44 protein-coding genes (1 of these 44 running past the window's edge) are annotated in these 57,671 nt (G+C 58.6%); 28 read left to right on the forward strand and 16 right to left on the reverse strand.

Annotated features, from left to right (window positions below):
• The first annotated feature begins 1,336 nt into the window (after positions 1 to 1,336).
• A complete protein-coding gene (locus AC1RQ9_RS05290) occupies positions 1,337 to 1,837 on the forward strand; it encodes a Ros/MucR family transcriptional regulator (RefSeq protein WP_485985864.1) in 501 nt (166 codons plus the stop codon).
• 381 nt (positions 1,838 to 2,218) lie between these two features.
• Here the strand turns inward: AC1RQ9_RS05290 and AC1RQ9_RS05295 are convergent, their stop codons facing one another.
• Positions 2,219 to 4,213, reverse strand: coding sequence for a M1 family metallopeptidase (locus AC1RQ9_RS05295; protein WP_485985865.1), 1,995 nt, complete (start codon positions 4,211 to 4,213; stop codon positions 2,219 to 2,221).
• 92 nt (positions 4,214 to 4,305) lie between these two features.
• A complete protein-coding gene (locus AC1RQ9_RS05300) occupies positions 4,306 to 5,091 on the reverse strand; it encodes a sulfite exporter TauE/SafE family protein (RefSeq protein ID WP_485985867.1) in 786 nt (261 codons plus the stop codon).
• Positions 5,092 to 5,461: 370 nt separating this feature from the next.
• Between AC1RQ9_RS05300 and AC1RQ9_RS05305 the strand changes: the two genes are divergently transcribed.
• Positions 5,462 to 5,917, forward strand: a complete 456-nt coding sequence (locus AC1RQ9_RS05305) for a hypothetical protein (RefSeq protein WP_485985869.1) — start codon at positions 5,462 to 5,464, stop codon at positions 5,915 to 5,917.
• Positions 5,868 to 6,716 carry a phytanoyl-CoA dioxygenase family protein gene (locus AC1RQ9_RS05310; protein ID WP_485985871.1) on the forward strand — a complete coding sequence of 283 codons (849 nt, stop codon included), beginning with the start codon at positions 5,868 to 5,870 and terminating at the stop codon, positions 6,714 to 6,716. Before AC1RQ9_RS05305 ends, AC1RQ9_RS05310 begins: the two co-directional genes overlap by 50 nt.
• 157 nt (positions 6,717 to 6,873) lie before the next feature.
• On the opposite strand, the gene AC1RQ9_RS05315 is transcribed toward AC1RQ9_RS05310, so the two are convergent.
• From AC1RQ9_RS05315 to AC1RQ9_RS05340, 6 genes are all read right to left on the reverse strand, one after another.
• Positions 6,874 to 8,142, reverse strand: coding sequence for a M20 family metallo-hydrolase (locus AC1RQ9_RS05315; protein WP_485985872.1), 1,269 nt, complete (start codon positions 8,140 to 8,142; stop codon positions 6,874 to 6,876).
• Between the two features lie 105 nt (positions 8,143 to 8,247).
• Positions 8,248 to 9,045: a transporter substrate-binding domain-containing protein gene (locus tag AC1RQ9_RS05320; protein WP_485985873.1), complete on the reverse strand. Its 798-nt coding sequence runs from the start codon at positions 9,043 to 9,045 to the stop codon at positions 8,248 to 8,250.
• 30 nt (positions 9,046 to 9,075) lie between these two features.
• Positions 9,076 to 9,930, reverse strand: coding sequence for a polysaccharide deacetylase family protein (locus tag AC1RQ9_RS05325; protein ID WP_485985874.1), 855 nt, complete (start codon positions 9,928 to 9,930; stop codon positions 9,076 to 9,078).
• 105 nt (positions 9,931 to 10,035) lie between these two features.
• Positions 10,036 to 10,803: a class II aldolase/adducin family protein gene (locus AC1RQ9_RS05330; RefSeq protein WP_485985875.1), complete on the reverse strand. Its 768-nt coding sequence runs from the start codon at positions 10,801 to 10,803 to the stop codon at positions 10,036 to 10,038.
• Between the two features lie 24 nt (positions 10,804 to 10,827).
• Positions 10,828 to 12,429 (reverse strand): zinc-binding metallopeptidase family protein, encoded by a 1,602-nt coding sequence (locus AC1RQ9_RS05335; RefSeq protein ID WP_485985876.1) that lies wholly within the window; start codon positions 12,427 to 12,429, stop codon positions 10,828 to 10,830.
• Between the two features lie 13 nt (positions 12,430 to 12,442).
• Entirely contained in the window at positions 12,443 to 13,447 is a 1,005-nt protein-coding gene (locus AC1RQ9_RS05340; protein WP_485985877.1) for a dimethylarginine dimethylaminohydrolase family protein, read from the reverse strand.
• An 835-nt stretch (positions 13,448 to 14,282) separates the two neighbouring features.
• On the opposite strand from AC1RQ9_RS05340, the gene AC1RQ9_RS05345 reads away from it, so the two are divergent.
• The 7 genes from AC1RQ9_RS05345 (at position 14,283) to AC1RQ9_RS05375 (ending at position 21,336) form a co-directional block, all read left to right on the forward strand.
• Entirely contained in the window at positions 14,283 to 16,430 is a 2,148-nt protein-coding gene (locus AC1RQ9_RS05345) for a TonB-dependent receptor (protein WP_485985878.1), read from the forward strand.
• A gap of 13 nt (positions 16,431 to 16,443) precedes the next feature.
• A complete protein-coding gene (locus tag AC1RQ9_RS05350; RefSeq protein ID WP_193731577.1) occupies positions 16,444 to 17,268 on the forward strand; it encodes an ABC transporter substrate-binding protein in 825 nt (274 codons plus the stop codon).
• A 15-nt stretch (positions 17,269 to 17,283) separates the two neighbouring features.
• Positions 17,284 to 18,114: an amino acid ABC transporter permease gene (locus AC1RQ9_RS05355; protein ID WP_193731578.1), complete on the forward strand. Its 831-nt coding sequence runs from the start codon at positions 17,284 to 17,286 to the stop codon at positions 18,112 to 18,114.
• Positions 18,111 to 18,923 (forward strand): amino acid ABC transporter ATP-binding protein, encoded by an 813-nt coding sequence (locus AC1RQ9_RS05360; RefSeq protein ID WP_485985880.1) that lies wholly within the window; start codon positions 18,111 to 18,113, stop codon positions 18,921 to 18,923. Before AC1RQ9_RS05355 ends, AC1RQ9_RS05360 begins: the two co-directional genes overlap by 4 nt.
• Positions 18,924 to 18,944: 21 nt before the next feature.
• Positions 18,945 to 19,838: a polysaccharide deacetylase family protein gene (locus AC1RQ9_RS05365; RefSeq protein WP_485985881.1), complete on the forward strand. Its 894-nt coding sequence runs from the start codon at positions 18,945 to 18,947 to the stop codon at positions 19,836 to 19,838.
• Positions 19,839 to 19,899: 61 nt separating this feature from the next.
• Positions 19,900 to 20,658 (forward strand): transporter substrate-binding domain-containing protein, encoded by a 759-nt coding sequence (locus AC1RQ9_RS05370; protein WP_485985882.1) that lies wholly within the window; start codon positions 19,900 to 19,902, stop codon positions 20,656 to 20,658.
• 42 nt (positions 20,659 to 20,700) lie between these two features.
• Positions 20,701 to 21,336, forward strand: coding sequence for a TetR/AcrR family transcriptional regulator (locus tag AC1RQ9_RS05375; RefSeq protein WP_485985883.1), 636 nt, complete (start codon positions 20,701 to 20,703; stop codon positions 21,334 to 21,336).
• A 453-nt stretch (positions 21,337 to 21,789) separates the two neighbouring features.
• Here the strand turns inward: AC1RQ9_RS05375 and AC1RQ9_RS05380 are convergent, their stop codons facing one another.
• On the reverse strand, positions 21,790 to 21,993 hold the full coding sequence (locus AC1RQ9_RS05380) for a hypothetical protein (protein WP_485985884.1): 204 nt from the start codon (positions 21,991 to 21,993) through the stop codon (positions 21,790 to 21,792).
• 193 nt (positions 21,994 to 22,186) lie between these two features.
• On the opposite strand from AC1RQ9_RS05380, the gene AC1RQ9_RS05385 reads away from it, so the two are divergent.
• Entirely contained in the window at positions 22,187 to 22,324 is a 138-nt protein-coding gene (locus AC1RQ9_RS05385; protein WP_485985885.1) for a hypothetical protein, read from the forward strand.
• A gap of 86 nt (positions 22,325 to 22,410) precedes the next feature.
• A complete protein-coding gene (locus AC1RQ9_RS05390; RefSeq protein ID WP_485985886.1) occupies positions 22,411 to 24,903 on the forward strand; it encodes a TonB-dependent receptor in 2,493 nt (830 codons plus the stop codon).
• Between the two features lie 446 nt (positions 24,904 to 25,349).
• Here the strand turns inward: AC1RQ9_RS05390 and AC1RQ9_RS05395 are convergent, their stop codons facing one another.
• Both AC1RQ9_RS05395 and AC1RQ9_RS05400 read right to left on the reverse strand, forming a co-directional pair.
• On the reverse strand, positions 25,350 to 26,903 hold the full coding sequence (locus AC1RQ9_RS05395; RefSeq protein WP_485985887.1) for an ABC transporter substrate-binding protein/permease: 1,554 nt from the start codon (positions 26,901 to 26,903) through the stop codon (positions 25,350 to 25,352).
• Between the two features lie 51 nt (positions 26,904 to 26,954).
• Complete coding sequence (locus AC1RQ9_RS05400; RefSeq protein ID WP_485985888.1) at positions 26,955 to 27,935, reverse strand: LysR family transcriptional regulator; 981 nt, start codon at positions 27,933 to 27,935, stop codon at positions 26,955 to 26,957.
• 302 nt (positions 27,936 to 28,237) lie between these two features.
• Between AC1RQ9_RS05400 and AC1RQ9_RS05405 the strand changes: the two genes are divergently transcribed.
• The 6 genes from AC1RQ9_RS05405 (at position 28,238) to AC1RQ9_RS05430 (ending at position 35,386) form a co-directional block, all read left to right on the forward strand.
• A complete protein-coding gene (locus tag AC1RQ9_RS05405; protein WP_485985889.1) occupies positions 28,238 to 28,468 on the forward strand; it encodes a hypothetical protein in 231 nt (76 codons plus the stop codon).
• 69 nt (positions 28,469 to 28,537) lie between these two features.
• Positions 28,538 to 29,824, forward strand: coding sequence for an Hsp70 family protein (locus tag AC1RQ9_RS05410; RefSeq protein WP_485985890.1), 1,287 nt, complete (start codon positions 28,538 to 28,540; stop codon positions 29,822 to 29,824).
• Positions 29,825 to 29,945: 121 nt separating this feature from the next.
• Positions 29,946 to 31,928, forward strand: a complete 1,983-nt coding sequence (locus tag AC1RQ9_RS05415) for a CocE/NonD family hydrolase (RefSeq protein WP_485985891.1) — start codon at positions 29,946 to 29,948, stop codon at positions 31,926 to 31,928.
• A 250-nt stretch (positions 31,929 to 32,178) separates the two neighbouring features.
• Positions 32,179 to 33,666: a peptide MFS transporter gene (locus tag AC1RQ9_RS05420; protein WP_485985892.1), complete on the forward strand. Its 1,488-nt coding sequence runs from the start codon at positions 32,179 to 32,181 to the stop codon at positions 33,664 to 33,666.
• 10 nt (positions 33,667 to 33,676) lie between these two features.
• The gene (locus AC1RQ9_RS05425) at positions 33,677 to 34,423 is read left to right on the forward strand and encodes a CDP-diacylglycerol diphosphatase (RefSeq protein WP_485985893.1); all 747 of its coding nucleotides are present in this window, start codon (positions 33,677 to 33,679) and stop codon (positions 34,421 to 34,423) included.
• Between the two features lie 162 nt (positions 34,424 to 34,585).
• On the forward strand, positions 34,586 to 35,386 hold the full coding sequence (locus AC1RQ9_RS05430; protein WP_485985895.1) for an SDR family NAD(P)-dependent oxidoreductase: 801 nt from the start codon (positions 34,586 to 34,588) through the stop codon (positions 35,384 to 35,386).
• Between the two features lie 20 nt (positions 35,387 to 35,406).
• Here the strand turns inward: AC1RQ9_RS05430 and AC1RQ9_RS05435 are convergent, their stop codons facing one another.
• The 3 genes from AC1RQ9_RS05435 to AC1RQ9_RS05445 form a co-directional block, all read right to left on the reverse strand.
• Positions 35,407 to 35,895, reverse strand: a complete 489-nt coding sequence (locus AC1RQ9_RS05435; protein WP_485985896.1) for a DUF3574 domain-containing protein — start codon at positions 35,893 to 35,895, stop codon at positions 35,407 to 35,409.
• Between the two features lie 77 nt (positions 35,896 to 35,972).
• Entirely contained in the window at positions 35,973 to 37,517 is a 1,545-nt protein-coding gene (locus AC1RQ9_RS05440; RefSeq protein ID WP_485985897.1) for an FAD-dependent oxidoreductase, read from the reverse strand.
• 133 nt (positions 37,518 to 37,650) lie between these two features.
• Positions 37,651 to 38,037: a VOC family protein gene (locus tag AC1RQ9_RS05445; RefSeq protein ID WP_485985899.1), complete on the reverse strand. Its 387-nt coding sequence runs from the start codon at positions 38,035 to 38,037 to the stop codon at positions 37,651 to 37,653.
• Between the two features lie 174 nt (positions 38,038 to 38,211).
• Here AC1RQ9_RS05445 and AC1RQ9_RS05450 point away from each other — a divergent pair, with 174 nt between their 5' ends.
• Positions 38,212 to 38,901, forward strand: coding sequence for a YfdX family protein (locus AC1RQ9_RS05450; RefSeq protein ID WP_193731600.1), 690 nt, complete (start codon positions 38,212 to 38,214; stop codon positions 38,899 to 38,901).
• 53 nt (positions 38,902 to 38,954) lie between these two features.
• Here AC1RQ9_RS05450 and AC1RQ9_RS05455 read toward each other — a convergent pair whose 3' ends face one another.
• The gene (locus tag AC1RQ9_RS05455; protein ID WP_193731601.1) at positions 38,955 to 39,422 is read right to left on the reverse strand and encodes a hypothetical protein; all 468 of its coding nucleotides are present in this window, start codon (positions 39,420 to 39,422) and stop codon (positions 38,955 to 38,957) included.
• Between the two features lie 288 nt (positions 39,423 to 39,710).
• Positions 39,711 to 39,968, reverse strand: a complete 258-nt coding sequence (locus tag AC1RQ9_RS05460) for a hypothetical protein (protein WP_485985901.1) — start codon at positions 39,966 to 39,968, stop codon at positions 39,711 to 39,713.
• Between the two features lie 241 nt (positions 39,969 to 40,209).
• Here AC1RQ9_RS05460 and AC1RQ9_RS05465 point away from each other — a divergent pair, with 241 nt between their 5' ends.
• The 9 genes from AC1RQ9_RS05465 to AC1RQ9_RS05505 form a co-directional block, all read left to right on the forward strand.
• Complete coding sequence (locus AC1RQ9_RS05465) at positions 40,210 to 40,743, forward strand: DUF4142 domain-containing protein (protein WP_485985902.1); 534 nt, start codon at positions 40,210 to 40,212, stop codon at positions 40,741 to 40,743.
• Between the two features lie 885 nt (positions 40,744 to 41,628).
• On the forward strand, positions 41,629 to 44,136 hold the full coding sequence (gene glgP / locus AC1RQ9_RS05470) for an alpha-glucan family phosphorylase (protein WP_485985904.1): 2,508 nt from the start codon (positions 41,629 to 41,631) through the stop codon (positions 44,134 to 44,136).
• A gap of 227 nt (positions 44,137 to 44,363) precedes the next feature.
• Positions 44,364 to 45,986 (forward strand): glycogen synthase GlgA, encoded by a 1,623-nt coding sequence (glgA, locus tag AC1RQ9_RS05475; protein WP_485985906.1) that lies wholly within the window; start codon positions 44,364 to 44,366, stop codon positions 45,984 to 45,986.
• A 65-nt stretch (positions 45,987 to 46,051) separates the two neighbouring features.
• The gene (gene glgB / locus AC1RQ9_RS05480) at positions 46,052 to 48,271 is read left to right on the forward strand and encodes a 1,4-alpha-glucan branching protein GlgB (protein ID WP_485985907.1); all 2,220 of its coding nucleotides are present in this window, start codon (positions 46,052 to 46,054) and stop codon (positions 48,269 to 48,271) included.
• Complete coding sequence (glgX, locus tag AC1RQ9_RS05485; RefSeq protein ID WP_485985908.1) at positions 48,268 to 50,382, forward strand: glycogen debranching protein GlgX; 2,115 nt, start codon at positions 48,268 to 48,270, stop codon at positions 50,380 to 50,382. The genes glgB and glgX overlap by 4 nt, the downstream gene beginning before the upstream one ends.
• Complete coding sequence (treZ, locus tag AC1RQ9_RS05490) at positions 50,379 to 52,160, forward strand: malto-oligosyltrehalose trehalohydrolase (protein ID WP_485985909.1); 1,782 nt, start codon at positions 50,379 to 50,381, stop codon at positions 52,158 to 52,160. Before glgX ends, treZ begins: the two co-directional genes overlap by 4 nt.
• Positions 52,153 to 54,237 (forward strand): 4-alpha-glucanotransferase, encoded by a 2,085-nt coding sequence (gene malQ / locus AC1RQ9_RS05495; RefSeq protein ID WP_485985910.1) that lies wholly within the window; start codon positions 52,153 to 52,155, stop codon positions 54,235 to 54,237. Before treZ ends, malQ begins: the two co-directional genes overlap by 8 nt.
• Positions 54,234 to 56,978: a malto-oligosyltrehalose synthase gene (gene treY, locus AC1RQ9_RS05500; RefSeq protein WP_485985912.1), complete on the forward strand. Its 2,745-nt coding sequence runs from the start codon at positions 54,234 to 54,236 to the stop codon at positions 56,976 to 56,978. The genes malQ and treY overlap by 4 nt, the downstream gene beginning before the upstream one ends.
• Positions 56,979 to 57,142: 164 nt before the next feature.
• Positions 57,143 to 57,671, forward strand: the 5' end (the start) of a protein-coding gene (locus tag AC1RQ9_RS05505; protein ID WP_485985962.1) for an FAD-dependent oxidoreductase. The gene runs 713 nt beyond the window's last position; the window shows 529 of its 1,242 coding nt (coding positions 1–529); the start codon lies at positions 57,143 to 57,145; the stop codon falls past the right edge of the window.

The following is a 57,671-nucleotide window of genomic DNA, read 5'->3' on the forward strand; positions in this document are numbered from 1 at the left end:
TTTTACCAAAAGATTCATTATAATTTGCACGATATCACAAGAATAATGGATCTCGCCCAATCCATACGTAATATTCAGGCCCTGCTCGTCCCCGCGGCAAAACATTGTTGCAGGGTTGGCGGTGCATTCCGGCCGAACCGGGTCCATGGTAGCGCGCAGCCCAGCGTTGCATGCGCCGTGTGATATCAGGGAAGGCTGTGCCGCCTGTAGGGAATGGCTGACAGATGTTTTCAGATATTTTCCGCGAGTATATTAGGGACGTGGGGTTCGCCCAGCCATGTCCATAAAACCGACGGGATGTAATCAGGGACTGTCGCAATACGATATGAAGGGCTGTTTACCTTGTTCATGGCTGTCATTCCCATTGCGATCGTTAAAAATTGAATCAGCGGTGAATAGGATCAAGGCTGATAGTCATATTGTCCATGGAACAGGAATGGAAACAGCGGGATTGGTGACATCATCCTGCTTTCTGCGTCTATTCATGGATTATCATGCAGGCATTATGATACAGTATGTTACCTCTTGCCGGGATTGGTCAGCCTATCAACCAGACCTGAACATGGTGAACAGATATGCATGATGACATAGGCACAACCATGGCGTGTATTTGTGAAATGAATGTAATGATGGCAGAGTACGGTCTGGTTCTGCAATAACGGAATAACAGCATGTATTGTAGCGCAGGTATGTGCGGATTACGGTCGGTAAGATTCATGACATATGGATGGGGATCATGCTGCCGACATGCATGGCATGCGTCAGGTCAGAATATGAATATATATTTGATATAATATGTAATTATTAAAAAATTTCTGGTTGCATCATGCTTTATTTCAGATATTATTTTATATAATAGGATGATATAACATATATTTACATAAAAATAACAATTACATGACTTTATATAATTAAAATGGTATGGTTTGTTTACTTTTACTCACGAATTTTGTTTTTATTTTGCATTTAATGCGATTGATGAACAGGACATATATTCTATATGATGTGTTTATAAAACATTGAAAATTCATTAACAAAAATCAGTAAATTAGAGATGTGAGATGCTGTTTTTTCAACTCCTCAAACAAAAAATTGCATATGTTCCATGGATGCGATAATGAATGGATTTATTATTGCGCAATCATGCTTGTCCGAATACAGAAAGGCGCACTGATATGCAACCCGTGCAGGCATTGCTGCGTATGTGCCTGTAATGGGGATGATATAAAAAATATGCAGCAAAAGGCTTTGTTGTGGTTGCATAATAGACGCATGATTATTACTGATAGGGCGGACAGGTGCCCAGACGGCAATCTACAGAGGAAAGATACAGACATTGGACAATAAAGATCTCCCGCATACCGAACTGGTATCCATGACGACAGAGATCGTGGCCGCACATACCAATCATAATACCATTGGCATTGAGCAGATCCCCACCCTGATCGAAACGGTTTATACTGCGCTGAAGGGGCTTGGTGCTGAAAAGGTGGTTGAACCCGCCCCGCTGCAGCCTGCCGTGCCGATCAAGAAATCAGTATTTCCTGATTACGTGATCTGCCTGGAAGACGGCAAGAAGCTGAAGATGCTCAAGCGTCACCTTCAGACGGCCTATGGCATGACCCCGGAGCAGTATCGTGAAAAATGGGGTCTGCCCGCCAATTATCCGATGACCGCGCCCAATTATGCCGCGCATCGTTCGTCCCTTGCACAGAAGATCGGCCTGGGTCGCAAGGTTGTGGTTGAGCCGGAACCCGAAGTTGCGGCGGAAGCCCCGGCAAAGCCCGCACGCAAGACCCGTGCGCGTCGCAAGAAGGGTGCCGATGCACAGGCGTAATGGATACGCCGCATGATCGCAAATACCCAGCTTGGGAACAGGCTGGGTATTTGTATTTTCAGGGAATGAAAAGATATTTTGCCATTTGTAATGACAGATGAATTATTGCATTCCCGGCCGTTATGAATGCATGCGGCTGTTCTCTTGTCCGTAGGGCTTGGTCCAGTCATTCCCCGTGTAAAGCGCAGTCCTTTGGGCGAATACCTTCATGCGGGGCAGGAGCATGATATTGCCCGTACAGTATATCGCAACGATATGATACACTATCCACCCTACTGCCTGGCGGTGCCTTGTTTGTGCCCGTTGCAATAAGCCAGTCGGGAAAGAAGTATTCCGGCAGCAGGGTGCTGTATCGTGGTGACCGCCCGGTTGCACGCCACCTTATTTCAGGCGGCGTATGTTATCGCTGCGGTCCGGATCGGGCAGGGAGTGATCAGGATCAAGAATGGCCCTGTCGACTGTCGGACCGCCGGGGAAGGTTGCAGTCATGGTATTGGTCAAATGCCAGCTTTCCGTCGGGATGACCTGATCGACATGCGTGCCGTCGACATATTCCAGCCGTAACGTGACGGGCAGCATGAGCCTGCCCTTTGTGCGAATACGGACCTGTGTACCCTGACGGGCATCGTTATTGATATGGGACAGGTCGGATATGCCGTAATCCGGCCAGTCGTTTTCAAAATACCAGCCACGCCAGAACCAGCCCAGATCTTCCCCGGTTTCACTTTCCATCAGCCGGAAGAAATCCGACGGGGTCGGATGATGGTATGCCCATGCCCGGATATAACGGCGGAAGGCGGTATCGAACCGCTCAGGCCCCAGTATCTGTTCGCGCAGCAGCATAAGCCCGTACGCGCTTTTGAAATACGTGACCGGGTGCCGGTATGCTTCCGGCACCAGTTCCGCTGGCGTCATGAGGGGCGGTGCCTTCGGGTCTTTCAGCACTGGAATGATGTCATCGGCAGGTCGGCCGGTCAGGGGCGCGAATTCCGCGTCATGCTTGGGCGCGTATTCCCCATGGTTGAACTGTTGGGAAGCATAGGCGTCGATAAAGGTATTGAACCCTTCATCCATAAAGGCATCGCGTCGTTCATTACTGCCCACGATCATGGGGAACCAGTCATGGCCCAGTTCATGCGTGGTGATCCAGAACAGCGTATCGTTCCGGTCTTCCCACCCGTCAAAGACAATGCCGGGATATTCCATGCCCGCCCCGTGGCCGCCCACATTGATGGCATTGGGCCAGGGATAGGGAAACCACTGGTTGGAAAAGTATTCAATGGCATGTTTGACGTATTCGGTGGAGCGGTCCCATGCCTGCGGGCCACTACCTTCACGCGGGTAAACCGACATGGCCAGGCGCGGCACGGGTTTCCTGCCCGGTGCCGGACGCGCGGGGGGCAGGTCAATGCGTGCCGCATCCCACACAAAGGCAGGGGAGGCGGCAAAGGAGACGTCACGCGTATTTTCCATGTAAAAATGCCATGTCTTTTCCCCCATGCGCGCCGCGTGACTTGTGGGATCCGTTACGTCATGCGCTGTGTGGATCATGACGGTCCGGTCGCTGCGGGCCGCCTGCGCCAGACGGGCGCGTTCGGTTTTGGTCAGCACATCATCCGGGTTGAGCAGCGCGCCGGAACCGACCACCGTGAAATTCCACGGCACCGTGACACTGTAATCAAAATCGCCGTATTCCAGATAGAATTCTTGTCCCAGATAGGGCAGCGTGTCCCATCCCCGATGGCTGTCATAAACGCACATGCGGGGATACCACTGCGCAATTTCGTACATTTCGCCATCCTGGGCGGGGGTCACCGCCGTGCGGCCGCCCCATGGGCCGGGAACGGTGTAATGCCAGCGGATCCGGATCCGGACCTTCTGTCCATGGGGCAACGCCGTATCCGGCAGGACAAGCTGCATGCGGGTATCGGATATGCGCGGCGACAGTGGGATTTCGCGCCCGTGGTGCATGATGGCGACTGAATCGATCACCATGCCGCCCGTCGTATGGGGATGACGCTCGGGATTGGCGAAACCTGCCCGGGAATGAGGCTGATAGATGTTCTGGTCCAGCTGCAGCCACAGCGTATCAAGGCTGTCGGGGCTGTTATTGGTGTAGGTCAGTGTTTCATCGCCCGACAGGACATGGGCGGACGTATCGATACGGGCATGGATCATGTAATCCGCCCGGTTCTGCCAGTAATCAGGCCCCGGCAGGCCCGAACCGGAATTGTAGCGGTTGGGCGCGTCAGGCAGGGACAGGGGGGCAAAAACCTGTCGCATGTCCATTGCGGTTGGGGCAGGCGCTGCCTGCGCCCCGATCGACGCACAGCAGCCTGTACAGGCCAGGATGATCGCCAGCTTTCCGTATGCCATTACCCTGCCTCCCGCCTGTCATGGTTGCGGTAGGGTAATGGATGGCGCCCGAAGAGCAAGATACGGACGGGCACCGTGCGCGGCGCAGGCCCTCAGATGACTTTCAGGCCAACTGTGACAAGGATCGCAGCCAGTATGGTGCGCTGCACCCGGTCGGGAACAAGCCCGATGCACAGGCTGCCCAGTATGATGCCCGGAATGGATCCGCACAGCAGCGAAGTCAGCAGCGGGATATCAATATCCCCGATCCACCAGTGTCCCATGCCCGCGATAGCCGTAAGGGGCACGGCATGGGCAATGTCGGAGCCGACCAGACGGCGGATTTCCAGCGTGGGATACAGAAAGATCAGCGCCGCCATGCCGATGGCCCCCGCACCGACGGAAGACAGCGTGACCATGACCCCCAGCACCGCGCCCAGCAGCGTGGTTAGCTGACCGGTCATGGCGGGGGAAACGCTACCGGCCTTCTGTCGCGACAGCATCTGCAGCCGATGGCGGAACAGCACGCTGGGGGCCGTGATCAGCAGCGCTATGCCCAGTGCCACTGAAATCACATGCGTCACCTGTGCCGAGGGACTGCCCGCCCAGTGCAGGGCTACGATCGTAAGCAGGGTGGCGGGTATGCTGCCCAGCGCAAGCCGTCCCACCACGCGCCATTCCACCGACTGGCTGCGACCATGTACCAGCGTGCCCACCGTCTTGGTCAGGGCCGCATACAGCAGGTCCGTGCCTACGGCGGACTGTGGATGCACCTTGAACAGCAATATGAGCAGCGGGGTCATGAGCGACCCACCGCCAACGCCGGTCATGCCGACAAGGAAGCCGACCCCAAGGCCAGACAGTACATAAAGCAGGTTGATCGATTCAGTCAGATGCATGGTCTGGGGCTTCATGGTTCAATGGTTGCGGGCCTGGGGCGTATCCGGTCCGGCGGCGGGGCTGGGGGTACGTGTCCATCCGTTCCTGACTCGTTTTGCATCCAAATTATACTAAAAAATTAAGTGATTTATGCCGGGTGATGGGAATTGTTTATGTGTAATTTTCATGAAGCACAAGCCGATTTGGTGATATGCAGCGACAACATTTTTGCATATAACCCGAAAAAATACGCAAAATCCCTGTTGTGCGGTAAGAAAGAGGTAATTTGCGGGGGCCGGTCGGATAATCCTGCTGAAAAATGTCCACGGTGCCGCCGCAACCTGCCTTCACCATGTCCGTTGCATGTGGAACCATTCAGGAAAATGCGCCATGTTCAGCAGACAGGTAATGGCTACTCCCTGGAATTCCATTCCGGCGCGTCCACCCCCGATCACGCCACCAGCGGTGGATGATCCCGATCATGGTGAACCCGATGAGAAGGAACCTCTGGACCAGCCGGAAAAACATTTCCCCGATTATGATGAGGATGAACCCATCGATCCGGACAGGGACACTCTGGTCGAACCGCTGGAACCCGATGAGGAGGATGAAGGGCCTGTCACCGACCATGTCCATACGGTGACATGCATGACCATGGGAACCGGTTTGACGAAACTGAAAGTGTACTTGCGGATATCGCAAACACGAATCCATTATCTGGATGTTATATTCTGTTATCGAAACAAATGGCAGAAGCCTTGGTCCACAGCAGGACGCGCGATACTTGGAGATGGTGATGACGGATGTGATCCAGTCCGAATATGTAGACACTTCCATCCAGCATGAGTTCGATCAGGACGGCGTCGTCTGCCTGCGGCAGGTGATATCCCCGGAATGGATTGCAAAACTGAAAAATGCCTTGCCCACGGCCATACAGTTGGCAGGGCCCAACCATTTCCGTTTTGAAAATCCCGGTGAAGCCGGACTGTTTTTTGGTGATGTCCTGGTCTGGCAGCGTGTACCCGTATTCGAGGAATTCATGCGCACGGGCCCCCTTGCCGCCGTGGCGGGCAGTCTCATGCAGTCCCGTACCGTCACGTTCTATCATGATTTCCTGCTTATCAAGGAAGCGGGTACATCCAAGCGCACCCCCTGGCATCAGGACCAGTCCTACTGGTGTGTCGGGGGCACGCAGGCGCTTACGATCTGGACGCCGCTTGATGTGGTGCCGCTGGAAACGTCACTGGAATTCGTAAAAGGCTCACACCGCTGGGGACAGTTGTTCGAGGCCGTGCCTTTCGATCCGTCAAGTAAATTCCGCGGGGACCGGGATGGACGTCCGCCGCTGCCCGATATCGATGCAGTGCCGGAAGATTACGACATCCTGCGTTGGGCGATGGAACCGGGTGACTGTCTGGTGTTCAATTGCAAGACGCTGCACGCAGCCCCCGGCAATCAGGATCCCCGGCGGTCACGGCGTGTGCTTTCGACCTGCTGGGCCGGTGATGACGCCCATTATGTCGAAATCAAAAGCGACATCGCCCCACCGGTCAAGGGCGATAACCTTACGCCCGGTCAGGCCCTTGCATGTCCCACGTTCCCACAGATCCTGCCGGTTCCCGGTCCGTTGCCTGAAACGGTCTGAATATGTGGGGATGATGTGCCGGTTACGCCTGCCGGGCATCATCGGACAGTATCAACCCGCATCATCCATCGTCCGGGAGCAGGGTGTGATTATGTCATCACACCCTGCTACGGATCTACAGGGGGGACCGTGGCGGTTGTGCGGGTGGCTTTCTGATCTATACAGGGTCGAAATGTGCATCGGCCGCCATGACGGCATGCAGCAGCACATTGGCCCCGGCCACGATATCCCCCGCTTCCGCATGTTCCGCTTCGTTATGGCTCAGGCCATTACGGCAGGGAATAAAGATCATGGCCGTAGGGCAGATATGTCCCATGTAAGCGGCATCATGACCCGCGCCCGATACGATATCCCGACAGGTCTGCCCCGTCTGACTGGCTGCCCTGCGAACCAGTTCAACACAGGCGGGATCAAAATGCACAGCCGGGGATTTCCATATACGTTTCATTGAAAACGCAATACCCTGCTGTTCCGCCTGCCGGGCTGCTTCCTTGCGGATACATTCTTCCACGGCGGCAATTACATCATCATCGGGATGGCGCAGGTCCAGCGACATCTGTACTTCACCGGGGACCACATTGGTACTGCCAGGTTGCACATGAATGATGCCTACGGTCGCGCGTGTATCCTCACCATGAGACTGCGCGATTTCATCAATCATTATCATGATATGCGCGGCGGTCAGCAATGCATCCCGACGCATGGCGCGCGGTGTCGTGCCGGCATGGGCTTCCTGACCGTTCAGGCGCAGGTCAAACCAGCGCATGGCCTGTACGCCGGTTACCGCGCCAATGGTCGTGCCTTCCTTTTCCAGAACCGGTCCCTGTTCGATATGCAGTTCAAAATAGGCGCGGACCGGATGCTGACCGCAAGGTTCGTCGCCCCTGTAACCGATTTCTTCCAGTGCCTGCCCGAAGGATATTCCGTCCACATCCCGTATTTCATAAGCCTGTAATTCAGTAATGGCACCGGCAAATACACCGGATGAAAACATGGCGGGTGCGAAACGGGATCCTTCCTCATTCGTCCAGTTGACCAGTTCAACCGGGTGCCGCATCCGGTAGCCACTGCGCTGCAGCGCGCGCAGGACCGACAGACCGGCCAGCACACCATAGATGCCATCATATTTCCCTCCTGTCGGCTGTGTATCAAGATGACTGCCCATAACCAGCGGCGGCAGTGACGGATCGGAGCCGGGCAGGCGGATGAACTGGTTGCCCATGGAATCAACCGTCAGCACGCCGCCCAGTGCCACCGCCTGTGTTCCTAACCAGTCGCGGACCTGACGGTCCTGTAGGGTAAGGGCCAGTCGGCAGATCCCGCCTTTCGCCGTGCCGCCAAACCTTGCGGTTTCGGCAATATCCGCCAGTAACGATGGGCTATCAACGGCAAGGTTCGTCCCCGTCCTCGATGTCTTCTGATTCATGTATTTTCCTGTTATTTACTGTATTGTGTTCATTGTTCAGCAAACGATGGCTTTCGTTGCGAATCATATGCTTCTGGAACGGTAATATATGTATGGTCTGTTCTGTTATTTATTTATACTGCCCGACAGGTTCCATTTATCCGCCAGGGTCATGAATTCATGATCCTGGCGCAGGCGGGCAAGGGCTTCCGAAAACAGGGCTTCGTTTTTTACGTCGCCTTTCCTGAAGGCCGCGACGATATTCGTTCGGTTGATGGGGGGAGCAATGGGATGGAAATGACCGCCGCCCCTCAACCCGATAATGAACGCGACGACTTCCTGTCCATGCAGCGCGGCGCTTGAACGCCCTTCGCGCAGGTTGCTCAACTGCTGGCCAAGATCGGAATCCCACATGACCTTTATGGCGGGTTTCCCGGTGGCTTCGCAGTTTGTGGCGCTCCAGCGTGAGACCTGTTCGGCAAAACTGGTGCCCTGAATGGTGGTGACGGTCTTGCCGCACAGATCGGTCAGCGTATGAATGTCGTCATGTTCGGCGGAGGTATAGAATTGCGATCCGGTCGTAAGGTAGGGAATGAAATCAAAAAGCGCGTGCCGGGCGGGAATATCGTAAAAACCGCTGATGATCATGTTGGCCCGGCCTGACATCAGGGTCGGGATCAACTGTTCAAAAGTACTGTCCACCCATTTGACCGGTCGCGCCGAAACCCGGCCAATCGCCCCGGCCAGATCAATATCAAATCCCTGCAGATGTGTGGTTTCCGGGTCACGGAACTCCATTGGCGGGTTGCCGGTGTTGATGGCTACGACAATGGGGGCTTCCACCGTCACGGCCGTCGGGGCAGTCCGGAAATAAAAGATGCTGAGCAGGACACAGGCGATCATGGCTGCCGGGATAATGGTCATTATCCATGTCCTGTTCATTGTCGGGACTTTCTAACGCGTCGGAACGGAAAGGGGGGGCACGCCCCCGATCCAGCGGGGGATCTGCTCTTCATGCGGTGTCCACGTGCCGCTGGCGATCAACGAAGCGATATGGGCTGCGATATCCTCCATCGGCGCAAACCAGACATCCCCTTTTTCCTGCATGTATCCGAGCAGTTTCACAATTTCCGCCGCACGCGACAGCCGGCCTGATACGAACGGGTGCCATATTGCAGACCACAGACCACCATACTGCCAGGCCGCATCGAATTCGGCGCGGAACACGGCCATGGCTTCCGCGGGGGCGCGGATTGTCTGGGCCATTTTGAAGGCCTTGGTATGCACATATTGTGGCCAGTCATCCAATGCGTGGGTGGAAGGCAGTTCGATCAGCGAACCGGCATTGCCTTTCAGCAGGTAAGGCACGTCGTCGCCATACAGGGAAGCATCGTACCGGAAGCCATGTTCGACAAGAAGGTCAAGCGTGTATTCCGAAAATGCGCCCGACGGATTGCGGTATCCCGCGGGTGGGCGGCCGGTCGCTTTCTCGATCGCGCGTATGCCTTTTTCAAGGATACGGCGTTCATCATCCGGAGAATGCTGGTTTACGCGTTCATGCAACCAGCCATGATGGCCGATTTCATGTCCGTTTTCGACCAGAAGGGATATGGCGTGAGGATATTCTTCCACACACCAGCCCGGCACGTACATTGTCTGCCGGATTCCGAAGTGTTTCCAGATATCGACAATGCGTGGGACCGCAATCGTGGCCCCAAAGCGCAATTCGGACGCGGCGCTGACATGGCGGCCCGCATCTGCGCCGTAAAACAGGTGCAGCAGGCTCTCGGCATCAAAATCAAAGCACATGCACACGGCGCACCGCGCGCCGCCTGGCCACGGGGGAGGGTTACTGATCAACTGAAGCGACATAAGGTTTTTCTCCGGCAGCGGCCTTCAGCCACGGGATAGTTTTCAGGTCATATAATCCGGCTGTTCTTTCTGCATCTTGCGACGCAGGGCGTTCCACAGCATCTCGCCCTTGTCCGGGCCTGTGGAAAACTGGCTGCGTACATGCGTAAGCATCTGGGGCGACGGAATGGAAAGGGGCTGTCCGCCAGATTGCGCGGCAAGCTGGATACGGCATGCCTGTTCCAGGTAATACATGTAATAAAATGCTTCCGCGATGGTTCGCCCTACACTGAGCAACCCATGATTTTTCAGGATCATGACCTTGTGATCCCCCAGGTCGCGGACAAGCCGCTCCCGCTCGCTCAGGTTGCGGTCTTCCGCGATCCCTTCATATTCATGCACCGCCACAGCATTGTAGAATTCCATGCTGATCTGGTTGATGGGCAGCAGTCCACCCTGCTGCGCCGCGATCGCCATTCCGGCCAGGGTGTGGGTGTGCATGACGCAGGCGGCATCGGGCCGCCTGCCATGCACTGCCGAATGGATGACAAAGCCTGCCGGGTTGACCGGCATGGCAGTGGGTTGCGCAGGCAGGCCCTGTGCATCCACCTCGACAAGGGAACTGGCTGTGATTTCCTCGAACAGATAGCCGTATGGATTGACCAGAAAGCGGTGCCCCGGCCCGGGCAGGCGGACGGACAGATGCGTATAGACCGTATCTGTCATGTCCAGATGGGCGAACAGGCGGTAGGCAAGTGCCAGATCCTCCCGCAGGTACTGCGTTTCGGTCGCGACATCCTGCGCCGCCGAAGGTATTTCAGCCGTGTTCATGCGCCTGCACTCCTTTGTGGTCCATCAGTCGCGCACATTGCCCATGGACCATTCACTGCCGCGTGGCGTTTCCACGTATTCGGGCCAATGATAATCGACCGGCGCCTTGAAATCGCTGGGCAGCAGTGGGCCGATCCAGCGCGTTCCCCCCACGCCACCGCCGGTGCGTTCGCGGAATTCGGCCTGTGCGGCTTCCAGGACGGCGGGTTTTGTCAGCAGGTCAAGCAGGGTAGTGGTGATGACCTGCGATGCCCGGCTCCACATCGGGTCGATGCAGGCAGTGTAACCGGCCATGGCATGGCGCGCCCATGCAGGGTAGCGGTAACCGGGGGCTTCGGGGTGATGCAGGGTGGGACGGGCGACATACAGCCGGACCGTTGGCGCGTGCCATGTATAATCCACGTAATCATCCGCCGCGTAATGCTTCTGCCATTGCGGCAGCTGTTCACGGAAGGCGGCTTCGGCTTCCTGCGGGGATGTTAGTTTCATCATGTTGGGCAGCAGCGGTTCCGCCGTTTCGGGCAGGCCGAGGGTCTTGTGGACTTCCTGGGCGAATCGCACTGCGTCCTCACCCCATTGTGGTGCGCCAAGTCTTTTGAAATTGGCAAAGGTGGTTTCGGCCATAACATGGTTGGGTAGGCCGGGACGGGTCTTGGTGATCCATTCCTTCTTGACGGTACAATGCGTCATCGCGGCGATGCTGTCGGCATTACGATCAAGGATTTCAAAGGCCGAATGGCACATGTCCAGCGAGGGCGCGCGCATGGAATACTGGATCTGCCCAATTCCAGGGGCGAAATTGTCCGCCGTGGCCTGACCGGCAATCGGGATGAATTCGTTGATGGTCCAGCTACCGGTGTGTGGCAGGATGGATTCCTTCATCATCTTGGAATTGGTGTACATCAGGCAGACCGCATCGATCGCGCCGGGTGCGCGTGCGATAGCATGTATATGCGTGATTTCACCCGAAGAGATGTTCGCCTGCCATGTCTCGGGATCGGGACATTCAAATGTATAGATACGACTCCAGTAAGGTGCGCTTGTTGTCTCCCAAAAACATCCATTCGTCAGCGCGGGAAAGGAATGGGGATGAAAACTGATGGCCGCATCCAGTCCGGTATAATAGCCGTGGGCGGCATGCACCGGCTTTGAACCGCACATCTTTTCCGCCGGTTCACCAAAGAAGACGAGCGTGCCGGGAATGGAATGTTCTTCCATGGCCCGTTTTGTCGCCAGGAAACCGGCCAGTGCGCCGATACCCAGTGCGGAATGCGGGTCGGTATGGCCCGCCGCCAGCCGGCTTGTCCCCTTGCGCGGCTGCCGATAGGGAACCGCTTCCTGCGACTGTCCGGGTACCGCGTCATATTCCGCGTAGCCTGCCAGTACGGGACCGTCCCCATTGCGCCATTCCGCACGGAAGGCGGTGGGCATCCCTGCCGTGCCTTCCTCCACAGTGAAACCTTCGCTGCGCAGACGTTCGACATACCAGCGACTGGAGCGGTATTCGCGCCATGACGGTTCCTGAAAATCCCAGATCGTCTTGTGATCCTTGGAAAACGCGGCCTGCCGTTCAATCAGCCAGTCGAGCGCCGTGCGCTGCGCGTCGGAAAATTCATCGTTCCACATTATTCCGCTCCCCTCATACATCGTCGCGGATCAGGGGGCCGGTCGAACAGTGCAGGCCGCCACCACCGGAAATCATCTTGTCGTACTTGACCGGAATGATATCGACGCCGGCACCCGTCAGCGCCTTGCGTGTTTTTTCGGATACGCCTTCGGGCATCACCACGCGACCGGGCGCGATTGCCAGGCAGTTGATGATTGAAACATCATCATCGTAACCGACTTCGATGATATGAATGCCTAGTTCGCCAAGCTTTTCAATGAACCAGTAGGGTAGGAGGGCAATATTGGCGATGGCGAGGTCAGGGGCGAGCATAACAAACACGCCGTCGATATGCAGCCTGTAACCGGTCAGTTGGATGCGCAGCAGTTCAACACCCTGCGTACGCAGCACTTCCTCGATCTGATCAGCTCCGCTTTCGGTGGTGCGTGAAGAAATCCCGATAACCGCGGTTGTCGGGTTCAGCCATGCAAAACTGCCGCCTTCGGCAACACCATTGCCTGAAATCGTCCGCAGGATCGGACAGCCCATGCGGGCCAGTGTCTGGGTAACGGGACGTTCTTCCCCCCGGCGGATTTTCGGGCCCATACGCGTGACAATGGCACCCCCATTCACCGCAATGACCGAATCACGGGTAAAGCAGGATTTCATACGCCCTGGCGCGATGGAATCGAGATAGATGACTTCCACGCCTTCCCCACGCAGGGTGGCGACGTAACCGTCGTGCTGCGCCTGCATGGCCGCAAGATCGGGGCCGGTGTCGCCACGCCAGTACCAGCCGGCTTCAACATCACCAAAAGCGTTGTTTTCCATCCGCTTGGATGTATCAACAATCTTAACTTCATCACCCGGCCGGTGCATCATGACCATACGCAGGCGCCCGACGTCGTTATTACATCCCCATTTCCGGCCCCATACGGCTTCCTGCTGCGCCGTGTCCTCGAACGCGGGTTCCGCTTCCGAGGGGAACAGCTTGATCAGCTGATTGTAACGCCATTCGCCTTCTGTAATCGCATTCATATCGCGCATGACCTATTTTATATTATTGAATGTAAGTAATTAATCCCGGCTGCAGCAAAATCATGGTGGCTGCGTCGGTCATGGGCTCATCTTATAGCGCCTTTGGGCCGACGCAAGAAAAACTTGGAGTTGACACCAAAAAGTCTGGACAGAACCGATTCATTGCGTTTACGTTTCTAATCATCCGGTATGGCAAGAGTGACCGGCAAACAGGGATATTAAAAAGTTCTGTGTTATTTCAAGCAGGAACTCTATCCTGCGGTCAGCGGCAGTTCGTCTGCGGTGGAGCAGATCATCAGGCAGTCTGCGTTTCACAGATCGTCTGGCAGTGTTTAATCGTTTTTCAAAAGAAATGAATTGGAGGAGATGGCCATCACGGCCGGGTGAACGTGCCATCCATTTCGTTTCGATATGGTTTCAATATCCAGATGCGCCAGGGGTATGGGAAATTCAGATTACGGACCAATCTTTCAGACCCGATCAGGTTACGGCAGGGACCCGGGATGCTTTCCGTCTTTGCCGTCGGTCGCGCACGGTCTGTCATGTCCGGGTGCATAAGCGGGTCAGAAGCAGAAATAAAAAGTAATGACTTCCAATAATCCTACGATCATATGTCAGGAGGCACGTAATGAGACGTAGTCGATGTCTCGGGGTTTTTCTTGTCTGTTGCGTTCCATACGTTGATTCCGCAAAGGCGGCAGTCGAAAGTTCCGGATCCGCAACTGATTCAAAACAGCGGCATGGAGTTTCGGCCTCGTCCAGGACTGGTGCGCATACCGCGCGCCAGAGGGCAGCAGGCCCGGTGCAGGCGCATGAACCGGAACAGTTGCGTGTCATGTCCACCGCCCGTACCCAGTCACATGGGACGAGCGAGGTGGTCAGTCGCGCCATGATGGACAAATTCGTGCCCGGCACCAGCGCGGTCAAGATGCTGGCCCAGTTGCCAGGCGTGCAGTTCACTTCATCGGATGCGCTGGGTGTGGATACGTGGTCTTCCACGCTGTACGCCCGCGGCTTCGTGCAGGACCAGATGGGCTTCACCCTTGATGGGGTCCCGCTGGGGGATCAGGGATATTTCACTTATAACGGCCTGAAATCCCAGGCCGCGATCGCACCGGAAAATATTGCGAGCATGGACATCTCGCAGGGTGCGGGTGCCGTGGATGCGCCGGGAACAACCAACCTGGGCGGCCAGATATCCATGGTTTCATCCAACCCTTTGCAGAAGGCCGGGGCACGTGTGTCGCAGTCCTTCGGGAGTTGGGACGCGTACCATACGTTTGTCCGTGTTGACAGCGGTAACTTGAACAAATCGGGCACCCGGTTTTATGTTTCCTATGTTCGTAACGACACGAACAAGTGGAAAGGTGCGGGGTACCAGTTTGAACAGAACGTCAATGCCAAGCTTGTACAGCCCCTGAAGAACAACAGTGAACTGTCATTCTTCTTTGACTGGAACAATCTTGTGCAGCCGGTCGACTATCAGGATCTCAGCTTCAATTTCCTGAAGGTGTACGGTACCCGGCTGGACAATTATTATCCCAATTATACCAATGCCTACAACGCGGCAGCCGGGAAATACACGCTGGGCCAGGACAAGACGAACGACCCCAAGGACGTTGCGTATTATGACGTGGGGCGTGTCTGGAATGACTATCTGGCGTACACGAAACTCAAGCTGAACATGACGAACAACCTGTCATGGGACACGACGCTGTATGGCCATGGCCAGAAGGCAATGGGGGTATTCACCAACCCGTTCCATGCATCGCCCAATGGGGCGCCACTGTCTGAACAGATCAAGCGTCCGTGGCTCATGCGTTTCGGTTTCACGTCGGGCATGAACTGGCACATGGGGCACAATGTGCTGCGGGCCGGGATCTGGTATGAATACTACCGCAATGCCATAAGCCAGACACTGTACGAGGCCCCGCTGCTGGGGCAGGGCGTGCCTGATCCCAATCATCTGGGCCGCGAATTCGATCGCATGTGGGCCTTTGATTTCAATACCAATACGTTCATGGGGTATGTGGAAGACCAGTATTATATCAAACCAAACCTGACTGCCTCCGTAGGCTTCAAGGCCATGACATCCACGACACGTGGGTCACAGGTGGCGAACAATACGGGTGAGGCAGCACTGGCGCAGGGCAGCCTTAATGCATCCGACGGGTTTCTGCCGCATTTCAATGTCGATTATCATATCGACCGGCATAGCGAACTCTATTTCGATATCGCCAAGAACCTGCGTACCTATGCCGATGGTGGTTACGGCCTGGGCAGTGTCTGGGGTGTAACAAACCTGCAGACGTTCAACCAGATGAAGAAAATCATCAAGCCGGAAACCGACTGGACCTACATGGCCGGTTATCGTTACCAGGCGAAGATGCTGTCCGCATCTGTCAGTTTCTACCACACTGATTTCTTCAACCGCCTGCAGACGATTGCATCAGGCAATATTGTCAACCCGACTGATTCCGTCGCGAACGTAGGTAGTGTCCACATGAACGGCGTGGACGTGGGGGCGACCATACGCCCGGTCAAGGGGCTGAGTTTCTATAACAGCTTCAGCTATAACCATGGCTGGTATGGATCGGACGTGTCCGATGGCGGCACGACCTATCACACCAAGGGGAAGAAGATCGTCAATTATCCTTCCTTCATGTATAAAACACAGCTTTCCTATGCCTATCGTGGGGCGGAAGTACATTTTGATGCATCCTACATGTCCAGCCGCCCGTTTGACTACATGAACACGCTGCATGTTCCGTCCTACTGGCTGGCATCCATGGGGGCACGCTACAACTTCAGCCGCGTCGGTCCGCTCAGCACGCTATCCGTTGGTTTCAACGTTTATAACCTGTTTAATTCCACCTATATCGGAACAATGGGGGATAACGGAAATCCGATGCAGGGTGATTACCAGTCCTTCAGTATCGGGGCGCCGCGTTCCTTCTTCGGCACCATTTCTGCTTCCTACTAGGACAGGAGTATAAATGCGCTTACATCGTCGCCAGTCCCGATCCGCATGGACCGCCGTCAGGTCCGTTCTTGCCACAGGGTGCGCCATGCTTTTCCTGTCGGGCAACACCGCCGGATACGGGGCGGCGGCGGTGCCGCTGGTCGTGGGGATCAATCCCGTTTACCCGCCCATGGAATTCCATGCTCCTGAAACGGGTGAACTTCAGGGTTTTGATGTCGATTTCGCCTATGCACTGGGAAAACAGATGGGACGCCCGGTGGAAATACGTGAGGCGTCCTTTCCCCAGTTGATGGTTGATGTCGGTTCGGGACGGATCGACATCATCATCAGTGGTCTGAATGATACGCCGGGGCGTCGGGGTGTGCTTCAGTTTGTTGATTATTTACAGTCCGGCGCCCAGTTGCTGGTGTCGGGCAACAGTCCGTTCACGCGGGATACCGATCTGTGTGGGGGGACAGTATCGGCAGCGCGCGGTACTGATTTCGCCAGGATCCTGCAGGCATGGGGCGCACGCGTCTGTGGCGCAGCCCACATGCCCGACATTACGGTGGTGGGGACCGAGAACTCCGCCATGGCGCGTCTGGAACTGCGTGAGGGCAGGGTGCAGGCCGCCGTTCAGGGGGAAGAAACGGTGGGATATTTCCTTGATAACGCCCATTCCCTGTTCCGGCGGTTTCTATCCCCCATCAGCCATGCCTATCTTGCGATCGCCATGCGGCATGACAGCGCATTATTTGACGATATCAGCACTGATTTCGAACAATTGAAAAAAAATGGGAAATACCAGAGTCTTCTTCGCAAGTGGCACCTGGAAGCCAATACGGTCATCCCCTCCTAGCCGCACAGGTGAAATATGTCTGCTGAAATGCAACTCGACGATCATAGCACAATCATAGAACGTGGCCGTTACCGCATGGTCATGTCGCTGGTGGTCGTGCTTGCGTTCGTGGCGTGGCTGGTTCATGCCTTTGCCGTTTCCGATATCGAGTGGAAGTACGTCAGCCATTTTCTAATGGTCCGCACCATAATGCAGGGTGTGGCCGCAACGTTGTTCATGGCCGTATCGGCCATGCTGCTGGGTGTCGTGATCGGCCTGATCTTCGCCATCGTGCAGCAGTCCGGCAATCCGGTCTGGAAAACGGTCGCGGCCGGGTATGTCTGGCTGTTCCGCGGGACGCCGGTCATCCTGCAGCTACTGTTATGGTTCAACCTGGCGCTGGTGTTTCCGCATATATGGGTGCCCGGTTACGGATCGGTACAGACGGTGCAGCTTATGACCCCGTTTCTGTCCGCACTGCTTGGGCTGGGGCTTAACCAGGGGGCCTACATAACGGAAATCATGCGCTCCGGCCTGACCAGTGTGGACAAGGGGCAGTATGAAGCCTGCTGCATGATTGGCATGACACGCCTGCAGGCGCTGCGCCGGGTCATCCTGCCGCAGGCGCTGCGGGTGGTCATTCCACCGTTGGGTAACGAGTTCATCAGCATGATCAAGCTGACATCGCTTTCCAGCATGATCCAGTATCCCGAAATCCTGCATAGTGCGCAGAACATCTATTACGCCAATGCCCGGGTGATCGAACTGCTGCTTGTGACCGGGTTCTGGTATCTTGCGATTGTTACGGTGCTGATGCCGGTGCAGTATTTCCTTGAAAAACGTATCAACAGGGGATGGTCGGGATGACCGCCACAGATATTGCAGCCACGACTGCGCCGCCTATCCTTGAAGTCCGGAACATGCGCAAGGCATATGGGAACATGCCTATCCTGAAGGGGGTGTCATGCACCCTGAACCAGGGGGATGTGATGTGCGTGCTGGGGGGATCGGGGTCTGGCAAGACCACGCTCCTGCGCTGCATCGCGCAGCTTGAACGGTATCAGGGCGGTAGCGTGGTGGTTGATGGCGAACTGATGGGAATTGCCGAAAAGGGTGGGCGTTTTTACCGCCTGTCGGAACGTCAGATCGCGCGCCAGCGCCTGAAGACCGGCATGGTCTTTCAGAAATTCAATCTGTTTTCGCATATGACGGCCATGCAGAACGTGATGGAGGGGCCGGTCCATGTCCTGTCCGTCCCGCCTGACGAAGCGCGCAGTGAAGCCTGTCGCCTGCTGGAATGGGTGGGACTGGGGGAGCGAATGGACCATTACCCGGCCCAGCTGTCCGGTGGCCAGCAGCAGCGTGTCGCCATTGCACGGGCATTGGCCATGAAGCCCAAGGTCATGCTGTTTGACGAACCGACCAGCGCGCTTGACCCGGAATCCGTGGGCCGCGTGTTGGCCGTCATGAAACAGGTTGCCGCAACGGGCATGAGCATGATCGTCGTGACCCATGAAATGGGCTTTGCGCGTGAGGTCGCAAGCCGGGTCCTGTTCATGGATCATGGGGTGATCGCGGAAGATGCCCCATCCGCACAGTTCTTTTCCGCGCCATCGCACCCACGGGCGGCTGATTTCTTGGCTTCCACGCTGGGCGCACGCTTACAGACCAACTGAAATTACAGGAATTCATACACTATGTCCGCAACATATGACCGCTATCGTAATGTACCGTTGACCGCTCCCAATCAGGCGCCGCCCGCCCTGCGTTACCCCTGGCCCGAAGGAAACCGGGCCGCCATGTTCCTGTCGTTCGACATTGATGCGGAAAGTGCCTGGACCGGCAAGGATCCGTCCCATGCCGAACGGCTTGTTACCATGTCCTTTGGCGGGTTCGAGGCGCGGGTGGGGACGCCGGTCATCCTCAGACTTCTGCGTGAAATGGGGCTGAAGGCCACGTTCTTCATTACCGGTTGGGCAGTTGAAGCCCATCCTGACATGGCCGAAGCGGTACTGGCCGATGGCCATGAAATCGGGCATCACGGCTATCATCACCTTATCCCCGAACCCGGTGCCGATCATATGCTGGAGGAACTGGATTACGGGTTGGAAGTGCTCAAAAGGCGGTTGGGCGTTGTACCTGTGGGCTACCGTGCACCGATCGGGGAAGCGTCGGCTGAACTGTGCAAAAGTCTGAAGGAGCGCAACTTCCTCTATACCAGTTCCTGGTTTGATGATGTCCGCCCGTACCGGCACCTGATGAAGGACGGATCGCCAGGCCTGATCGAACTGCCCCAGACCACCAGTTACGATGACTGGATGCACGGGCTTGCGAACCGTTTCAGTCCGCGTTCGATTTTCCCCAAGGAGCATGTGCTGTCGATGTGGCGCGATGACCTTGATGAGACCCGTGCATGGGGCGATCTGGTCACAACCGTGTTCCACCCGCAGGTAAGCGGCCGGCCAATGCGTTTCCGGCTGTTGCGCGAATTCCTGCAGTACACCGTCAGTTGCAACGATGTATGGATTACGACAGGGGAGGAAATCGCGCGGTATTACGAGCAGCAGGAAAAAGCCCTTGCGGTATCGTGACCGGAGCCGCAGGCTGATTGGGACCCTTCTGCCTGTTCTGTTGGGGCTGCTTTGGCCGTTCATGGCCAATGCGGCTCCGCGGCAGGTGATCATTGGGGTCTATCCCAGCTATCCGCCGCTTGACATGCGTGACCCGGAGACAGGGCAGTTGGAAGGCTTTGACATTGACCTTGCCACCGCCCTGGCCCGGCAGAATGGATGGGCGCTGACCTTTCGCGAAATCAGCTTTGAAGAACTGTTGCCCGCGGTCCAGACCGGACGTGTGGACCTGTTTTTTAACGGCATGATCGATAATGCGGTGCGGCGGGAGTCAGTGGATTTTGTAGATTACCTGCAGGAAGGGTCGCGTTTTCTTGTGCCAACGCGCGATGTGGCGTCTTTCCGCACCCAGCGTGACCTGTGTGGCAAATACGTGGCTGCCAACCGGACCACCAGCCAGCCCGCGCAGATCCAGAAATGGAGTACGGAAAATTGCGGGGGAAACGAAATCCGGTTCTATCCTGCGGAAAATGACTCCGACGCCATGATCCAGCTTTATGAAGGGCGGGTGCAGGCGATGATGGTTGACAGCATTGTCACCCAGTATGTGGTCCGAAGGGAAAAAGGTAAGATCACGGCGATGGAGGGACTGATTTTCCCACAGGAATTCGGGATTGGCGTCCATAAGGGGCGCACGGAACTGGCGGAACAGATCCGCAGCGGCCTGCGTGAACTCGTTCTGAATGGAAATTACAAAGAACTTCTTGATAAATGGGGTTTATCGCAGGAAAATGGTCTTGACGATGAATTACGGCAGTCGCCTGTATCTGTCAGTCAGTGACGGACACGCGCGTACGGCCTACTATCAGATGGACCTGCCGGTTTGACCACGCCACCCCGCTCATCAAGAAATCATAAAGAGTCCGAAGTTCTGGATGCCGCTGAACTGCTGTTCCAGAAACAGGGATATGAATTAACCAAGATCGAAGCCATTGCCGTGGAAGCGTCGGTTGCTTCGGCTACGGTCTATAACTACTTTGAAACAAAGAATAATATTTTTCTAAGTATTATCCTGCGCCATCTGGAGGCAGCCTTGCCTGAACGCCGTCGGTTCATGCGCGCGCTGCCAGATGACCCGGTAGCCGGTATCATCGCGTTCGAAAACATGCTGGCGGAGCAGGCGCTCCGCTTTCTGGGGCGGGATTCATGGAAAATCATCCTGACCGCCAAGCTGCTTGATGACCAGTCCGCCGCTTACCGCACGGCGCGGCGTCTGGATACCCTGATCTACAAGCAATATATCCGCATACTGACCCGTTATCGTAACATGGGCCGCATCAGGGATGATGTTGATATTGCCCTGTTGGCCTCCCTGTTGATCGATGTCGGGAATGCCATTCTGGCGCGGATCGTGGTTTCTGCCCATACGGTGGCGGAAGGCATGAAGCTGTGGGGCGATCCAAGCGTGCGCATGGTCCTGCGTGGCCTGATCGTTGAACCGGAACATACCGCCGCCTAGACCCGCATCGGTCCGCAGAACCCGTCTGTATTGCGTATGAGTCGGATAGCCCGAGAGGAGACAGGGGGCTTGGGCTGCGTTGGGACATACTGAATCCGTTGCCCGCAACGCGATGCGTGCATGCCAGGCCGGAGGGGACCGTTGCAGTCCGCATGACAGGACTTAATCCAGTGCCTTGTGGCTGGCATGGAGCAGAATGCTATCCCCTGTGGGGGGCGAACCCGCCCGCATAATACGTTACGGTAATGGCGTTTTCCGTCGTAATATATTTGGTCAGGTCCACATTCACACCATCGAAAATCCCGTCATTGTCCTGTTTTACCATACAGTTCGGAAGGGTTGCTTTGGTCAGCAGCAGGACCTCCATTTCCCCGACCAGTGACTGAAAACGGGGGAGGATAGAGAGTGGCCGCCCAGATTGGCGGGCACGTGGTCGCTAAGATATCCGGTGAATCACGCTCGTAAGGCCTTTGCAATTCCGTTATGTAACGCACCCACTGCGTGGCAGATCCCAAGCCGTGTCGTGTAATCCGGCACGTAGGAAGGATCGACCAGACCTGCCACATAATCCTCTGGCAACACGACATCTTCAAAAATGACGATATGGTTGCCAGTTGGCCGCATACCGATATGATCCCAGCTTTTTCCAATTTTCACGCCAGCCAGCCGACACGTGGATCATGTTCATCTGTTCTGACCCATACCAGCGCCCAGGTCAGCTTTTCGTAAATCTACCAGATTCTGGGGCGGTAAGTTGCCATTTTTATCATATCGTGGGGCCTGCTGGATAAAACGTCCAGCCAGTTCATCCAACATAGATACGTCAGAATTCGTAATGATGTCAGTGTCAATGACAGTCGTAACAGATGGTTTTGCGACTGTATCCATTTTCGGTGCTCTTCCCGCACCGTATGATATTTTTGCGAAAGACAACAAAAACCACTGCATTATCATGACAGGTGGTTGCCGTTTTCATGGAATGGCATGAAAATTTCAATCCGTGCCTGCATGGGGGGAAATTATGCACAGGCAGGGGGAACAGGCGTCCAGTTCAGTTGATAGTGCGTAATGTGGATGATTGCTTTCGTTTTTATTCAAGTAAGATTGCCCACAAAAATAACCTACTCAGTAAAATATATATGGGGCGTACCTGTCAAAAAAACGTTTCGAATATATAATATAATGTATCAGCAACGAATGCGCCGATTCACCGATGCGCCCGTGCTGCCGATCTCTATATCTGCGGTTCACGTTGTGGAGGATTACATGGTTCCCAAAAAACAGTATCCACATCAGCAAGGACAGGGCCTTTACTTGTTCCGCCGGTTTCTGGCGGCATCAGTGCCAGTTGCCATTGTTGCCATTCCCGTTACATCGCATGCGGCAACGCCAGCACCATCTGCCAGGTCAGCTGTGCCCGCTCACATCGCCCGGCATCAGGCAAACGGGGGACAGCGCAGCACAAGTCGTCCGGAAGAGTTACGTGTGACATCTACTGTTCGCCAGCGTAATTTTTTACAGGCCATGACGGTCAATACCCTGTCGCGTGATGAAATCCGTAATCTCAATATCAATTCACCAAAGGATATTGCAGCTTTCGTACCCGGTGTTGCATCCGCCAATGCCACATCGGGAAGTACGCCTACCTTTTCCATACGCGGCATCGGGCTGGAAGATTACAGCGGCGCCAACATGAGTGGCACCGGCATATATTTTGATGGTCACCTGGCACCGTTCCCGGTTTTTTATAGTGGCCAGCTTCTCGATCTGCAGGAAGTAAATGTTGAAAAGGGTCCGCAGGGGTTTGACTATGGGCGCAGTACGACGGGTGGCGCCATCAATATGGTATCTGTCCAGCCTTCTGCCAAAAAAGAAGGCTATATCGACTGGGGTTATAGCAGTTATAATACCAATACGGGAAAGCTCGCATGGAACGTTCCCATATCTTCCAAAGTCTATAACCGTGTCGCCTTCAGCTATACCAAGGGGGATGGTTGGCAACATGATGTCCATACCAACCAGCGGTACGGGGCACAGGATACACTTGCACTGCGTAACCTGACAAAAATACTTGTTTCCCCGGATGATACGGTAACGCTCAACCTGCATTACTCGCGTGATGTGGGGACACCTGTATCACCGCAGAATACGAACGCCGATGCCACGGTATGGGGATCGAAGCCCGGTACTTACGGGATAGCCCCCAATAGTCCGGCCAATGCAGTAAATGTGGGCGCATTTGCACCCCGACGGCGTGAAAATGGCGGCGGGGTGTCGGTCAACTATTCCCATAAATTTGATAATGCAACGTTTGAATCCGTTACATCCATTGATTTCATGCGTCGTAACATTAACGACAATTATGATGGTGAAGCAAAAAGCGTTGGCGATTTTGTATGGGACGATACCTATATTTCTGAATCGCATGACATGCGGTTCAGTAGCAGTGTCGGCAACCTGTATCGCTACACGGTGGGACTGTATCAATCTTATGACAAGATTTCTGCCAATTACGTCAATGATGAGCAGGACCTGTTTGACAGTCCGCTTGGCACCATAAATTCGCATTTCAAGCAGCAGAATATTTCGGCCGGGATTTACGTCAACAATATCATCAATATAACCAAAAGCCTTGAATTTATCGCCAGTGGCCGTTTTTCCTATGATATTCGCGATTTCAAGGGTGGCACGGTTGATACGGGCGGTTTTGTCACCGGCACGCCGGGATCATACCTGTCCTATCTTGATGAATCGCAGGCCTATCACCGTTTTACGGGGAAAGTCGGGCTACGTTATCGCATCACACCTAATATTCTTGTTTATGGAACGATATCAAATGGTTATAAGGCAGGAACGTATTTTTCCGCGCCCGTTACGGCGTCACAGGGGCTGGATTACATCAAACCTGAAGGTGTTCTGGCGTATGAAGTCGGGGCAAAAGCCCAGTTATTCCATCATCGGCTTGAACTGAGCGGATCCCTGTTCGATTACGAATACCGCAATCGCCAGACCCTGGTGGTCGCCAACATGCCGGGCAATACGATTTCGCTGACACTCGCATCGCTACCCCGCGCACGGAGCCGTGGCGGCGAACTTCAGGCGGTCTGGCATTCTCCCATTCCCCATCTGGATCTGCAGGCGGGCTTTGCCTATCTTGACGCGCAGACACTCAGTTCCATGAGTAACCTCAATGGTCTGTCACTGCTGTCCCCCGTTTCGTCACATACCCAGTTGCCTTATGCGCCACGTTTTTCATGGGATGGCGTCGCGCGTTATACTGTAAATGTCTCGCCGCGTTACCATGTCGCGTTGCAGGTAAGTTATTCGTGGAAAGCCCGGTTCTGGTCGTCGCTGTCTGACCCCAATGCGCGGCTTGGACAGATGAGTTCCCTTGGCGCACGGATGACCTTCGCGCCCCGGAATGACAAGTGGCAGGCGTCTGTATATGTCGAGAATGCCGCTGACAAACATACGGATGTCATGTCATTCACCACAAACGACAATTCCCGCGTCCAGTATATCCAGACGCCCCGTTGGGTGGGATGTGACCTGCGCTATAATTTCTGATCCAGACGTTTGGGGAGGGAAATCTCGGGTTTTTAAATAACGTTCTGACAAAAATATTACGGGAAATGCTGCCTTTTGAAAAAAAGTGGCATTTCCCGACGCGTTTTGAAAAAACTCCGGGGCTGGCATAGGTAAGGGAATTAAAGAAGAACTCCTATCGGGATATTAGCCAATGAGCGAGGGGTTGTAGGCGTTTCCAGAGCATTATGTTCGGCAATACTTTCCCGAAGCTTGCGCCAGAACAGGGTCGCTGTATTGCAATTGACGTCAACGATCTCCGCAGCACTACGCGCTGGCGTGCCCGCAACGGAGCACTCCAGAAGGCGTCTTTGGACGGCAGGTTTCAGAGGGCTGCGATGACATGGTTTCATATGGCATATCAAGCCTTTATTGGCTTGCCTATGCCAGCCCCGAACTTTTTATAATTTGTGGGTTATTACAGGTGATCAGGTATCATTGGCGGAAGCCAGTTGTCGGTCCGCCCATGAAAAACGCCGCTCAACCCGTTTCTGTATGAACAGGAAGAAAAAGACCATTGCCAGGTAATAGACCAGGGCAACGGCATAATACTCTGTAAATTCAAAAGTGCGGGCGACCTGCACCTGTGTTACGGCCAGAAGTTCCTGCAACGAAATAACTGATGCGAGGGAAGTCGTCTTGAGCAGATTGATGAATTCGTTGATTGTGGGCGGCAAGGCGATCCTGAGCGCCTGCGGAAAAATAACATGAAAATAGACCTGCCGGCGGTTCATGCCCAGCGCATCCGCCGCCTGTTCCTGTCCTTTATCCACTGCGCTTAGGGCGGAGCGGTTGATTTCAACCTGATAAGCGGACTCATTGATAGACAGGGCCAGCCAGGTGGCGAGAAAGGGAGTAAACCATTCCTCACGGAAAACCGGCAGGAACTGCGGTAGGGCATTCCATATGAACAGAAGCTGCAACAACGTTGGCGCGCCCCGGAATACCGCTACATAAACACGCAATATCTGCCTGATGATGGAATTGGGACCAGTAAGGGTTATTGCCATCGGAATGGCGATCACGATGGCCGTAAGATGCGACAGCACGGCGATGCTGAGCGTAATGAACGCGCCTTTGATGAACGTGGAGGACTGCAGTGCTGAAAGGAACGTATTCCAACGGAACGCGGATGGCTGTGCGTTTTGTGTAAAGGCGGTCCTGTCGTTACTGTTTATGGCCCATTTTTTCTGTATGGTCGTAATGGTGCCGTCGGCCTGCAGCGCTGCCATGGCCGTGATGAGTTTTTCACGATCAGCGGCGTTTTGCCGGATATAGATCGCAAAATGGCGGTATTCCGGATAATCGGGCGTCAGGATTATGTTGACCTTACCATGCAGCTGTTTCTGCCGGTAATAAAGCTCTACATCCTGACTGGCGAAAGCAAATACGCGCCCGATCAGAAGCTGTTGCACCACCTGGTCTTCCGTCGGGTATTGCTGGATGATGATGGGTGGGCGACCGGATGCCGCCAGTTGCTGGTTTTCGCGTTCGATACGGGTGGCGTAACTGGTTCCCGTCTGGATTGCGATCGTTTTTCCCGACAGGTCAGCCATGGATGAAACCGGCGGGGTGCCTGCCCGCGCCACGATGGCCAGCGACGTATCGAAATAGGGGACGGCATCAAAATTCTTCTCGCGTTCCGGCAGCTTGATGATCCCGCTTATGACCATGCCACAACGCTGTGCCGCCAGACTGGGAAACAGGCCGACAAAATCCATCGGTGTCACGACCAGGCGGGCGTTCCAGTAGCGGGCCAGCGCCTGTGCCAGATCAATATCCACCCCCGCTGTGGCTGACGCATCCGTGCCTGCCACGAATATCATGGGCGGCAGGGTGGGATTGACGCATATTGTCAGCGTCCCGTCATGCACGAACCCCGGTTGGTCAGCCGCTACGGCACCAGACGGAGAAAGTGCCAGCAGACATAGTATGGCTGGCAGGTAGCGCAGGAAAAATACATGCAGGCGGGAGAGCGTCATGATGATGCAGCTTCGGCCGGGACGGACAGGTGGGTAGGGGGCATGGATGTGTCAGCACTCATTTTCGAGTATGGTGCGAAAGGTTTCGACCATAAGACTTGTTTCGGGGGAGGAGCGGTCCAGAAAATGGAACGTCGTGGTCAGATGCAGGTCATCCAGCCGGAGATGTCGCAGCACCCCGGCGGCAACCAGGGGACGGGCAAAGGGTTCGGGCAGGAAACCGACATAATTTCCCGTCCGGATCAGCAGCATGCGGGCGTCCACGTTTTCCGCCGTGGCTGAAAAGGTCATGCGTTCGCGAATTCTGTCCCAACTGGGCGAACTGGCGACATCTGATACTTCTATCATCTGCTGCGTGGCCAACACATCCAGCGTTATGTTGGATTCCGCCATTGCAAACAGGGGATGGCGTGCGCCACAGTACAGGTTCAGGCGTTCGGTAAACAGAACCGTGTCCCTGTCATGCGGGCTGGAGTGGTAATAAAGCGCGATGCCCGCCGCAGCCTGTCCGTTCATTACCGCGCATTCCACTTCCCGGGTTGAAGCGGACCGCACGTCCATGAAGACTTCCCTATGCCGGGCGGTGAAGGTTTCAATGGCCCTCACGATGGCCGTTTCGCCATGGACCTGTGCATTGTCGGTCACATACAGGCGAAATCGCCCGCTTAATACGCCACGGGCCGCATTGATGTGCTGCTGGAAGGCGTCGATGTCGCGCTGCAGTTGCTCCACGGCGTCGAGTACCATCCGGCCTTCGGCTGTCAGGGCGAAACCACTGCGGCCACGCTGGCACAGCCTGACATTCAGCCGGTGTTCCAGCGCGGAAATATCGACACTGATCGAGGACTTGCTTTTACCCAGGGCGATTTCCGCGCCGGCAAAACCGCCCTGCTGTGCGACCATGCGGAATACACGCAGCATCCGCAGGTCCACTTCGGCAATCTGGCCCTGAAAGTTGCCATGCCGCCGGGCGGGTCGTGTACGATGCACTGTAGCGGATCTTACAGATGCAGCGGACGGGGGACGCGTCATGTACGACAATTTCCTTCGTGGCCGGATATGATACAGGCGGACAGAGGTATTCTATCGTTATCAATAGGCAACAAAAAACATAAAGGGCAAAGGAAAATATCGTCGCGGGTGGTCCCATCGTATTCCTTCTGCAATGAAGGGGATGCCCCCCCCTGCATCTTCTACGCCGTTATGGTCCGATGTCGCGCTCAGCGCCGATGCGATCTGGTGAATGGTTTCCAACACGGGCGGTTCTGGGGTACAGCAGGCGGGCATTCCCCGCGCGGGGGATGGCTTACGGGTTGTGAATAGGGCAAGGTCACATGATGGAACAGAAACTCCGGCAGATTAATGGGGACCGGACATTGCTGATGAACGCGGGCGCCTTCGTGTGTGTCATCGCGATGCTGGGGATAGCAAATCTGGTCTGCCGTTTCGTGCTGCATACGGATGTGGTGTTCCTCATGCCATGGCTGGTGGCAGCCACGGGCCTGTATTTTTTCCTGCCGGCACTCATGCTCTGGCTCATTACAGGCCGTCCGTCCGGTTCCTGAACCGGGCGGGAGGTGCAAAACAGGATTGGGTGGATGGACATGGCGCAGGCACATGCCTATTGAGGCAATATGTCTTCCATCGGATCCAACCGGAGCGTACGGCTCGGTATAGATTTTGGCACGACCAATACCGTCGTGGTCGTGCTGGATGCGCAGGGGCGGCCCGCGCCCGCGCGTTTTTCCTTTCCCCATCATCCCCCGGCCGAAACCTGCCGGTCACTGCTGTGCCTGTGGCGTGAGGAAGGCATGCCGGGACGGTCGTCCCTGCATGAGGCGATCGGGGCGGCGGCAATCGACGCCTATCTGGAAGACCCGGCGGACAGTCGGCTGATCATGTCCATGAAGTCCTATCTGGCACAGGCGTCTTTTCGCCAGACCCGGCTTATGGGACAGGTCATGACGCTGGAAATGCTGATTGCAAGCTTCCTGGCCTGCCTCATGCGCACGATCGACGTTGACCCCGCCAATGTCACTGCAACGGTGGGCCGCCCCGTGCATTTCGCGGGTGAACGGCCAGATGATGCGCTGGGTGAGCAGCGCCTGCGCGACAGCTTCCGCGCGGCGGGGTTCCATCATGTTGATGTGGCGCTGGAACCCGAAGCCGCAGGCTGGCATTTTGCCCGGCGGCTGGATGCCCCCGCGACCGTGCTGGTGGGGGATTTTGGCGGCGGCACGAGTGACTTTTCCATCCTGCGCTTTGACCCGGCCGACCTGCGCAACGCCACCCCGCTGGGCTATGCCGGTGTTGGCATTGCGGGCGACCAGTTTGATTACCGCATCATTGACAACGTCATTGCGCCCGAACTGGGCCGCCATGCCACCTATCGTGTCATGGGCGGCCAGCCGCTGCCGGTTCCGGCCGAATGGTATGCAAGCCTTGGGCGCTGGCACCGCCTGGCGCTGATGCGCACCCCACAGACCCTGCGTAACATTGCCGATGTCGCCCGCACCGCGTCCGAACCCGACAGGCTTAATGCCCTGATGCGCATCATTGATGAACAGCAGGGGCAGGCGCTGTATCGCGCGGTGGGGGCAGCGAAACGCGAACTGTCCACCGCCGGCCGCACGGTCCTGCGCTATGACCACCGTGATGTGCATATCAACCGCGAAATCACGCGCGCTGAATTCGAAGGCTGGATCGCCCCGGACCTGAAGCAGTTTGACGATGCCGTGGGGCTGGCGCTGGAACGGGCGGCACTCCCCGCCACGGCCATTGACCGTGTCTTCCTGACGGGGGGCACATCGTTCGTGCCCGCCGTGCGTGACCTGTTCAACCGGCGTTTCGGCGCGGAGCGCGTGGATATGGGCAATGAATTCGTCTCGGTCGCGGAGGGGCTGGCCCTGATGAACGCCTGATCGCAGCCGTCTGTCGCGTGTTCCCGTCATTGTGTGTGTTTACAACTGTTTCGGTCCGAACTTATTGTTATCAATCAGTAACAAACAGGGCCGCGCATGGCGGTAGTGGAGTGGAATCGACGTGAAACGACTTTCCTGGCGGTATTTACCTTCGCTTGCGATCATGCTCGCCACCATGACGTCGGGCACACTGGCGGGACAGGCCCATGCGGCACGGGATGCGGGCGGCCCACAGGCGGCCGAGCCGTCCGCGCTGAGCGTGCACACCGGCAGTGACATCCCCGCCCATGTCACCTTTCCCACCAGTGCGCGCAATTACATCAAGCGCGATGTCATGATCCCGATGCGCGATGGCGTGAAGCTGCACACGGTCATCGTCATTCCGCGTGACGCCACGAACGCGCCCCTGCTGCTGACCCGCACGCCCTACCATGCGTCCGAACGGGTGAACCGTATTACCGACGCGCCCGATATCCGTTCCATCCTGCCGCAGGGTGACGATGCGTTTGTCGAGGCAGGGTATATCCGCGTGTTTCAGGACATCCGCGGCAAATACGGATCGGAAGGGGACTATGTCATGACCCGTCCCCCCCGTGGCCCGCTGAACCCGACCCGCACGGACGAGACGACCGATGCGTGGGACACTATCGAATGGCTGGTCCATAACGTGCCGCAGGGAAACGGGCGGGTGGGGATGCTCGGCTCATCCTATGAAGGGTTCACGGTGGTCATGGCCCTGCTGGACCCGCACCCCGCGCTGAAGGTCACTGCCCCCGAAAGCCCCATGATCGATGGCTGGATGGGCGATGACTGGTATCATTACGGGGCGTTCCGGCAGGGGGGCCTTGACTACTTTACCGAACAGATGAGCGAACGCGGCGAGGGGCATACCATCCCGCGCGTCGGTCAGGATGATTACAGCAATTTCCTTTCCGCCGGGTCGGCAGAACAGTTCGCGCATGATGCGGGGCTGGATCAGTTCCCGTGGTGGCAGCGTATGCTGGCCCATCCGGACTATGACGCATTCTGGCAGCAGCAGGCCCTTGACCAGCTTCTGGCGCGGCACGGACTGACCATCCCGACACTATGGGTAGAAGGACTGTGGGACCAGGAAGACATGTGGGGGGCGATCCACGCATGGCAGACGGTGCAGGCCACCCATCCCACGGTCCCCAATGTCATGGTGATGGGGCCATGGCGGCATAGCCAGGTCAATTATGACGGATCATCCCTTGGGCCACTACACTGGAATGGGGATACGGCGTCGCAGTTCCGCCATGACGTACTGCGCCCGTTCTTTGACCAGTACCTGCGCACCAATGCACCCGCGGTACATCTGCCGCAGGCCATCCTGTACAATACCGGGCAGAACCGCTGGGATTATATCGACCACTGGCCGCAGGTGTGTGACGGGCAGTGCCCGCATCCGCTGCAGCCCCTGTTCGTGCAGGCGGGCCATGGCCTGTCCACCCAAAAGCCCGGACAGGGTGCGCAGGCATCGGACCGTTATGTGTCCGACCCGCAGCATCCGGTGCCGTTCCTTGCCCGGCCCTTTTCCTTTGCAACCGATGAGGACCGATGGAAGACATGGCTGGTACAGGACCAGCGATCGGCTGAAAGCCGCCCCGATGTCCTGACCTATGAAACCCCGGTCCTGACCACGCCCATCCGGGTCAGTGGCGTGCCGGTGGCGGACCTGTATGCCGCCACCACCGGGTCGGATGCGGACTGGGTGGTGAAGGTGATTGACGTCAACCCGCCCACCACCGCCGACCGCCCCGCAATGGGCGGATATGAACTGCCGGTATCCATGGATATTTTCCGGGGGCGCTACCGCCATGACGTCGCGCACCCGACCGCCATTACCCCCGGTCAGGTAGAGCGCTACCGCTTTACCCTGCCGGTCATGAACCATGTCTTTCAGCCCGGTCACCGGATCATGGTCCAGATCCAGTCCAGCCTGTTCCCGTTATATGACCGCAACCCGCAGAAATTCGTGCCCAGCATCCTGCAGGCGCGCCCGCAGGATTATGTTGCGGCGACACAGGACATCTATCATGACCCCGCCCATCCTTCCGCCGTCTGGCTTCCCGTGCTGCCCTGAATAATTCTTCAAACAACCTATTGATTAAAAACAATAAAACTTTTTTTGGGTGCCGTCTTTTCCTAAAAAAGGCGGCATTCTCTGAAGCTTTTTTGGAAAAATCTTCACCAAAAACTTCTTTTAATTTTAAAGTGTTATTACGAACTGATTTTTCAAACGCTCCCTGACTGCGGATCATGTAGAAGTTTTTTGAAAATATAATTTTTTATCAATGGTTTGTTGTTGAAACAGTTCCTTGAGGCCGGTCCAGATGCATGATCCCGACGCCACACTGTCTCACGCAGATCGTTCCACGGCGTTTGGCGTCGTGCTGGCCATGGAAACATGGGAACGGTTCGGCTTTTACGGCATGCAGGCGATCCTGCTGCTGTACATGGTCCAGAAACTGGGCCTGCGCGATACGCAGGCAAACATGCTGTGGGGCAGTTTTTCCGCCCTGACCTATGCAGCACCCGTGGCGGGCGGGTGGCTGGGCGATCGGGTTACGGGATCGCGGCGGACAATGGTGGCCGGTGGCATCGTCCTTGCGCTGGGGTATCTGCTGCTGGGGACACTGGGGGGCAGTGCGCGCGCACTCTATCTTGCCATGGGGGTAATTGTCGTCGGTAACGGCCTGTTCAAACCCAATTCGTGCAACATGGTGACCATCATATACCGTGGGCAGGACCAGAAGCTGGATGTGGCCTTTACGATCTATTACATGGCGATCAATGTCGGTTCGACTTTTTCCCTGTTCCTGACCCCATGGCTGCAGCAGACCTATGGCTGGGGGGCCGCGTTCGTGTCCTGTGCCATCGGGCTTGGGCTGGGTACGGGCTGTTACTTCATGCGCCGGACGCGACTGGCCTGTACCGGCACGGACCCGGATTTTCGCCCTGTGCCGGTATGGCGTGTGCTGGCGGTGATTGCGGGAATGGGGGCTACCATTGAATTGTCGGCGCGTGTTTTTGCCTCCACCTCCATTCAGGGGGGACTGGTCATTGCGTCCGGCATCCTGATCCTGCTTGCATGGGTCATGGTGTACGGGCGTGCAGATGCGGCGGAGCGTCCGGGACTGAAGATCATGTACCTGCTGACATTCGAGGTGGCGCTGTATTTCATATTCTACCAGCAGATGGTGACCTCGCTTACCCTGTTCGCCCTGCGCAATGTCAGCAAGGATTTCATGCTGGGGGGCGTGCGCCTGTTCTCGCTTTCGGCGGGACAGTTCCAGGGGTTCAATCCGTTATGGATCATGGCGGGAACGCCCCTGCTGGTCGCGCTCTATGGTGCTCTGGGGCGACGGCATGTCGATATGGGCATCGCGGTCAAATTCATCATCGGTTTCGGGTGTGTGACCCTGTCGTTCCTGATATGGTGGGGCAGTGCGGCGCTATCGGCGTCACCCCTTGTCTCGCCATGGGTGATGCTGGTGGGGTATGGCCCGCTTTCACTGGGGGAACTGATGATCAGCGGCCTTGGCCTTGCGGCAATCGCCCGTTATGTGCCCGCACGTATCAGCGCCTTCATGGTGGGGTGTTATTATGTGCTGATCGGCTTTGCCATGTATATCGGCAGTCTTGTCGCCAATATGGCGGCGGTCGATACACCCGATCCGGCCAACATGGATGCCGCGCGGACATTGGCGATCTATGGCGACCTGTTCCGGTCCCTGGCCGGCCTTGCGGCACTTGCCACTCTTGTCTTTGCCCTGCTGCTGCCCCTGGTCCGGCGGTGGGAACGCCAGCAGGCGGGGTGAGGGGACCTGCATGAAAAAACGGATGCTGTGGGGCGTGGGCCTACTGTTGGGGGTATTGGTCTGTGCCCGTGAGGTAGTGGGCAGGCATTCCCCCGATGCGTTATGGCATATCGTGCATGAACAGTGTGTGGCGCATGCGGACGGCAACCCGTGTGAGGAAACCGACACGCATGCCGGTTATGCCGTGCTGAAGGACCGTGTCGGAACGGGACAGTACCTGCTGATCCCGACACGGCGCATTACAGGTATGGAAGATCCCGCCATTACGCGTGGGGATGCGCCGGATTACATTGCCTATGCCTGGCGGCAGACGGCGCGCGTCAACCGCAGGTTACCCCATGCCCTACCGGCGGAGGACATGTCCCTGGCCATAAACTCGGTCTATGGGCGCAGCCAGAACCAGCTTCATATTCATGTTGACTGTATCCGTCCCGATATCCGGGCGGCGTTGCAGCGCGCGCTGCCGCGTCTGGGGGCGGGATGGACTACCCTGCCGCTGTATGGCCATCCCTATCGTGCCCGTCTGGTTGATACGCCCGACCTGTCAGGCGTGCGGCCATTTGCGCTGCTGGCGCACGACATGGCCGATCCCGCACGGGAAATGGGACGGCATACGCTGGTGATTGCGGAGATCAGGCAGGCCGATGGACGGACAGGTTTCGTCATTCTTGATGACCATGTCGATCTTGTGCATGGCGACCATGCATCGGGGGAAGAACTGCAGGACCATACCTGCCAGATCCAGTCGCAACCCTGAATCCGGGGTTTCATGATCAGATCCCATTCACATTTTCCTGTAGTCGGAACATATTGAACCGGCTGGGTTACAAAGACGTTGCAACGTCCGGTGCCGGCAGGGCAGGACGGGCGTGCTGTCTTTTATTTTCAATCCGGACCCATTGTGATCAAGGAAACATATATGTCTGGTGTTCCCCTTCCATTTGCAGGAAAAGTGGCCGTCGTAACAGGTGCGGCGGGTAATATCGGCCTTGCGACCGCAGGCCGTCTGGCCAGTCAGGGCGCCGATCTGGCGCTGCTGGATGTCGATGCCGCCAAGCTGGAACAGGCACGTGCCAAGCTGCTTGAACATGAAGTGCGTATCAACATCTATACCTGCGACGTGACGGATAACGAACAGGTCCGCAAGACGGTCGAAACCGTTGTGGCGGAACTGGGCCAGATCGACTTCCTGTTCAACAATGCGGGCTACCAGGGGGCCTTCGCGCCGATTCAGGATTATCCCGAGGCGGATTTTGCCCGCGTCATGCAGATCAACGTGGTGGGCGCGTTCCATGTGCTCAGGCATGTGTCAACGCACATGGTTGCACGCAAATTCGGTCGCATCGTCAATACGGCCAGCATGGCGGGCGTGCAGGGACCGCCCAACATGGCGGCCTATGGCGCATCCAAATTCGCCATTATCGGCCTGACCGAGGTCGCGGCGAAGGATCTTGCCCCCTACAACATCCGCGTCAATGCCATAAGCCCCGCCTTCATGGGGCCGGGGTTCATGTGGGACCGGCAGGTGGAACTGCAGGCAAAGGCAGGAAGCCAGTATTTTTCCACCGACCCCAAGGAAGTGGCACAGCAGATGATCGGCAGCATTCCCATGCGCCGTTATGGCAATATCAACGAAATTCCCGGTGTGGTGGCATTCCTGCTCAGTGATGATTCCAGCTACATGACCGGGGTCAACCTGCCCATTTCCGGCGGTATCTAAAGCGTTTTCCCGGCAGGCTGTCAGAAGGCATCACAGCCTGCCGTCATGACCACGCCCACGGCCTGCTGCTGGAAGCGGGTGCGATAGGCCTGGCGGATGGCGTCAAGCCGATCGGCCAGATCGGGGGCGGGTGGGGTTACAATCCATACGATCCGGCTGGGTTCACGCCCGATCTGCCCGCTTTCGCGATCCTGCCACTGTCCTTCCGCCCGCAATATCGACAGCCCGGCAGGAAAGCGCGGGGTTACGGTATCGCGCATGAAACTATCCCATTCCCGTCTGGTAATGCGACCACCATGGGGGCGGCGCAGGCCGAACAGGAGCGATATCCGCACATCCGGCTGCGCATGCAACGCCGTGCAGGTTGACGCTGTTGCATCGGTGGTAACGGTCGGGGCAGGCAGGTCGCGTGCCATGTCGGGATGAACCCATCCAATTATGCCCAATATCGTCATCAGGGCTGGAATGATACGCTGATATCGCCGTTGCAGCGTGATGGATGCCGTCATTATTCATTTTCCCGCATGTAGGCTGCGGGGCAGCATATTTTGTCCTGCACCATCCAGCCAGAGCGGGAGATGGCGCGTTACAGCGTGCGGCGCAACACCAGTTCCCCCGTTTCCCGTGGCCTGCCAGCGGTAATCACGCCCACACGGCGTGCGCCATGCCACTGGGTGGCCAGAAAATTGAAAGCGTCCAGATCCCCTTCGATGGTGACGCGGTCAAAGGGTTCCTGATACCCGACATATTCCAGCTTCCTGCCAAACTGCAGGGTCCAGAACCACGGAATTTCCTCAAATCGGCCGGGCTGTTTCATAATGGATCGTGCCACGACGCGGCCGTGTATCTGTGCCGTGCGCCAGTGTTCGATCCGTATGCGCTGACCCTGATGTACAAAACGCGCAATATCACCCGCGGCATAGACATGCGGGGCAGCCTGCATTGTGCCATCCACGTCAATGCCGCCATCGGAACCTGTGGCCAGTGCTGGCGCGAACCCGGTGGCCGGACGCACTCCCAGACCGGCGACCACCATATCGGCCATCAGGATACTGCCATTATCCAGTGTAACCTGTCGTTTGCCACCCCGTTCGGCAATGGCGGTGACACGGTGGCCGCCGATGTAGGTGACCCCCTTTTCCTGATGCAGTCTGCGCAGGCGCAGGCCGATTTCATGGCCCAGCGCCTTTTCAAACGGAACGGCAGTGGCGGAGACGACCGTAACCTGCGCACCGGCCTGACACAGTGATGCCGCAGCCTCCATCCCGATAAAGCTACCGCCGCATATTACCACATGCTGGCCCGTGATGTTGCGTGTCGCCAGTATGGCCTGCGCGTTCGCCTGGCTGCGCAGCGTGAAAACGTCGGGCAGGTCATGTCCCGGTATATCAAGCGCGCGCGGTGCGGCGCCGGGCGCCAGTACGACATGATCGCCAGTCAGTTTCCGTCCATCCGACAGTTCCACCGTGCGGCTGGCGGGATCGAACGCCGTGACCCGCGCTACCACGCGGTCTATGCCATGGGTTTCGTAAAAACCGTCCGGACGCAGGGCGGGCGCGAGGTTGCCCTCTTCCTTTTCCGCCAGAACCGTCTTGGTCAGGGCCGTGCGGTCATAGGGGGATGTTGCTTCCTCGCCAATCATGGTGATCCGGCCAGCAAAACCGAATTCGCGCAGGGATACGGCCGCCGTGACACCGGCTGCACCCGCGCCGACAATCACCACGCCCTGATCGGCGTTGGTTGGAACGGGGGCGGGCAGGGGCAGGGCGACAGACTGGATCTGGATCCGTCCGTCCACCAGACGCGTGGGGTAGCGGGGCAGGGGGTCAAGCGCCAGTGGTTCGATCAGGCTGCCGTCATTCAGGTCAAAAACAGCCTTGTGCCATGGACAGACCAGTTTGCCCGCGCATAACGTGCCCTGTTCCAGCGGTGCGCCCTTGTGTGGACAGGTTGCGGCAAAGACCCGCACCTGCTCCCCCTGCCGCACGACCAGAAAGGACCGGTCCCCCACCTGCATGCGGCGTGGGGTGGCATCTGCCAGATCCGCCAGCGGCATGACATCATGCCAGGGGCCGTCCAGATCAGGGGATGACGGGGTGCGGATGGCGGGAAGTGTGGTCGCCTGCTGCATGGCGCGTCTCCTGCATTCCGGTGCCGGGCGGAAGCAGGGACGCGTACCGTCACGGCAAAAGGGTATACAGGGATCAATACGCCGCGTGGCGGTGAATGTTCCCCTGATAGCGCAATTGCCGCGCGTGTTGTTCTTACGCCGGCGGGACGCGATACATGGCACACAGCTTGTTGCCGGTCGGGTCTCGCAGGTAGGCAAGGAACAGGTCACCGGATTCATGGTGACGGATGCCTGGCGGGTCTTCGCATGTCGTGCCGCCATTGGCCATGCCCGTCGCGTGCCATTTGCGCACGGCATCTTCCGAACGGGCATGCAGGCCGATTGTCCCGCCATTGGCAGCCGTTGCGGGCTGGCCATTGATGGGCCGGGTCACGACCAGACGACCGGTGCGGTCGGCATAAACCAGCCGGCCCTTGGCATTGATTTCCGACGGCGGCACATCAAGGGCTTCAAAGGTACGGTCATAGAATTTCTTCGAGGCTTCAATATCGTTCGAACCGATTACGATATGGGTAAACATGAAAGTTTCCTCTGTTCTGTCCGGACGCGATCATGGCATAGGCCGCGACAGGGCGGCAACCACGTCACGGCGGGGAATAAGCGTGGACCGGGGAGCAATTTTTTGTAACAATACCGGATGGGGTCAGCGATAGGGCTGACCAGTGACCTGATACGTTTGCTGAAAAGGAAAACCATGCGTCTTATTGCCTCACTGGCCGTCGTGACCGGACTGGTTGCAGCACCACTTGGCGCGCATGCGGCATCGCTGCATACCGACTGGGAAAAATACAAGGTAACCCGTGCGTTCAATCATCTGTCCGCTGATGGCCAGCGCGCGATGGCTGATATCCTGAATGCAAAGCAGATCCTTGACGGCGGCCAGACAGACGCCGCCATTCCCGCGCTGTATGACGCGACAAAGCGCCTGACCGCGGCAGGCAAGGCGAACAGCAAGTTCATGGCCGCTGAAAACAGCCTGCAGCCCGCTCCTCAGCATCCCGCACCCAACGGGCATGTCGCGGGCACGACGCCGGTTGCGTGGGTGCCGGTTGGTGGTGAAATCATCGGCAGCGAGACGCTGGCACCGGAAAAGAAGACGGCCATTTCCACCGCCAATACCCAGCTGAAGGCCGGGAAGACCCAGCAGGCGGCACAGACGCTGCAGGTCGTGGCGGAAGATGCCGACTTCATCATGGCAATCACACCGCTGGACCAGACGCTGGGTGCGGTAAACCGCGCCACCGTCTTTACCGAAGCCCGTCACCCGAAGGAGGCTTCGGCGGCCCTGCAGCAGATTATTGACAATCTGGTTTTCGTTTCCGAAGATTTTGCTGAAACTGCCATTCCCGATCAGGGGCAGAAATCCGCCCCGGCCAGGAAATAACAGCCAGACCACCGGATGCCGCGCCATGTACGGGGCACCCGGCAGGGTGGGGATCATTCATCCCCACCCACCTTTTTCTTTTCACGTTCGGCATCCACGCTCATGCGCTGGAACACGCCAAGCGATACGACAATCAATGTCGCCACCACCAGCAGGCTGGCAGGGTACAGGATATCACCCGGTTCGCTGGTATTGGTTTCAAATACACCCACCAGCCCTTCTATGAACACCGCAATGATGATGGTGGTAATGAACTTGGTCAGGCTGGCGCGGGCTTCGCCCAGGCTTTTCTTGCCACTTGTCTGGATCACCTCCTCCTCGACAAAATACTTGGCCACGTCAAAGACCGCGACGGCAATAACGACATAGCTTATGGCCTGTAATATCGCGTTCCGGCCCGCATGCCATGAATGGCCCAGTGCGGACAGAAGGTTGACCATTCCGAATGTCAGAAGCAGCAGTGCAAGCAGCATGAGCATGACACTGGCGCAGGCAAAGGCGAAGCGTGACAGATGTTGCATGGACGGGTTCCGTCATTCCTGTAAGGGGGTGGCAGTTCACGGTCCGGCAGTGATTGTATGAAACCAGGTCTACCCTGCGCGCAGCAGCGACCGCACAGGCATGACCTTTTTTTACATGCGGCAGGCATGCAATGGTTTCAAGTACGGGCAGGCAGCCGCCTGTGATTTTTATATTATGAATTCGATACATAATTCATGAATTCATAAGAAAATATTATTTTTTATTCTGCCTGGCGGGGCCGGAACCGCCTGCATCCTGTCCCGTTGATCTGTTCACAGCGTGTAGTTTCAGGATTGCTTCCCTATGACAGGCCCGACGGCGGCAGGGGAAAAACAAGGATCCCCATATATCGCTGTAATCAGCAAAACCGGGAAAGGTGAACGGTCATGGTTTGTCGCATCGATCCGCATGAACGCCTCAGTATCATCACAATGATCCCTGCCAACAGCCATGGCGGTGGATGAACCGCGCACGGTCCGGGCAATTTCGCTAACAATTCCGAAAAGATTGTAGCGGCACGGCATGAAGGCGGCCGGCATGGCCATGCACGGTCACATGGAAAAAAACCTGAATATGACGGGTGTACTTTCATGGGTTCCGTTTTTTTGCATGCGGACAGTCAGGCTGACCGGACCTGCTGATACGGTCGGCTACCATTTTCCGTGCCTGCCATGAATATCCGGTCCGGGCCATGAGGGAACAGGGCAGAGGTCATGTTCCTGTCCACCGTGATGATGGCCTGACTGCATGGAACACATCTGTTCCAAAATATCTGGAGTAAGCCAAATGAAGAAAAGCACAATACTGATGCTGGGGATGGCAGTATGCCTGTCCGCACCCGCCATGGCGCAGTCCATACCGGAAAAGGCAGGGATCAATTCCCTTATGGGCGTTGCCCCGCGTACGGAAGATTTTGTCAAGATCGCGACGATCAGTGACATGTTTGAAATCCAGTCTAGTGAACTGGCATTGCACAGCAAGGATACCGCCCTGACGGAATTCGCGACAAGGATGATCGCGGACCACAAGAAGACATCTGCCGCCCTGCAGGATCTTCTTCATAGCGGCAGCGTGCAGATACAGCAGCCTACCGCGCTGGATGAAACCCATCAGGACGAACTGGACAAGCTCAAGACCCTGCATGGACGTGATTTCGCCCTGCAATATAGAAGTGACCAGGTATCCGCGCATGAAGATGCGGTGTCCCTGTTCCGGCGCTATGCTGAAAATGGCGAGAATGCCAGCCTGAAAACATGGGCAGCCAATACCCTGCCAACACTTGAAAACCACCTGCAGGCGGCAAGATCACTGCCGCAATAGGTGACGGTATGCCGTGTTCCCGTCATGCTGTTTTTTTTGTGAAATGATTATCCCGTTCCGCCCTGTCGGGTGCAACTTTCCACAATGCATGCTGTTGAAGCCGGATATCCGGTAAAGGATGGTTCCAATGAAGTATTCATCAAATGGAAATCCGCGGGACGGACGTGCCCCTGTCAATCCCACTCATGCCCCGCCATTCACGACACCTGAGCAGAAACGGCATGGTTTTATTGTCGGCTGCATGGTCGTCTTCTTTGTCACGCTGATTGCGATGGTCTGCTGGTTTTTCCCGCAGATCCCGCTTCCCAGATTCTGACATGCCACCATGAACACAAAAACACACATGACCCGAATGCCGGTCCGATATGGGCCGGCATTTGTTTTGGGGACTGTTTGAAAAAATCTGCTTTTTTAAACATCATGCAGATTAAAAAGAAGTTTTGGTGAAGCTTTTTTCAAAAAGCGCCAAGAAATTCCGTCTTTTTGAAAAAAGACGGTACCCGGAAACGTCAATTTTTCAATAAGCCTGCCCTACATACAATGTACTGACCGCACACCACAGCCCCAGCGATATGGGGGCAGGACAAGGCCCGAATGGCCGCAGCGGTGGAACCGGGTCTGTGTATATCGCTGTGCGTCAGGAACCCATGTCACGGTGTTTCTTCCTTCTGCCAGATGGGCAGGGGATGTGCGCTGCTGTTGCGGTCGTGTGCATGTGCTGGATATGGGCGCCTGTTCCGCCACAGGGCGGAAGTGTAAATGTGCCAGCCGGTCGAGCGGGGGACATGCTTCATGCAACCGCCCCGTTCAGGGGGCGTTGGCGGCAGGCCACGTCATGACGGGTGCCTGTCGCCAGCGCACCGGTCCCAGCAAGAATGTAGCGCCATGAGCGATATGACGCCACCATGCAATACCGATGATGAACAGGCAGTGACCGATCTGGCGCTGGATCTGCACTGGACATGGAATCACGCCACCGACCGGCTGTGGCGCCAGCTTGCGCCGGATATATGGGACCACACGCATAATGCGTGGACCGTATTGCTGAACACGCCGCGCAGCCACCTGCGCAGCCTGCTGGCAACGTCTGATTTTCGTGACATGCTGGCGCAACTGGTGCAGGCCCATGCCGACAGCCAGAAAAAACCGTCATGGTTCACGCCCGTCAGCACCATGACCCCGTCACCGACCATCGCCTATTTCAGCATGGAATACATGCTTGATGAGGCCCTGCCCATCTATTCCGGGGGCTTGGGCAATGTGGCAGGGGACCAGCTGAAGGCCGCCAGCGACCTTGGCGTGCCGGTGGTGGCGGTGGGGCTGCTGTACGCGCAGGGGTATTTCCGGCAGGGTTTTTCCCCAACCGGGCAGCAGGAAGCCCTGTATCCCATTAACGATCCCGCCCAATTGCCGCTTACGCCGGTATGCGATGGCAATGGCGACCGGCTGCGGGTGCCCTTCCGCATTGCCACGGGGCAGGTCTGGCTGCGTGCGTGGCGGGCGCGGGTGGGGCGTACGGTGCTTTACCTGCTGGATACCAATGACCCCGACAACCCCCCGAATATCCGCTGTATCACAACGCAGCTTTATGGCGGGGATGATACGCTGCGCCTGCGTCAGGAACTGGTGCTGGGCATAGGGGGGTGGCGACTGCTGCGTGTGCTGGGGCTGCGGCCCGATGTCTGTCACCTGAACGAAGGCCATGCCGCCTTTGCCGCTCTTGAACGTGCATGCGGCCTGATGGAGGATCTGGGCATTTCCTTTGCCCATGCCCTGACCATTGCCCGCGCGGGCACGATCTTCACCACCCATACCGCGGTCCCCGCGGGATTTGACCGCTTTGCCCCGGAAATGGTGCGGCGGCATCTGGATTTTTACGCCCGCCATGACCTCCGCACCGATATTGCCGAGATCCTTGCGCTGGGACAGGGGGAGGGCGCATCCCCCGATACCCCCTTCAACATGGCCTGGCTGGCGCTGCGTGTCAGTGGCGCGGTCAATGCCGTCAGCCGCCTGCATGAACAGGTCAGCCGCAGCCTGTTCAATCCACTGTTTCCCCGCTGGCCACAGGTTCAGGTGCCGGTATCCCATGTCACCAATGGCGTGCATGTGCCGACATGGGACAGTGCCGCCGCCGATGCGTTGTGGACCAGCGCTGCGGGCAAGGACCGCTGGCTTGGCACGCTGGAGGACGTGGAACATGGTATCCGCGCCCTGCCCGCCCATGACCTGTGGCACAGCCGCATGCAGGCCCGTGCGGCGCTGGTCGGGTTCATTGCGGACCAGCACGGCGCGCGTTCATGCCTTGCGGGCGGACAGCATGATTGCGGCATGCCATCACCACAATTCGATCCCGCTGCCCTGACCATCGGTTTCGCCCGTCGCTTTGCCGCCTACAAACGTCCCGACCTGCTTTTGCATGATCCTGACAGGCTGGCCCGTATCCTGACCAGTACGGACCGCCCGGTGCAACTGGTGATCGCGGGCAAGGCGCATCCGCGCGACATGGCGGGGCAGGCGCTGATTACACGGTGGATGGATTTCATCCGGCGGCCTGATCTGCGCGGCCGGGCAACCTTTCTGGTAGATTATGACATGTCCATTGCCCGGCGGCTGGTGGAAGGGGTGGATCTGTGGGTCAATACGCCCCTGCGCCCGTGGGAAGCCTGTGGCACCAGCGGTATGAAAGTACTCGTCAATGGTGGCCTGAACGTGTCGGAACCGGACGGGTGGTGGGCCGAAGCGGGCGCGCCGGATGTCGGCTGGGTCATTGGGGATGGCATGGATCATGGCGAAGGCTCCGCGCGTGACGCTTATGATGCGGACAGCCTTTATACCCTGCTGGAAAACGAAATCGTTCCCCTGTTTCATCAGCGTGACGGGGCGGGCATACCGCAGGGATGGGTTGCGGTGATGCGTGAAAGCATGGCCCGTCTGACCCCACGTTTTTCGGCCAACCGGGCCGTACGTGACTATACACAGCGGTTTTACCTGCCTGCCGCCGCCGCCTGTCGCGCGCGTCTGGCCGATAGCGGGGCAAAAGCGGCCGCAATCGGTCGCTGGCGGCAGGCGCTGGCGGCGGGGTGGCATGACATACGCTTTGGCGCGCTACGGGTCACGCGCGTGGCGGACCGCTGGCGTATCGGTATCGACGTGCATCTGGGGGCGATTACGGCGGACATGGTGCAGGTACAGCTTTATGCCGATGTGGCGGCCGGAACCCCGGTCATCGTGCCGATGGCACCGGCACCGGGCGGGGCGGATGGGCAACTGACCTACAGCGCGGAAGTGAATGCCACGCGTGCTGCGACCGATTATACGCCACGGGTTGTGGGCTTTCATCCCGATGCCGCCATCCCGCTGGAAGCCGCCTTCATCACATGGCAGAAATAGGCGCGGCCCCTGTGCGGAGAAATAATAACGTCAGGGCTATATTTGGTTGTTTTGTCACACAATTGCCATTTTTATTATATCCGGAATTTCTGAACAATATTCAGAAGTAATGGTTCGTCATCATAAGATCACATAACCGTGTTGGTGAGACCATGCAGTCCATGGCCCGTTAACTGCCTAGAACCAGAAAATATGACCGGTTTTTCCCCCTGCAAGGAAACAGGCCGATGGTCCGTGCGGTTACCACTTTCTTTTCCCCGATCCGGCTGCTGTCTGTCACGGCGGAGATGTTTCCCTTCGTCAAGACCGGGGGGCTGGGTGACGTGGCGGGTTCGCTGCCTGCCGCCCTGACCCCCTATGGTGTCATGGTCACGACGCTGCTGCCGGGCTATCCCGCCGTCATGGCGGCTGCGCGTGAACGTCGGGTGGTCGCCCATATGGACAACCTGCTGGGGCACGCGGCCACATTATGGTCCGCAACCGTCGCGGGGCTGGACCTGCTGATCCTTGACGTGCCTGAACTGTTTGACCGCCCGGGCAATCCCTATATGTGCCCCGACGGGCAGGACTGGCCTGATAACGGCATCCGTTTCGCGGCCCTGTCGCGCATGGCCGCCGATATCGCGCAGGGTCGCATCGACCAGTACCGCCCCGATATCGTACAGGCGCATGACTGGCAGGCGGGGCTTGTGGCAGCCTACCTGCATCATGACGCCATTGCGATGGGAACGCCCCGCACGCCGGTGGTCCAGACCATCCACAACCTTGCATTCCAGGGACGGTTTCCCGCCGCCTGCCTGGCACGGTTCGGCCTGCCGCCTGAAGCGTTCTCGATCGAAGGATGCGAATGCTATGGCGCGATCAGCTTTCTCAAGGCCGGGCTGTACTATTCCGACCGCATCACCACCGTTTCCCCCAGCTATGCGCAGGAAATCCAGACACCCGAGGGCGGCATGGGGCTGGATGGCCTGCTGCGCCATCGCAGCGACAGGCTGGAAGGGATCCTGAACGGGATCAACACCGACATATGGAACCCTGCCAGTGATCCGGCAGTACACTTTCCCTACGTGGTGGGGGACATGACCGGGCGCGCGTTCAACAAGCGCGACCTGCAGTCGGAATTCGGCCTGTGGGCGGACCCCAGTGCCTTCGTGATCGGTATTGTCAGCCGCCTGACCGCGCAGAAGGGCATTGACCTGCTGGCCGATGTCATGGACCGGCTGCTGGTGGGCAATACCCAGATCATTGTGGTGGGGGAAGGAGACCGGGATATTGAACGTGGCCTTGTCGCTCTGCAACGGCAGTTCCCCGGACGGTTTGCGTGCCGTATCGGGTATAGCGAAGTACTGGGCCACCGCGTGCCCGCGGCTGTGGACGCGCTGCTTGTTCCCTCGCGTTTCGAGCCCTGCGGGCTGACGCAGCTTGGCGCGCTGCGTTACGGGGCCGTGCCGATCGCATCACGCGTGGGAGGGCTTGCGGATACCATTGTGGACGCCAACCCCGCCGCACTGGCGCGTGGTGGGGCGACGGGGTTCCTGTTCGCGCCCGTGGATGGCGAAACGCTTGTCGCGTGTGTCAACCGCGCACGCACGCTGTATCGCCGCAACCGGTTAGCCTGGCGTCAGCTGCAGCACAATGGCGCGGCGTATGACGTATCATGGAATGACAAGGCCGCGCATTACGTCATGCTGTTTGCTGAAGTGCTGGGGGTCGACCTGTCAGCGCCTGCGGTGTCGAACGTGATCTCCCTGTCCGGTGGGGCGGATATGGGCATGCGCCTGCGTGAAGGGCGCAGGCGCACCATTGCCCGGCGGCCCCCGCGCCTGTCCCGCCCGCTTGCCGCGCCGTAGCCCGCGCGCGGCGATACCTGTTCAACGGCGTCATTACATTTAAAGACAATAATAAAGGCCACGGCATGAGGATCAGGCACGATGCAGCCCACTATTCCCTTCCCGAAGGCGTTGATGACCTGGTGCATGGACGCAGCCCCGACCCGTTTTCCATCCTTGGCCGCCATAATATGGGCAAGGTCGATGTCATCCGTGTCATGTACCACGACGCGGCCCGTGTACGGCTGGTGGTCGAACGCCCGCGCGCGGGCGCGATTGAACGCCCCATGCGGCGCATGGGGGATACCGGACTGCATGTCGGCACGATCCCCGCAGGCGCACGCTATCACCTGAAAATCCAGTGGGCCGATGCGGCGGAGGAAACGGATGATCCCTACGCCTTCGGCCTGCTGGTGCCGGAGGCGGACCTGCGCCTGTTTTCCGAAGGACGGCATCCACACCTCGACCGCGTCATGGGGGCGCAGCCCATGGTGGTGGAGGGGACGGCGGGCGTGCGCTTTGCCGTATGGGCCCCCAATGCGCGGCGGGTTTCGGTTATCGGGGATTTCAATTTCTGGGACGGCAGGCGTCATCCCATGCGCCTGCGCCACGGGGCAGGGGTATGGGAACTGTTCATTCCCGGCCTTGGCCCCGGGGAGCGGTACAAATTCGAGATCATGACGCGCGAAGGCCATATCCTGCCACAGAAGGCTGATCCCTTCGCCCGCTTTGCCGAACGTCCTCCCGCCACTGCGTCCGTCATTGCCTCTCCCGCGCCCTTTGCGTGGCAGGACCATGAGTGGATGGAACAGCGCGCGGGCAGGCAGCGCGAGGATGCGCCCGTTGCCATATACGAACTGCATGTTCCCTCATGGCGCAGGCCGCAGGGCGATCCCGACCGCATCATGACATGGGGTGAACTGGCGGCGGAACTGATCCCGTATGTAGTGGAGGCGGGCTTTACGCATGTCGAACTCATGCCCGTGATGGAATACCCGTTTGGCGGGTCATGGGGATACCAGCCGCTGGGCCTGTTCGCCCCGTCCGCACGGCACGGGACGCCAGCGGATTTCGCGGCCTTTGTCGATGCCTGCCACGGTGCGGGCCTGGGTGTGATACTGGACTGGGTACCTGCCCATTTCCCCAATGATGTTCATGGGCTGGTCAATTTTGACGGCTGCGCGCTGTATGAACACCAGGACCCGCGCGAAGGGGTGCACCGCGACTGGAACACCCACATCTACAATCTTGGGCGGCATGAGGTGCGCGGTTTCCTGATCGCCAGCGCGCTGATGTGGCTGGAACGCTTCCATATCGACGGCCTGCGGGTCGATGCAGTGGCGTCCATGCTGTACCGTGACTACAGCCGCCGGGATGGGGAGTGGATACCCAACATACATGGCGGCCGTGAAAATCTGGAGGCCGTGGCCTTCCTGCGGCAACTGAACCAGGTCGTGCACGACGCCATGCCCGACACCATTACGGTGGCGGAGGAATCAACCGCGTGGCCCGGTGTCACCCGTCCGGTGGAACAGGGGGGGCTGGGGTTTTCATACAAATGGAACATGGGCTGGATGCATGACAGCCTGCGGTTCTTTGGCCGTGACCCGTTATGGCGGGGCTATCACCTGCCGGAAATCCTGTTCGGGCTGCATTATGCTTTCAGTGAGCGGTTCATCCTGTGCCTTTCACATGACGAGGTCACGCACGGCAAGGGATCGCTGCTGTCACGCATGCCCGGTGACAACTGGCAGCGCCATGCCAGCATGCGGCTGTTCCTGGCCTTCATGTGGGCGCATCCGGGCAAGAAGCTGGTTTTCATGGGCATGGAATTCGCACAGGAAGGCGAGTGGTCGCATGATGGCCAGCCCGAATGGCACATCCTGCCCGATCCGTTCAAATCCGGCATGCTGCGGCTTGTGACCGATCTCAACCATATGTACCGCACGTTGCCGGCATTGCATGCGCAAGACTGCGACCCCGCAGGCTTTGCGTGGGTCATTGGCGATGACACCGTCAATACGGTCCTTGCATGGCTGCGCCTTGCCCCCGGTCATGCGCCGGTTCTTGTCGTGCTCAACATGACGCCGGTGGCGCGTCATGACTACCGCGTGGGCGTGCCGGTTGGGGGGGCGTGGCGTGAATGCTTCAATTCCGATGCCACAGAATATGGCGGTAGCGGGGTGGGCAACGGGGGATATGCCATGGCGACGGACCATGCCGCCCACGGCCACCCGTGTTCGTGCGTCCTGACGCTGCCGCCGCTGGCCGCGCTTTACCTTCATCCGGCAGGAGATGGATCATGATGCGCTTTCCGTCTTCGCTCCTGCCCGGAACGCCCACGCGCCTTGGTGCGCACTGGGACGGCATGGGCGTCAATTTCGCGGTCTTTTCCGCCAATGCGCAGCAGATTGACCTGTGTCTGTTTGACCCGCGCGACCGGCGCGAGATCGCACGGTTCCACCTGCCCGAATACACCGACGAAGTCTGGCATGGCTACCTGCCGGATGCGGAACCGGGGCTGCTGTACGGCTTTCGTGCCTTCGGGCCGTATGACCCGGTCAACGGGCACCGGTTCAATCCCCACAAGCTGCTGATCGACCCGTACGCCCGTCGCCTGACCGGCCCGATTTCATGGTCGGACATGCAGTTTGGCTACCGGCTGCACTCACCCCGCGCCGACCTGTCGTTCGACCGGCGCGACAGCGCGCCCTACATGCCGCGCTGCGTGGTGGAGAACGATGCCTATGAATGGGAAGACGATGTCCTGCCCCGCGTGCCATGGGACCGTACCGTCATCATGGAAGCCCACGTAAAGGGGTTGACCATGCGCCGGGAAATGGATCGCAATCCCCAGCCCGGCACATTCCAGGCACTGGGCGCACCGGAAATGATCGCCCACCTGCACCGTCTGGGTGTCACCACCGTCGAACTGCTGCCCATCCAGTGCTTTGCGCCCGAACGTTACCTGCTGGAACGTAGGCTGACCAATTACTGGGGCTACAACACGCTGGCGTTTTTCGTGCCGCATGCGGGTTATCTTGCCAGCGGGTCGCCGCACGAACTGCGCGCGGCGGTCCGCAGGCTGCACAAGGCGGGGATCGAGGTGGTGATGGACGTAGTCTACAACCACACCTGCGAAGGCAGCGAACTGGGGCCGACCCTGTGTTACCGGGGGCTGGACAATGCCACCTATTACCGTCTTGTGCCGGGGAATGAACGCCACCTGATAAACGATACCGGGTGTGGCAATACGCTCAACCTGTCACACCCGCGCGTGTTGCAGATGGTACTGGATTCCCTGCGCTACTGGGCGAGCGATTTCCATATCGATGGCTTCCGCTTCGACCTTGCCCCCGTGCTGGGGCGTGAACCGTATGGCTTTGACCCCGGATCGGGTTTTTTCGATGCGATCATACAGGATCCCGTCCTGTCCAGCCGCAAGTTGATTGCCGAACCGTGGGATCCGGGGCCGGGCGGGTACCAGTTTGGCAATTTTCCACCCGGCTTTGCCGAATGGAATGACCGTTTCCGCGATACGACGCGCCGCTTCTGGCGGGGGGATGCGATGCAGCAGGGCGAAATGGCGGCCCGTATCGCAGGGTCGGGCGACCTGCTGGACAAGCGGGGACGCAGGCCATGGAGTTCGATCAACATCCTGACCACGCATGACGGGTTCACGCTGGAAGACGTGGTCAGCTATGCCGGGCGGCATAACGAGGCCAACAAGGAAAACGGGCAGGACGGCAGCGCTGAAAACTACAGCGCCAACTGGGGCGTGGAAGGGCCAAGCGATGATCCCGCCATACTGGACCTGCGTGGCCGCGTGCAGCGCGCGATGATGGCGACCCTCATGCTGTCCCATGGCACGCCCATGCTGCTGGCGGGTGACGAGTTCAACCAGACGCAGAACGGCAACAACAATGCCTATTGTCAGGACAATGACATAAGCTGGCTGGACTGGAGCCGTGCGGAAACGCCCGCAGGAAAGATGATGACCGGGTTCGTGGCACGGCTGGCGACACTGCGCCGGGCGCATCCCTCGCTCCGGGCCGCGCGTTACATGCATGGGCGGCATCATCCATTGCCCGACCTGCCCGATATAGGCTGGTTCCGCCGCGACGGTTCCCCCATGGGACAGGAACAGTGGGGCGAGGAAGCCTTCCACCTGCTGGGCGTGCGCCGCGCCAGCACGGAGGCGGGCTGCGTGGACATTACCTACATGCTGCTCAACCCCGGCGGCGATGACATTCACGCCACCCTGCCGGGGCCTGCGGGACGGTGGACGCTGCTGCTGGACACCACCCGACCAGAACAGCCGGAAACGGCGCTGGATGAGGCCGCCGATGATGTTGTCGTTCCCGCGCATGGTCTGGTGCTGCTGTCAGTCACGCCCGCGGCGGAGGACGCGCCATGAACCGGTATTTCCAGTATCCCCGCCATGCCGGGGCCACGGTTGTGGACGGGGGGCATACGCGTTTCCGCCTGTGGGCGCCGTCATGCGATACGGTGGCGCTGGAGGTGGAAGGTCATACCCCGGCGCCGATGGCACGGCGGAAGGGGGGATGGTACGAATGCGTCTTTCCCTGCAGTCCCGGCGCGCGCTACCGCTACCGTGTCGCCCCCGACCTTGCGGTGCCCGACCCCGCATCGTGCTACCAGCCCGATGACGTGCATGGACCGAGCATGGTGGTCGATCCCGGTGCCTATGACTGGCAGTATCCACGCTGGTCCGGGCGGCCATGGCATGATGTGGTGATATATGAACTGCATGTGGGGCTGATGGGCGGGTACGAAGGTGTCGCGCGCGAACTGCCCCGCATCGCCGCCCTTGGGGTCACAGCCATCGAACTCATGCCCCTGTCGGAAATACCGGGCGGCCGCAACTGGGGATATGACGGCGTGTTTCCCTATGCACCGGAATCCGCCTATGGCCATCCCGATGCTCTCAAGGCGCTGGTCGACGCGGCGCATGGGCTTGGACTTATGGTGTTCCTTGACGTGGTGTACAACCACTTCGGGCCGGACGGGAATTACCTGACGGGTTATGCCGCACCTTTTTTCCGTGCCGACCTGCCTACGCCATGGGGGGCGGCCATTGATTTCCGGCAGGCCGCCGTACGCACGTTTTTTGAGGATAACGCGCTTTACTGGCTGATGGAATTCCGTTTTGACGGATTGCGGCTGGATGCGGTGCAGGCCATTGCCGAACGGGACTGGCTGCGTGAACTGCCCACACGCATCCGCACCCGTACCGAACCGGGGCGCCATGTCCACCTGATCGTGGAAAACGAGAATAATGACGCGGGCCTGCTGCGCGCGGGCTATCGTGCCCAGTGGAATGATGACGCCCATAACGCCCTGCATGTGATGCTGACGGGCGAGGATGAGGGATATTACGCCAACTTTACCCCTGATCCCACAGCCGCCCTGGCGCGCGTGCTGGCGGAAGGCTTTGCCTTTCAGGGGGAAATCTCGCCCGTTACCGACAGGCCGCGTGGCAGCCCGAGTGGCGACCTGCCGTCCGACCGGTTCATTATCTTCCTGCAGAACCATGACCAGATCGGCAACCGGGCGCTGGGCGAACGGTTGAGCGTGCTCGCCCCGGAACCGGCGTTGCGCGCGGCCTACGGGCTTGTGCTGCTGTGTCCGCAGATTCCCATGCTGTTCATGGGGGAGGAATGGGGATCACGCCAGCCCTTCCTGTTCTTCACCAGCCATACGCCCGGTCTGGGCCGGATCGTGCGTGACGGGCGGCGTAGGGAATTCGCGGCGTTTTCACATTTTACGTCCGAGAAGATGCGTGACACCATTCCGGACCCCAATGCGCCGGAAACCTTCACCACGTCCTGTCTGGACGATGCGGAACGCACGGCACCGGAGCATGTGGCGTGGACTGCCTTCATCCATCACCTGCTGGCGCTGCGTCATCGCTGGATCATGCCCCGCCTGGCCGGTGCCCATGCCATCGGGGCACGGGTGATCGGGCCAGGGGCGGTGGTGGCGCGGTGGCGCATGGGGGATGGGGCGGTGCTGGGCATCGCGCTCAATTTGGGGGACGTGTCCGTTCCCATACCCGATGCGCCGCGGGGACAGCGCCTGTATATCCTGCCCGAGCCGGAAACCTGCGGGCTTTCAGGCGTTCTGCCTGCCTGTTCCGTCATGGTCTGCCTTGCCGAGGTGCCCGATGAATAACCGCGACCTTGTCGATCGCGCCCGCCATGCCGGGCTGAGCATGCGCTGGCGTGATGCGGCGGGGCAGATCCACCGTGTGTCCAACGAAAGCGTGCGCCGCCTGCTGACGGTGCTGGAGGGGCATGGCGGTCCAGCCACCGCCGGACTGCCGCCCATGGTGGTGACGATGGTGGGGCAGGTCACCCCGCTGGTCCTGCCTGAAAATACACAGGCCGCCGATTTCCGCATCGAGATGGAAACCGGGGAAGTGATGGAAGGGCCACTGCGCCGCATACGGGGGCGGCCCGCATTGCCGCCTGTTCGGGTGTGTGGGTATCACCGCGTGTCCATCGGTCCGCACGTCACAACCCTTGCGGTGGCCCCGCAGGCCTGCCCGACTGTTGGCACGCGGATGGATGGGGCGGGATCCGGCCGGCCATGGGGGCTGGGAGCGCAGGTCTATAGCCTGCGCACGCCCGGTGACGGGGGCATGGGCCATCTGGGCGCGGTGGCCACGCTGGCGCGCCTTGCGGCGGCACGGGGGGCGGATGCGCTGGCCATAAGCCCGGTCCATGCCATGTTTGCCGCGCGTGTGGGGCAGTATAGTCCGTATTCGCCGTCCACGCGCCTGTTTCTCAATGTGCTGCTGGCAGACCCGCTGGCGGTATTCGATACCGCGACGGTGCAGGCGGCGGGGCTGCGCAACGGCAGGACTTATGTCGATACGGTCAGGACGCTGGAAGATGCGCCGCTGATCGACTGGCCACAGGCTGCCACCCGGCGTTACGAACTGCTGCGGCGGTTGTATGATGAACGGATCGTGCCCAATCCGCCTGCCGAACTTGCACAGTTCCGTAAGATACGTGGCACGCCACTGGAACAGCACGCCGTGTTTGAAACCCTGCATGCCTATTTCACCACCCGGGGCGGCCGTGGCGGGGACTGGCGGCAGTGGCCACTGGCAATGCGCCGCCCCGACAGCCCGGAGGTGGCGCGTTTTGCCCATGAATTCGCCCATGATGTCAGCTTTCATGTGTTCTTGCAGTGGCTGGCCGCAAAAAGCATGGAACAGGCATGTGGTGCCGCGCGCGCGGCGGGCATGCGCATTGGTCTGGTGGCTGACATGGCGGTGGGCGTTGACCCGACCGGCAGCGAATGCTGGGCGCGGCAGCAGGAATTCCTGGTGGGGGCGTCCATTGGCGCGCCGCCAGATGCGCTAAGCCCGGTGGGGCAGGACTGGGGGCTGACCACCTTTTCCCCCGCCGGGCTGCAGGCGGGGGGCTATGGTGCCTTTATCGACACAGTGCGCGCGGGGCTGGCCCACGGGGGCGGGTTGCGCATTGACCATGTCATGGCGCTGGAACGGTTATGGGTCATACCGCAGGGTGGTACATCGGCCGAAGGGGCGTACCTGTCCTTTCCCGTGCGTGACCTCATGCGGCTCGTCGCGCTGGAAGCGGCGCGCGCCAATGCCATCGTGATTGGCGAGGATCTGGGCACAGTCACCACCGCCTTTAGGACAGCGGCGCAGAAACACGGGATCATGGGCATGAACGTGCTGTTTTTCGAACGCACGCCACAGGGCGCGTTCAGGGCGCCGGGGACGTGGTCAGCCAACGCGACCGCCATGACCACCACGCACGATCTGCCCACCGTGGCGGGCTGGTGGCAGGGGACCGATATCGACTGGCGCGTGAAACTTGGGCAGATGGCGCCGGGCATGGATAGCGTCACCCTGAATGACGAGCGAGAGAACGACCGCACCGCGCTGTGGGCGGCGATGATGGCGCAACGCGACACGCCGCCATCCGACCCGGCCGTAAGCAGGAAGCCATCTGTGGAAAAACCCCCCGCCACAGCCGACGGTGCGGTAAAGGTAGTTGATGAAGCCATCGGGTTCGTTGCCCGCGCGTCATGCCCGCTGGCGGTCATTCCGGTGGAGGACCTGCTGGGCCTGAACGAACAGCCCAATCTGCCCGGTACCACTACCGGCCACCCCAACTGGTGCAGGCGGTATCCGGGCATGACCGCGACCCTGCTGTCCGGCGTGGCGGCGCGCCGGCGTTTCGGTCGGCTGCGGGCGGGACGGTCGTCATGAACAGCCGCCACGGCGCGCCGTCGGTACGGGCGACGTACCGGCTTCAGTTCCGGGGCGGGATGACGCTGGATGGCGCAACCGCGCTCGTGCCGCAGCTTGCGCGGCTGGGCATAAGCCATCTCTATGCCTCGCCAGTGTTTGCCGCCATGCCCGGTTCCACGCATGGTTATGACACGATCCGCCATGACCGGATCGATCCAGCGCTGGGGGACGAAGCGGCACTGGCACGGCTGGCCGCGCGACTGCACGCCCATGGCATGGGGCTGGTCATGGATATCGTGCCCAACCACATGGCGGCGGATGCGCACAACCCATGGTGGATGGACGTGCTGACATGGGGGCGGGCATCACTGCACGCCAACTGGTTCGATATCGAATGGGACGTGCCCGACCCCGATCTGCGCGGGCGTGTCGTGCTGCCTTTCCTTGACCGTCCGTTTGATGACGCGCTGGCGGCGGGCATGCTGGCATTGCGGCATGATGGGGAAAGCGGGCTGTTTTTCATCCATCACCATGACCATCGCTTTCCGCTCTGTCCCACCGGGTATGCAGCCCTTCTGGCAGTGGTCGATGCGCCGGGGGAACTGCTTGCGGCCTTTACCACCGTGGCCATGCGCGCGGGTCCGGGGCGGGAGGCCGATGCGGCGCTGGACAGGCTGCGGCAATGGGCGGCGACTGGCGCAGGAAGGGTGGCCATGGCGCGTATCGCCATGCTTCATGACGGCACCGGGCTGTCGGGCCGCGCGCACCTTGTGGGCGTGCTGACGGGGCAGGCATGGCAACTGGCAGGGTGGCGCGATGGGGCGCTGCGCCTGAACTGGCGGCGGTTTTTTGATATTACCGGCCTTGTCAGCCTGAGCATCGAACGTGAAGAGGTGTTCGACGCCGTGCATGATTATGTTTTGTCCCTGTACCGGCGCGGACTGGTTGATGGCCTGCGGGTGGATCATATCGATGGATTGGGCGCGCCCGCCATCTACTGCCAGCGCCTGCGCGCCCGGCTGGATGCCCTGACACCCGACCGGCCCCGGGATGTACTGCCCGGCGGGGCGGTCTATGTTGAAAAAATCCTGATTGCGGGGGAAAAGATTCCCGCCGCATGGCCGGTTGACGGCACGACGGGCTATGACTTCATGGATCAGGTATCGGCCGTGCTGCATGACCCGGACGGGGCCACGGTGCTGGACAGGCTATGGGCCGGATGTGGTCCCGATGCCCAGCCCCTTGGCCCGATCGTGCAGGCAGCGCGCACCTATCTGCTTGAGCATGTCTTTTGCGCGGAATTCGGCCATCTGGCTACCCTGCTGCGCCATTGCCTGCCCGATGAGGACGGATCATGGGCGGCACAGGATATGCGGCTCGTGCTGGCATGCCTGCTGCTGCATTTTCGCCCCTACCGCACCTATTTCGGTGATGAGGCGGTGCAGGACCATGCAGCGGACCGCCTGATGCTGGATGCGGCAAAGATGGCGGCGCGCCAGACCATGACCGGGGAGCAGGCCATGGTGGTGGAGGATATCATGCGCCTGCTGTCGGCCTGTCCCGAACAGGCGCCGCCCCCTGTCATGCGCCGGGCGCAACTGGCCTTTGAACACCTGACCGCACCACTGGCCGCCAAATCGCTGGAGGATACGGCCTTCTACCGTTACGCTCGCCTGCTGTCGCGCAACGAAGTGGGATCGGACCCCGCGATACTGGGGCTGCCGGTCGCGGCTTTCCACGCCTGTTGTAAGTCCCGTCAGGAACAGTTTCCCCATGCAATGCTGGCGACCGCGACCCACGACCACAAGCGCGGGGAGGATGCCCGCGCCCGCCTTGCGGTACTGAGCGCCATGCCTGTCGAATGGGAACGGCAGGTACATGACTGGTTCGCCCATAACGGGGCTGTCGGCCGGGGCGGCCCCGACCGTATTGATGAACTGATGCTGTACCAGACGCTGGTCGGGACGTGGCCGCTGGAGCCGTTTGCGAATGAGGCCGAACGGCTGCATTTCCGCAGGCGCATCCAGCAATGGCAGACCAAGGCCCTGCGTGAAGCCAAGCGCCACACCGGTTGGATCAGTCCCGATACGGCGTATGAGGATGCCTGCACCGGTTTTGTCGACCGCCTGCTTGATCCCGTTGCCAGTGTAGCGTTCCTGCGGCAGATGGCGGGATTTGTGGGCCGCATCGCCCCGGCGGGTGCGGTAAACGGTCTTGCGCAGACGCTGCTGCGCCTGACCGTACCGGGGGTGCCGGACCTGTATCAGGGGTGTGACCTGTGGGATTTCAGCCTTGTCGATCCCGATAACCGTGCCCCGGTCAATTTCGACTACCGTGCCGGCCTGCTGGAACATTCCACCAGTTTTGCTGCCGCCGCGGCCGAATGGCGCACGGGACGGGTCAAGCAGGACATGATCCGCCGTATCCTGGCGTTCCGGCAGAATTATCCCGACCTGTTCACATATGGAACCTATGAACCGGTGGAGATCAGGGGGCGGGACCGCATTCACGCCATTGCCTTCCTGCGGCGGCATGGGGGCATCAGCCTGCTGGTCGTCGCACCCCGCCTGCCATCGGCATTGGGTGTGCAGGCCGCTGACCTGTCGGTGGGGCACGATGTTGACCTTGGGCTTGAACTGCCGCACCTGCATGGGCCGTGGCACAGCCTGCTGGGGGATGTGCCACGGCAGGTGACGCATCCGTTCACGCGCGGGCAGGTGCCGCTGGCCTGTCTTGTGCACCATGCGGTGGGGGAATAACGCAGCGGCCTGCCTGTCCTGTTTCTGGGCGGCGCTTGCGTCCGGGCGGGAATTTTGTATCCTGTTATGTTTCAGGTGCTTGTGCGATGGCACGGGCACGGACAGATACAAAAGGCTGGAACTTGACCGGTTTTGACGACAACCAGAAACACAGGCGTTCTGGCCTGAAACGCAGGGACCTGTTTGCCGGCTCCCTGGCTTTTGGCACCCTTGGGGCGCGCGGTATGTGGAATTCCGTGCCGGCCGCTGCCGCTGCCCTGCAGCGCACCGCTGTCGGTGGCACCGTGCCCCGGCTGGTGCCCATGCGCGTCCATGCCGACCAGATTACCGATATCAAGGTCTGCCTGCGCCCGTTCCGCCCCGCCGGTCCCCGGTTGGATGTCGAACGCGTGGGGGACAAGGTAGTCATCCATAATTATGGCCATGGTGGCAGCGGGTGGTCCCTGTCATGGGGATCGGCCGATATCGCGGTGGGCAAGGCGGCGTCACTGTCGCCCCGGCGGATTGCGGTGGTGGGCTGTGGCGTGATCGGCCTGACATCGGCACTGAGCGCACAGCGCGCGGGCTTTGATGTCACTATCTATACCCGCGACATGCTGCCCCATACCCGTTCTGTCCGGGCCAATGGCAGTTGGACGCCGGATTCACGCATCGCGCTGACCGCCCCCGCCGGGCCGCAGTTTGCCGAAGTGT

This window comes from Komagataeibacter ossonobensis (assembly GCF_057359305.1).

Excerpts from the sequence above, each read along its gene's own strand:
- AC1RQ9_RS05320 (WP_485985873.1), bottom strand. The coding sequence starts at position 9,045 with ATGACCATTATCCCGGCAGCCATGATCGCCTGTGTCCTGCTCAGCATC.
- AC1RQ9_RS05465 (WP_485985902.1), top strand. The coding sequence starts at position 40,210 with ATGAAGAAAAGCACAATACTGATGCTGGGGATGGCAGTATGCCTGTCC.
- AC1RQ9_RS05325 (WP_485985874.1), bottom strand. The coding sequence starts at position 9,930 with ATGTGCTTTGATTTTGATGCCGAGAGCCTGCTGCACCTGTTTTACGGC.
- AC1RQ9_RS05335 (WP_485985876.1), bottom strand. The coding sequence starts at position 12,429 with ATGTGGAACGATGAATTTTCCGACGCGCAGCGCACGGCGCTCGACTGG.
- AC1RQ9_RS05390 (WP_485985886.1), top strand. The coding sequence starts at position 22,411 with ATGATTGCTTTCGTTTTTATTCAAGTAAGATTGCCCACAAAAATAACC.
- AC1RQ9_RS05315 (WP_485985872.1), bottom strand. The coding sequence starts at position 8,142 with ATGAATCAGAAGACATCGAGGACGGGGACGAACCTTGCCGTTGATAGC.
- AC1RQ9_RS05460 (WP_485985901.1), bottom strand. The coding sequence starts at position 39,968 with ATGGCCATGCCGGCCGCCTTCATGCCGTGCCGCTACAATCTTTTCGGA.
- treY (WP_485985912.1), top strand. The coding sequence starts at position 54,234 with ATGAACAGCCGCCACGGCGCGCCGTCGGTACGGGCGACGTACCGGCTT.
- glgP (WP_485985904.1), top strand. The coding sequence starts at position 41,629 with ATGAGCGATATGACGCCACCATGCAATACCGATGATGAACAGGCAGTG.
- AC1RQ9_RS05370 (WP_485985882.1), top strand. The coding sequence starts at position 19,900 with ATGGCCAATGCGGCTCCGCGGCAGGTGATCATTGGGGTCTATCCCAGC.
- AC1RQ9_RS05410 (WP_485985890.1), top strand. The coding sequence starts at position 28,538 with ATGTCTTCCATCGGATCCAACCGGAGCGTACGGCTCGGTATAGATTTT.
- AC1RQ9_RS05450 (WP_193731600.1), top strand. The coding sequence starts at position 38,212 with ATGCGTCTTATTGCCTCACTGGCCGTCGTGACCGGACTGGTTGCAGCA.
- AC1RQ9_RS05310 (WP_485985871.1), top strand. The coding sequence starts at position 5,868 with ATGACGGATGTGATCCAGTCCGAATATGTAGACACTTCCATCCAGCAT.
- AC1RQ9_RS05445 (WP_485985899.1), bottom strand. The coding sequence starts at position 38,037 with ATGTTTACCCATATCGTAATCGGTTCGAACGATATTGAAGCCTCGAAG.
- AC1RQ9_RS05345 (WP_485985878.1), top strand. The coding sequence starts at position 14,283 with ATGTCCACCGCCCGTACCCAGTCACATGGGACGAGCGAGGTGGTCAGT.
- AC1RQ9_RS05300 (WP_485985867.1), bottom strand. The coding sequence starts at position 5,091 with ATGCATCTGACTGAATCGATCAACCTGCTTTATGTACTGTCTGGCCTT.
- AC1RQ9_RS05295 (WP_485985865.1), bottom strand. The coding sequence starts at position 4,213 with ATGGCATACGGAAAGCTGGCGATCATCCTGGCCTGTACAGGCTGCTGT.
- glgB (WP_485985907.1), top strand. The coding sequence starts at position 46,052 with ATGAGGATCAGGCACGATGCAGCCCACTATTCCCTTCCCGAAGGCGTT.
- treZ (WP_485985909.1), top strand. The coding sequence starts at position 50,379 with ATGAACCGGTATTTCCAGTATCCCCGCCATGCCGGGGCCACGGTTGTG.
- malQ (WP_485985910.1), top strand. The coding sequence starts at position 52,153 with ATGAATAACCGCGACCTTGTCGATCGCGCCCGCCATGCCGGGCTGAGC.
- AC1RQ9_RS05440 (WP_485985897.1), bottom strand. The coding sequence starts at position 37,517 with ATGCAGCAGGCGACCACACTTCCCGCCATCCGCACCCCGTCATCCCCT.
- AC1RQ9_RS05430 (WP_485985895.1), top strand. The coding sequence starts at position 34,586 with ATGTCTGGTGTTCCCCTTCCATTTGCAGGAAAAGTGGCCGTCGTAACA.
- AC1RQ9_RS05305 (WP_485985869.1), top strand. The coding sequence starts at position 5,462 with ATGTTCAGCAGACAGGTAATGGCTACTCCCTGGAATTCCATTCCGGCG.
- AC1RQ9_RS05330 (WP_485985875.1), bottom strand. The coding sequence starts at position 10,803 with ATGAACACGGCTGAAATACCTTCGGCGGCGCAGGATGTCGCGACCGAA.
- AC1RQ9_RS05405 (WP_485985889.1), top strand. The coding sequence starts at position 28,238 with ATGATGGAACAGAAACTCCGGCAGATTAATGGGGACCGGACATTGCTG.
- AC1RQ9_RS05365 (WP_485985881.1), top strand. The coding sequence starts at position 18,945 with ATGTCCGCAACATATGACCGCTATCGTAATGTACCGTTGACCGCTCCC.
- AC1RQ9_RS05395 (WP_485985887.1), bottom strand. The coding sequence starts at position 26,903 with ATGACGCTCTCCCGCCTGCATGTATTTTTCCTGCGCTACCTGCCAGCC.
- AC1RQ9_RS05350 (WP_193731577.1), top strand. The coding sequence starts at position 16,444 with ATGCGCTTACATCGTCGCCAGTCCCGATCCGCATGGACCGCCGTCAGG.
- AC1RQ9_RS05420 (WP_485985892.1), top strand. The coding sequence starts at position 32,179 with ATGCATGATCCCGACGCCACACTGTCTCACGCAGATCGTTCCACGGCG.
- AC1RQ9_RS05385 (WP_485985885.1), top strand. The coding sequence starts at position 22,187 with ATGACAGTCGTAACAGATGGTTTTGCGACTGTATCCATTTTCGGTGCT.
- glgA (WP_485985906.1), top strand. The coding sequence starts at position 44,364 with ATGGTCCGTGCGGTTACCACTTTCTTTTCCCCGATCCGGCTGCTGTCT.
- glgX (WP_485985908.1), top strand. The coding sequence starts at position 48,268 with ATGATGCGCTTTCCGTCTTCGCTCCTGCCCGGAACGCCCACGCGCCTT.
- AC1RQ9_RS05455 (WP_193731601.1), bottom strand. The coding sequence starts at position 39,422 with ATGCAACATCTGTCACGCTTCGCCTTTGCCTGCGCCAGTGTCATGCTC.
- AC1RQ9_RS05425 (WP_485985893.1), top strand. The coding sequence starts at position 33,677 with ATGAAAAAACGGATGCTGTGGGGCGTGGGCCTACTGTTGGGGGTATTG.
- AC1RQ9_RS05360 (WP_485985880.1), top strand. The coding sequence starts at position 18,111 with ATGACCGCCACAGATATTGCAGCCACGACTGCGCCGCCTATCCTTGAA.
- AC1RQ9_RS05400 (WP_485985888.1), bottom strand. The coding sequence starts at position 27,935 with ATGACGCGTCCCCCGTCCGCTGCATCTGTAAGATCCGCTACAGTGCAT.
- AC1RQ9_RS05340 (WP_485985877.1), bottom strand. The coding sequence starts at position 13,447 with ATGAATGCGATTACAGAAGGCGAATGGCGTTACAATCAGCTGATCAAG.
- AC1RQ9_RS05435 (WP_485985896.1), bottom strand. The coding sequence starts at position 35,895 with ATGACGGCATCCATCACGCTGCAACGGCGATATCAGCGTATCATTCCA.
- AC1RQ9_RS05355 (WP_193731578.1), top strand. The coding sequence starts at position 17,284 with ATGTCTGCTGAAATGCAACTCGACGATCATAGCACAATCATAGAACGT.